The organism is Chitinophaga rupis, assembly GCF_900109685.1.
Classification (GTDB): Bacteria; Bacteroidota; Bacteroidia; order Chitinophagales; family Chitinophagaceae; genus Chitinophaga; species Chitinophaga rupis.
This window is the reverse complement of sequence record NZ_FOBB01000002.1, coordinates 115,343-173,013: the sequence shown is the minus strand read 5'-3', so window position 1 is coordinate 173,013 and position 57,671 is coordinate 115,343. Positions and strand designations below refer to the sequence as shown.

Sequence of the window (57,671 nt, the reverse complement as noted above, 5' to 3'; positions counted from 1 at the left end):
ATAGATAAGTAATACGTTTGTAAAGCGCGAACTACGTAGTCTGATCCAAAAAATATTTTAAAACCGGCAAAGCCAGGCCAGGAGAGAGATTATAAAGCCCAGATAATGTTTTATCTGTTTGATGGCCTGAAAAATATGTGTTTCCACCGTTCTGGATGACAGGGAAAGCTCGTGTGCGATCTGCTGGTAGCTCATGCCTTTAAAACGGCTCATTTCAAATACCTTACGGCGCATCGGCGGCATTTCTTTCAATGCATTCGCCAGCTTTACCTGTAGCTCTTTTTCCGCCAGCTTTCCCCAGAGGTCATCTACCGGCAGGGTATATTTATCTATTACGTGAATCACTTTTTCCTTGTAAATAGTTTCCTTGCGGAGAAAGTCGATCAGGGTGGTGCGGGCAATGCGGAACAGCTGTAACTGTATATTGAGGTCTTCGGTGAGATTTTCCCGGTAGTTCCAGCATTTGATGAATGTGAGCTGTGTTACCTCTTCTGCAATGAAAGATGACCTGGTTTTTTGGAGAATAAAATAGTACACCCTTTTGTGCCAGGCATAATATACTTCATTAAAAACCAATAGGTTACCTTGTTTCAAAGCAGCTATAGTATTCAAAACGTGGCCATTTACCGCAGCAATTTAAATAAATAAATGTGGAAATTCCTAGCGCTGCGGCCAGCCGTTCTATCTCACAAATACTTTTACTTTTCCTGCCGCTGTTCCGTTTTGTACAATTTTAAGTATCCCCACCGTCCTACTTTTACATCATAAATCACAAATTAAACCGCCAAACATGAAACCGAACTTTTTTAATCAGTCAAAGAAGCTGCTCCTGGTAGCAGCACTAGCTATCTTTTCGCTCTCCCAGGCAACAGCAGCAGCCAGCGAGGAGCTGATCCGGGCATTTAACCACACCTTCCCGGATGCCCGGTATGTAAGATGGACAGAAGACCATGAATACCAGGTAGTTTCCTTTACCCTGAATGAAACCCAGTGTAAAATATGCTACAGCAAAGAGGGCACAATTGTTTATTCATTAAAATACATACGGGAAAACGATCTGCCTTTAAAACCGCTGATGGCAGTGAAGAAAAAGTATAAAGACAAACAAATTGTGGGTGTGGTGGAGCTAACCAATGCAAACGGCGTACTGTATGAGCTGACAATCAGCGATGATAAGAAATGGTACGTAGTGAGAGCCGATGCCCAGGGTGGTATAGTATATACCAGGTATGCTTTTAATAAGCCGGCATAGGATATAGAGAGGTAATACTTAAAGAGCCGGAATATCCGGCTCTTTTTTATCAGCAAATAATTGTTATAAGTTCACATCTTCAGTCGATATCCAGCTGTTATCCAGCGGAATGGATACCGCCGCACCATCTGCGGGGATCGTTACATTAACATTTATGAGCACATTGCGTTTTAAATTCAGTTTCGTTGTTCCCAGTACCACTACACTAGCATTTGGTTTTTCCCATTTCAGGGTCATGTCCACGGCATACTCCAATATGGTATCAACCCAATAGAAATCGGCAGCAGTATAGATGTAATTCGTAGAAGCAGCATCTGAGGGCGTCAGGTATTTAGCAGGCATCATACCATTAAAATCGGCGATCAGCCTTCCACTGGTGAAGCCGGATACATTGTACCTGAAACCAAACGTCAGCCTTTTCACCGGGATCGTTATTACGGGCGGCATTCCTGCACTGGATAAGGTCACGCTTCCACTGTAGGCATCCACTTCCGAGATCTGCGTCTGGGTAAAGGTAGTGGTATCTGCCGGGTCAAACACAGGTATGTAGGCCAACGTACCTGTACCGTCATCCGCATTAGCAGGCTCCATCCTGTTAAGCAGCGAAGCCCTGATGGGATCCGGGAAATACTGGCGGCCATTGTCGTCCCAGCTGTAATACAATCCGGCGCCGGATCCTCTTCTGATAACGGTAACGCCTATAGATACCGGTCTGCTCGCAGGTACCTGGACAAAGATCGAGTCAGGACTGTTAAACACACCCCTGTACACGGTGTTATTACCCTGTCTTACTTCCACGGCGTAAATAGTACTGTCATTTAACGTTCTGGCATGCTGATCTGCGTTCTTTGATCTTCTGCCCAAGGGGGATTCGGTAATACTGAAGTCACCTCCCAGCTTAAGCTGCACTTCCGTAGTGGAACTATTGGACACAGGCGGAGGTGTTACGGGGGTACTTTCGTTACTCTTTTTACAGGAAAAAATAGTGACCAGGACACAGGCCAACAAAAACAATTTTGATCTCATAGCTGGGATGTTTAGGGCGTTAAGATTTGGGTTTAACAATTCCTAAACTTAGGATAATTTCTTTATTACAAAAAAATAAGCAGCCGGAATTTATTAACATTCCGGCTGCTTAAAAATTAAATAATATGTAACTAAGGCATTAATATCATGCGTTATTTTTACGTAACCATTTCCCCGCCCGCTTTAAATAAATTTTGACAAAGCTATACTGTTTATTATCTTTCGTTAACAATCCCCGCCAGGGGATCTTTAGCATACGGCTTAACCTCCGTTTCAGATGCTGCAGCAATCATCATCAGGCACTTACCTTGTGTAGTTTTACCGCAACCATGTTACCATAACATTGCCGCGTAAAGACAGTGAACACCTATATTATGTACGAGAAAAAACCGTTATGACAAGAATTTACTTTTTACTTGCATCTGCCTGCTGCTGCATTTTATCCTGCTTTAATAACGGACCCACCTCCGCCTTTTATCCCGTTCCCGAACCAGACACCATCGCGCAGGTGTTCTTACCGGGTATTGTTTCCATTGACACGCTTGATTTCAATGCAGCCTTTTCACCGGACAATAAAACTTTTTACTTTTCAAGATCGCACAACAGGAAGTATCTTATTCTTGAAAGTAAATATAACGGCGAGGCCTGGACAGCGCCTGTCCCCTCTCCTTTGTTTGATACAAGCTACTCCAATGCTGATCCCTTCTTTTCACAGGAGGGAGATCTTTATTTCATCTCCAACAGACCGAAAGATCCAACCGATACCACCGATGATTATGATATATACAGGCTGCCTAAGAACGGTCAAAGCCCTGAACGGCTTGATAAAATCAATAGTGACAGCACTGAATATTACGTTTCCCTTTCCAATAATGGCAATATCTACTTTGCATCCTACCGCGATGGTAACCTGGACCTGTATATGAGCAGGAAAACAGCCGGGCAGTATGAAAAACCAGTGAATCTGGGCCCCACCATTAACTCCGCTTCCGACGAACATGACCCACTGATCGCCCCGGATGAAAGCTGGCTGGTTTTTACATCCGGCAGGCCCGGCGGACTGGGAGAAGCCGACCTGTATATCGCTTTTAAAAAGAACGGCCAATGGCAGCTTCCCCGGAATATGGGCGAACGGATCAATACAAAAACCTACGAGTACTGCCCTAATCTATCGCCGGATGGAAAATACTTTTTCTTTAGCAGTGAATCCGACGTTAAATGGATCAGCAGCAAAATATTGAAGAAATAGGCTGCACCGTTTTCCTACTGACATACTGTTGTCATAACCTATATTGAAATTTGCTATAACAAACACAAACCCATGAAACAGCATCTGCTTTTACTAACTGCCGTTTTTATTGCCGTAACCATAAATGCACAAACAAAAAAAAACAACATGTTCACTGTAAAGCCTTTCACGATCAACGTACCTCAAACTGTACTGGACGATCTTCAGAACCGCCTCCGCCAGACCCGCTGGCCCGATGCCCCCGAAAACATTGGCTGGAAATACGGCACTGATCCCGTATTCCTCCAAAAGCTGGTTGCCTATTGGCAAAATGGCTATGACTGGCGCAAGCAGGAAGCTGCTCTTAATCAATTTCCACAGTTCACGGTTGAAATAGACAGCCTCACCATTCATTTCCTGCACATCAAAAGTAAAAACCCGAATGCCAAACCCCTGTTGCTTTCACACGGATGGCCGGATTGTTTCTACCGTTTTTACAAAGTAATCCCCCTGTTAACGGACGACTACGACCTGGTGATCCCTTCCATCCCCGGTTTTGGTTTCTCCAGCCACGTAGCCCTAACAGACGACGGTACTGCAAAAGTTTTCGCCACACTGATGAAGGATGTACTTGGCTACAAAACTTTCCTTGCAGCCGGCGGAGACATGGGCAGCGGCATCACAAAATCAGTAGCCAATCTTTACCCGGAGAACGTAATAGCCATCCACCTCACAGATGTGGGATACCCTAACGGATCAGAGGATTGGAGTACCATGTCTAAAGCCGAACAGGAATTCGGGCAGTTCATTCAGCAATGGTGGTACCGGGAAGGAGCCTATTCCATGCTGCACGCTACCAAGCCACAAACGCAGGCCTATGGATTAAATGATTCCCCTGCAGGTCTTGCATCCTGGATCGTTGAAAAATTCAGCACCTGGGGCTCACCGGGTGGCACTATTGAGGATCATTTCACAAATGACGAGCTGCTCACCAATATCATGATCTACTGGGTTAGCCAAACGATCAACTCCTCCATGCGTGCCTATGCCGTAGGCGCCTTTCAGCAGCTGGCTTCAGCCCAAAAGGTGAATACACCCACCGGTGTGGCAGTATTCCCGGGCGATGCCCCAACACCCATAGAATGGGCACAAAGAAAAACGAATGTAAAACGGTTCACCGCCATGGAAACAGGCGGCCATTTTGCAGCACTGGAAGCGCCGGAACTGTGGGTGAAGGAAGTGAATGCATTCTTCAAAAGCGATGCTGTAAAATAATCTTAGCATAAATAAAAAGAGGGTATATCAAAGTACTTTTGATATACCCTGTTTTATTAATATACGTGGCATTTTCAAAAAAAAACGAACATTCGTGTCCCCGTTTCTGATCTTCAGTCGTTATGCCATAAACCTACGATTGTATGACAAAGAAGACAGCTTTGCACATTATTTCCAGTGCCCGGGAAAGCGATTCATATAGTAAGGGCCTGAGTATGGCTATTGTTGATAAATTAGCCAGGAAGCATGAGATTGATACTGTAATTGAAAGGGATCTCACAAAGGGATCACCTCCGTTTCTTAACGGTAATCTGATCGGAGCTTTTTATAAGGATCCCCGATCCGTAAATGAAGAGGAACGCCGCTTGCTGGAATATGCCGATTCCGTGGTCAATGATGTGAGCAGTGCAGATATACTGGTGCTGGGTACACCCATGTATAACCTGGGAATGTCGGCCCTGTTAAAAGCCTGGATAGACCAGCTGGTGCGCTTTGGCGTTACTTATGGTTATGATGAAAATGGCGCCAGAAAGGGCCGCCTGAATGGTAAAAAAGTGTACCTGGCTATAGCCTCCGGCGGGAAGCTGGAAGATTGGCCTAACACAAAGGAGTTCATTGCTTCCCATGTCAGTGCCGTGTTTAATGCGTATGTAGGCACCACAGAAATTCATACATTCAGGGTTGAAGGAACTGCAATGCCCGGCTTTCAGGCAGACTATGAAAAGATCCTGGAGAATTTGTAAAAATATCAGACCATGAAAGAGTTTACATTAATATTCAGATTAAAAGACATCGCTGATTTTAAACCGACTCCTGAACAGATCCAGGAACGTATGAGATGGTTAGAGGGTATTGCTGCTCAGAATAAATTAGCCGATAAGGGAAACATACTGCTGCCAACTCCCGGAAGCGCAAAAACGGTGAGGGCTGATGATGTGGTCACTGACGGGCCTTATACGGAAATCAAAGAGTTTATTGTTGGCTATGTGATCGTTAAAGCAGCAGATATAGATGAAGCGGTGGCAATGGCAAAAGAGAACCCGATATTTAAAATTGGAGGATGTATTGAAGTGAGGGAAGTACTGGAAGCCCGAAAGTAAAACACTTCCGGGCTTCTGTTCTTTACTTCAGATCGGCTATAGCAGCGCCAAAATTGATATGCAATACATTTCCGTTGGAAAGTACCAGTGCCGGTACAGATTGCACACCCGCCTTTTCAGCTGCTGCCACTTTTGCTTTTTCATTTCTCAGGTGCACTACTTCCACGGCCTCCGAAGGAATGAGGTTCAGGAGATCCTGTTCTGCGCTTACACATACAGGACAGCCTGCGTGATAAAAAATTGCTTTTGCCATAATGCTTGTTTTTAGAGATGCGTTGTAAAATTACCATAGACTTGGGCCAGGGAGCTGGTACAGTTTTCACGAAAACTGGTAGTCCAGCTCTTTTATGGTTGAAAGGATCTGTTCCAGCTCCAGTATTTCATCATTGTTCAATGGTTTCAATGGGCCCCGTAAATGCCCGCCATCTTCACCCAGCAGCTGCAGCCCGGCCTTGATAGCTCTCGGTAAACCTTTGGTCACGATGAATTTCAACAGGTCAACCTGCTCATAGAACACCTTCCGGGCACTGGCCAGGTCATTGTTCAGGATAGCATTATATAACCCCATGTTGAGCCCGGGGATCAGGTTGGGAGCAGCCGTACACCATCCTGTAGCGCCTGCGGCAAATGCTGCCAGGGCAAGAGGATTGGAGCCGTTGTAAAAGGCAACTTCTTCGCCCAGCTCTTTTCTCAGGTAATGCATGCGCTGCACATCGCCCGTACTTTCCTTGATCATTGTTACGTTCGGGATCTCCAGCAGCCGTTTCAGCAAGGCCGGCGACATATCCACCCCACCGGTAGCGGGATTATTGTATGCCATGATGGGAATGGAAATTTTTGATGCTACGGCATCGTAGTGTTCAATGATCTCCTGGTCGGTGAGTTTCCAATAGCTCATTGGAATGATCATGACCGCTGTGGCGCCGGCTTTTTCTGCAAACCGGGCATGATAAATTGTTTTATCCGTAGTAAGATTGGACACCCCGACCAATGTAGGAACACGGCCGGCTACCTGTTGGATGGTTGCTTCAGTAACTGCTTCCTTTTCAGGGTCGCTAAGATAAGGCAATACGCCTGTGCTGCCCAATGGGGCAATACCGTGTGAACCTGAGTTGACCAAACGTTCCACCAGCCTTCTGAATAAAGGGAGATCTACTTTCCCATCTTTGTCAAATGGAGTGATCGGATAAGCGATGACTCCCTTAAATGGAATATGCTTCATTTTACTTTTTTTAATTTAGATTAGAGATCCCGTCCTTCTTCTTCCCGGAGCGCTACGCCAAGGTTCTGTAGCTGTGGGGCATTCTCGCAGGCAATATATTTTGCAGGTTCCGCATCGCTCAGGTTCTTGTGCCGGTGCCATGCCCAGGAAGGAATGTAAACCGCATCACCGGCCTCCCATTCTACACGCTCATCTTCAATTTCTGTCCAGCCTTTTCCTTCCAGTACGTACAATACAGTTTCATAGGTATGCCTGTGCCGGTTAGTCATTTGCCCGGGCAGTAAACCACCGATAGTCATACTCACGTTCTTGCTGGGCAGGTCCACAAAGAATACTGGATGCTTACGCTCTGTGGAGAACTGATTGTGTACGCCTGCCTGCTCCACATTCTTATGAATGAGATAGGGAGGTTTTACGTATTGCGGTCTTGCAAACGTCTGATGGAAATCTTTTGAGCTGAACTGCTCTGTTGTTGCTGTTTTTGTTGACATAATAGATAATATTTATTGATCCATGCATTATTGCAAAACAAAAGTATCCTAACTTTGGACTACCAAACTGATACAGTTTTCACAAAAATTGCTAGTCCAGATGCTGAGACCCTGGAAATTGGAAATACAATTAGATCACAAGTCAGGCAAGGCTATTTACCTGCAGATAGCCGACGCCGTTATTGCAGATATACAATCGGGCAGGTTAACAAAAGGAACTGCCCTGCCGGGAAGCAGAACGCTGGCGCAGGATCTGCAGGTGAACCGGAATACTGTTGTAGAAGCATTGAATGTGCTATTGAATGAAGAGTGGCTGGTATCCAGGGAAAGAAAGGGCATCTTCGTGTCTGAAGCCTTGCCTGCGCTAAGGAAAAGCCGGTCATCACAGCGGAGCCCCAAACCGGAGGATGTTGAAAAGGACAGCTGCCGGATCCATTTTGATGACGGGCATCCCGACAGCAGGATTGCCCCGGTTGCGGAGCTGGCCAGGGCGTACCGCCAGATCTTTAACCGGAAAGCCAGATGGCAGATGATGGGATATGGCAATGAGCTGGGCGATATTGAATTCAGGAAAGCCATTGTACAAATGCTGAACCTCCAGCGAGGACTGAAGCTGGATGAGCACATGGTCTGTATTACACGTGGCAGCCAGATGGCCACCTACCTGGCTGCACAGTGCCTGATCGAGAAGGGAGATGTTGTGCTGGTGGAGAACCCGGGGTATCAGCCCGCCTGGAAAGCCTTTGAAAGTGCAGGAGCAAAACTGATCCCCCTTGGTGTTGATCAGAATGGATTGATAGTAGAGGACATTGAAGCAATACTGAAGCGGAATAAAAGAATAAAGGCCGTTTATACCACGCCACACCGGCAATACCCCACAACAGTGATGTTAAGCCTGCAAAGAAGGCTGGAGCTTATCAAATTATCCAATAAGTATGCATTCACGATCATAGAGGATGATTATGACAACGAATTCCATTTTGGCTACCGCCCCATCATGCCCCTATCGAGCTATCCGGAATTGAAAAACTATATCTATGTGGGCACCTTGAGCAAGGTTGTTGCTCCGGCCTTACGAATTGGTTATCTCTCTTCCAACGACCCTTCTTTTATAAAACGGGTTGGAGCGCTGCGGAAGATCATTGATGTGCAAAGTGACAATATCATGGAACAGGCTATCCTGGAACTGATCCGGGACGGCACGCTCAAACGTCATATCCGCAAGGCTACGCAGCATTACAAGGCCAAAAGAGATCAGGTGGCAGGCCTGCTGGATCAGTACCTGAAAAACAAAGCAGACTATATAGTTCCTGAAGGCGGCCTGGCATTCTGGATCACTCCCAGGAAGGGAACAGATTGGAAAAAAGTATCGGAACGGCTCCGGAAAAAGGGAATAAAAATATTCACACCTGAGCTTTATAGTTTTAAGGAACCGGTAAATGGCCTGCGGCTGGGATATGGATCACTGACCGAAGCACAGTTAGAGGAAGGGTTGAAAATATTAGGTGAATGTTTGTAAGAGCAAGGCATTTAATAATCTGGAACTTTAGATGCGTTACACCCGGCGTATCAGCCATCGCAATTTTAAAAATAAGGGTTTAGTGCTATTCTTTAATAACAGCTAAACCCTTTACATATTCCAGTAAAATAGTTTATCCTTTACTAATCACATACCAGCTGGTGCCATTACTCCGGTAAGTAATTGCTTGTTTAGTAGTCAGGGAATTGGTTTCCCCCGCCGCTGATCCGCTGATAGTTACTGTATTGCTGGCATGCAGGTTCTTTATGGTCACCTCTCTCCGGGGATTGGAGGATGCAGCAGGAAGGGTAATTGTTGCTGTGCCACCCGTATAATTTACATACACCATGCCCACGCTACCTGTAACGGTATAGCTGGCAGTAGTTACAGTATTATCAGCACGTTCATACAACACAGCACGTTCTACACCTCCTTTCACTTCATAAGCAAACTGGGTATCTGGGACAGGTGTATTGGTATAAGTGATCATATCAATATTTGCCGGGATGTCTCCTCTTGCGGTAGCAGATAAACTGGTAGCACCAATGACGGACAACCTCCCTCCTATGCCACCAATTGCGTTGTGGCCCAATAGTGCATAGGTAGGAGCCTCCAGGAAGATCGGCGTTGTTACAATGGAGGTGTTCACACCCATATTTCCGCTGATCCAGCTGCTGGAAAGAATTTCCATGGAAACAAATGAAGTACCAAAACATATGTTTGCGCCGGTTTGCCGTAAGCTGATCTTTGTTGGTCCAAATACACCTGTATTCACTCCGCCTTCAATTTTGCAACCAATAAAACTGTTATAAGTGCAATCACCATTCATCACAATACCGGTATCACATTGTTCAATTAATACATTAAACCACACATTTCCACGGAATGCGCCATTATATGGATCAGGGCTCGATGCAGCATAACCATCAACATCTATAGCGGTTCCCCCGGAAGTCCGTCCGCCAAAAAAGAGATTTTTATCAACATAAGAAGCTCCATCGGTAGATTTCAGATTAATACAGGTAGCATTTTTATAAAGCCATTGGAACTCCACCTTATTTTCCTGTGAGCCTAAGCCGGCACCTCCAATGATTGATACGGCTGATGCAAATCCTGTTACAAAATTCAGACAAGCATAGTTCTTACTATTGCTTACTACCTGGTAAAATACTCCTGTGAAACTAGCCCAATTAGGACCAGTTCCGGCATCATAATTTGCTTTTGTATGACTGGGAATGCCTTCCCTTCCTGTAGCACGGCCACGATGTTCAAAGCGATGTAAACGATCTGCACCCGAAGTCGGTGCAACAATTTTAATAAAATCAACACTATTGTGATAAGTATCACCAAGGATCAGCAGATTCATACGCTTATCTTTCCAGTCATTCGGCTTGGAAGCAAAGTACCATTTCCCTTCAGGAATAATCATTAGTTGTCCTTCTGCCGCAGCCGCCATCATGGAATTAAGAGGCCCCGTATTATCTGTGCCTGATCCCATTGTGCCTGAAGTATAAGTATAATCTGCTACGCCACTGTAATCCAGAATGGACAGGGCATTTAATTTATTATCAGCTCCCATAACATGAATTTTAAATGAATAAAGAGGTCCTTCTAAGTTACCGCTATTTAATGCGGGAGTACAGCAGTGCCGGTATAGAACAAGATCAAAGCCACAGAGTGATCTATTCGATGGTGCTAAGAAGATCTCCGGTTTCCTGTAATCGCTGGATCAAAGACGCGTTACTCCTCTTGCGTACTCTCCTTTGTTTACCGGATAAAATAATACAAAGGCTGGCATTTCAAATATCTCTATACAACCTTAACACAATAACGGTAAAGCATAAGTGACAATAGCGCTCAAAAGCACGGACTGTACTTATGTTTGATGCCTCCATTATACCGGATCCAGCCGGTGCCTTAGTTTTGCGTCCCTTCCGTTATCAATATCATCAACCATGTTATCTTTATCTTAACACCTTCTCCTGTTCTTAAAAAGCACTTTCTTTGTAGCATCACAACCTCAGGAACAGTATGGATACCATATCTAAAATTTCAGCGCTTACAAAAGACCTGCTCTATTATTCAGAATCAGAGCATCCTTTTTCTGTAGAGCAATGGGAGCTTGCCTCATTAGATGAGCTCCCCGCTAAAATTGGATCCCTGACGCAAACAGATCCCAGTCAGCAACGTGTTATTGCGCATGCGGATTTCTTTCATAAAATGACCAGGATTGTTGATCCCAATGACAATCCGATGATTGCGAATGCACAAAAAGCAAGGGAGCTCTATCAATATTTGCAGGAGGAGTTTAAAACCATCCAGGTGATCCGCGTGGAAGGCAATAGCGTGATCCCCATTTTTATTGCATGCATGCTGCCTGGCGGCAATTGTGTTGTGTTACGCACGACTGCTATAGAAACTTAATGCGCCTCCCCTTCCCCTCTCCTGCGCCATTCACATCCTGCCGGAAGGCGCGGATATGTTAATGGGAAACTGATTTAAGGCCAACAATAGATCCTATTAAGGTTGCTATAAAGAACAGCCGCCAGAAATGAGCAGGCTCGTTAAATACAAAGATCCCCATCAGAGCGGTGCCCACTGCGCCAATACCTGTCCATACTGCGTAAGCGGTTCCCAGTGGCAGGTGTTGGGTGGCTTTCATTAATAACAGCATACTGGCTACCAATGAAAACAGGAAAGCACCATACCATAAATACATAGCTATGCCGGCCGACATTTTTGCCTTTCCAAGGCTGGAGGTAAAAGCTACTTCGAACAATCCGGCGATAATTAAAATGATCCAGTTCATGCTGATTAATTTTATAGCTGCAAGTTCGCACGTTACCTGGAGTAAAAATTTATCAAATGATAAAAAAAGCAGTGGGCTATTTTAATTCAGCCCTGATCCTGCTTAAGCTAACCTGCGTCATGCCCAGGTAAGAGGCGATATGACCCAGCTGAACCCGCTGCAATAATTCAGGATCGGTTGCCATCAGCTCCTTGTATCGTTCTGTGGCGGTTCTGCATTGCCTGAAAATAAGCCGCTCCTCTACCTTTACCAGCTCCTGCTCCGCAAACTTTCTGCCCCAGTTGGCAATATGAATATCTTCGTTAAACAGCCTGCGCAGGTTTTCGGCTCTCATTTGATATAATTCGCAGGGCTCCAATAGCTCTATATTTTCATATCCTTTCTGGTCATGCACATAGCTTTTCATGGAGATCACCGTATCGCCTTCCTTGCCGAACCAGAATGTGACCTCATTATCGGGTGTTTCTGCATAGGCGCGCACCATACCTTTTTTTATGAAGTAAATATCTGAGCTTATCTTGTTGACTTTAAACAGCAAATGTCCCCTGGCATAAGTCACTTCTGAAATGCCTGCTTTCAGGCTGTCTTTTGACTTTGCAGGCAGCATATATACGTTGTCAATGATAGCATCGAGATCCATTAGTGCGTGTTTTGAAGGTAAAGTTGCCTAAAATTACGGAATGCAAATAAAGAAGCCGTCCCATTCATTATGAGACGGCTTCGATAGCTTTTCAGCCCTTCTGTAATTATAGCGCTGAGCAGGTATTGCCTGTTAAGGTAGCACCTGCGGATGCTGTTACCGTTGCTTTCACACCGGATGCATTGAGTATGGTAATACTGTAAGGCGGTGTAAATGCGGTAACACCATTGCCGGCGGCAGTACCTGAAGTGCCGGTTAAAGTATTGCCTTTTAATTGCACGGCTGTAGAAGTTTTATCCATCAGGTCAACCGGGTTTTTAACGTTCTCAAAAACGTTGGATTCTATTAACAGGTTTGCTTCAAAACCTGCCTGTACACAGCTCTTGCTGGCGGTGCTGTTAAAATAGCTATTTACAATATGCACCTGGCCAAAACGTACACGCGGCATTCTTGCCACGCAGCCTGCTGCCCACCAGCATCTTGCAAAAGTAATGCGCAGATGGCCCCTGTCTGCAGTAGCGCCGTCACCGGAGCCGATCAGGTTAGTGAACCTGTGATCATCGGCACCGCCTGAGCCGCCTGCCTTTGGCGGTTTCAAGTAAGTGAATTTGCAATAGGAAACCGTTATATAGTCGGAGGTGTTCTTAATGTCAAAGTTGCCATCTACTCCATCCCTGAATTCACAATGATCTACCCATACATTATTGCATGCATCCAGCGTGGCATTATCCCAGCCATCCACATCATATGCGCCCGGCCCTTCAAAGATCAGGTTCCGGATAATGATGTTGTTGCATCTCTTGATATAAATAATACCTGAGTTATCCTGGGTTTGGTCTGTTGAAACTAACCGGGCATTTGCGCTGCCAAAGAGGGTTTTGCCTGTCTGGTCCTGGAAAGGGATCCTGCCTCCGGAGGGGATGGTAATGGTGCCGTTAACCTGTATCACTTTAACGCTTTTATTCTGAATAGCGGCTTTTAAAGCATCATAGGTAGTAACGATGGTTGGCGTTGCGGCCCCTCCACCGGTAGTTCCTCCGTTCAGGGATGCCCATGCCGGTGCGGAACATGCTGCTGCACTTGCTACAGCTGTAGCAACAGGCTCCGGGTTTGCCGTGCTGGTATCTGAAGTTTCGCTTTTGCTGCAACCGGTAAAAATAAATGTCATTATAACGGTTAACACTATACGGTGTAAATAATTGGTTTTCATAGATAAAGGCTTTTCTTAATTTAAGTTGTCACTGTATTTGAAGGGTTATGGAAGTTATTGTGGATGAATGTACAAAGAAATGGTATAATAATAAGTGTAAATATAACACTAAAACAATTCAACTGCAGGCGCAGAAGAACCGCTGTAATAACCGGCGAAGTAACTTTCCTGTAATTTAAATATAAAGGGCTGGTCAAAGAAAGACCAGCCCTTTTTAATGAACTAATACCCCTTAATATTAATATCCGGGATTCTTTTTCAGATTTGAATTAACGGCCAGCTGTTGACTGGGAATGGGGAAGATCAGGTTCCTTGGATCATCCGTAGGCTTCTCCTGCCAGGGTTGCAGGAACTTGCCAAAGCGGATGAGATCCAGACGGCGTGAGCTCTCCCAGTAAAATTCCCTTCCTCTTTCATCCAGCAGCTGATCCAGTGTTACTGCAGCCATGGGAGCTGCACCGCGGGCTACGCGCACCTGGTTCACCAGCGGCAATGCAGCGCCTGCGTTGTTTTGGCGCAGCAGGGCTTCAGCTTTCATTAACAGCACATCCGGATAACGGTAGTATACAAAGTCATTATCTACTTTGCCGTTCCCGTCATTCACATAATCAGGGCTGTATTTCAGCACCCTGATACCGGTAACTTCCAGGTTGGCGCCGGTTTCAATGCTGTTCACCTCCGGCGTAAACACCAGGGGGGCGCCGGTTCTGTCCTGCAGGGGTGCATCGGTGGTAAGATTATACTGCTGTCCTATCAGGAAGCCCACATTTATGCGTTTACCCGGGTTAGCAGGGCCACCGGTGCCGGTAGGGTAAGCCACCCCTCTTCTTACATCGCCGGCTGTAAATTTGCCGTAGAAATCAGAGAGTGTGGTCCATCCGTTCCAGCCGGGAGGAGACTGGTTGTAATGCATTACTGTATGCCAGATGGAGTTTAAACCGCCGGCATCCACCCCGCCCTGGTTCTCTGCAGTGAAAATATTCTCTTTGGATAAGCTGCCATTATTGGGCGAGAAATTATCAAAGTAATTAGTGCTGAATGTATAGCGGCCGCTGTTAATGATCTCGTCGGCCAGGGTTACTACCTTCGCCAGATCTGCATTATCGAACGTAGGTGCGGCCCTGTTGGCAAATACGCCTTTGTTCAGGTAACATTTCATCAGCAACATTCTCGCCGCATCTTTATTGGCCTTGGTAATGTTATTCTTTGCAGTGGCTACGTCCGGAAGGTTGGTCATTACATCATTCACTTCCGTGATAATATAATCCAGCGCTTCTGTACCTACTCTTACTCTTGCGGCCTGCGTTACTTTTTCACCCGGATCGCGGTAAGGCACCTGGTCAAAAAGATCCAACACGCTAAACATGGCAAAGGCCCGCAGGAACCTTGCTTCAGCTGCCTGCTGAGCGGAAGGGTTAAACTGCAGGATGTTGGTAGCGGTATACACTACCCCACCCAAGTTATTGAATGCATCACGAATGTGAATGTTATCGCCATCCCATTGGTGTGAATGTATTACACGCCATACACCATTATCGTCCCAGTCGCCGCCACGGGTGGGCGCTATCAGCTCATCGGTACTCATTTCTGAAAGGGCAAACACCTGGTCGTTACTCTGGTAAGGCAGGCGCATAGAATTATATACCCCTTTCAGCAGGGCCTCTGCAGAGCCGCCGCTGCCGCCTACCTGCGTATCTGTTGCCTCGCCCTTTAGTTTTTCATCCAGCTTGGTACATCCCGTCCATAACAGGATACCGGAAACCAGGAATAATATTTTTATGTTCTTCATATAAGCCAGTTTTTTTGATTAAAGGGAAAAGTTAACACCAAGCGTAAACGTACGGGCAGAAGGATAAGGCTGATACTCTATACCTGCAGAGGGTACCCCTCCGGAAGTAGACATCCCGGTTTTGGAATCTGCGCCGGGCGCGCCACTGCTCTTATCTACGTTCACTTCAGGATCAAATCCTTTGAATTTGGTAATTACAAACAGGTTCTGTCCTGTTACATAAATATTCAGCCCTTTTACCACATGGCCAATATCGCCTAAGGCATACGTAAGGGTTACATTGGCCAGCTTCATGTAATTCCCACTCTCAATAAAACGGGAGGAAGAGGTAACGCGGTTTGACAATGCTTCCTGCTGCGATGCATTAAAGAACTCTTCTGCAATGTTACGGGCGCCCCTGAGGTTACTTATATTCACTACGTTGTTAAAGGTATTGTTATAGATCTTATGCCCGAAAGCGCCGTTCATGTTGGCGGTGAGCGTTAATTTCTTATATGCAAGCGTAGTGCTGATACCCAGCAGCTTCGTGGGGTTCGGATTTCCCTGGTAGCTTAAGCTATCGCCATTGGGATAGATGGATTGCCCGTCTTTATCCATACCGCCATAAGTTCTGGTGTAAAATCCGTTAATAGGGAGGTCATTGTAAATGATCTCTACCAGTGTGCCGGATACGCCCTGTCCGTTCAGCTGACCCGTGTAAATAGGTGCAGCCATGCCGGTAACGTTATTCTTCAGGAAGGTGACATTCGCACCCAGGTCCCAGCTGAAATCCTTACCCTGAACAATACTGGCATTCACCATAGCTTCAACGCCTTTGTTCACGATCTTGCCATCCAGGTTCTTCCAGGTTACTACAGACTGTGATGCAGCCGGCTGTATAGCAGTAGTAGGATACAGCAGGTCGGAGGTTGTTTTATGGAAATAGTCTACGGAACCTGTGATCCGGTCGTGTACCAAAGCAAAGTCAAGCCCTATGTTATATTGCTTGTCTGACTGCCATTTGAGATCCGGGTTGGCATTGGATTGCTGTGATACAGCGCCATTGTTCTGGAAAGCCCACCTGGACTGTGAAGCGCCGGAAGGAAATTCCTGGTTACCGGTTTTACCCCAGCCGCCACGCAGCTTCAGGTTGGTAACCACACCCTTGGTGAAGAAGCTTTCGTTGCTGATGTTCCAGGCTGCTGCAAATGACGGGAATACACCATAGCGGTTATTGGAACCGAATTTGGTGGAACCATCTGTTCTTACAGTACCGGTTATCATGTAACGGTCTTTCAGGTTCAGCGTTACCCTTCCGAAATAAGACTGCAATTCTGAAACCGGATCTGCAAATGAAGTAATGTTACGGCCTGCGGCGTTGGAGAACTGGATATAGTCTGTGAGGTCCAGCCCATAGTTACCGAAACCACCTGCCTGTGCGGGGCCCAGGCCGTTCATATAAGCGCCCTTGTTCGTGAACTTCAGGTACTCATAACCTGCCAGCGCATTCAGGTGCAGGTCTTTGTTGATCTCTTTATTATAGGTCAATGTATTGGTGAACTGCTGGGTGGCCAGCTCATTCTGGCCAATGTTGGCCCAGCCCAGCCCTGAAGGCGGGTTGGCATTTATACCGAAAGTGTTCAGGTTAATGTTGCCATCCACCGCTGTTCTCCTGATACCGCTGCTGTAGTTGATGCTGTATTGCATGCGGAATTCCAGGTCATCGGTGATCTTGTAATAAGGAGAGATGCTTCCCAGGATAGTGGTTACCCTTGACTTATCGTGATACACCTCTGACATAGCCACCGGGTTCACAGCAGCGCTCCCCTGCTTAATGTTCAGGGAACCATCTGCATTATACAATGGTTCCGTAGGGTTCCACTGTAATGCCTGGCCTAAAAGGCTGTTGCCAAAACCGGCATCATTGGTGATGGGCGGAATATTTTCCTGGTACTGGTTGGAGATCACATTCAGATCAACCCCCAGCCTTTTATTGTTCAGGAATTTAAACCCTGCGTTCAGGCCCACGGTGTATTTCTTAAAATCAGACTTTTTAACAATGCCCTGCTGATCCAGCATACCTGCTGATAAGCGGTATTTGGCATTATCGCTACCACCGCTAACGCCTATATTATAGTTCTGGGTTACAGCAGTACGCAATATGGCATCCAGCGCATTTACATTGGCGCCTTTATCGTTGGTGTTACCCAGGTCCCATTTCTGTAATGCCTGGCGGTATTGATCGCCATCCAGCACGTTAATACGCCGCATAATATTGCTGACACCAACGGAAGCGCCTATATCCAGCTTAGGCTCACCCGCCTGCCCTCTTTTGGTGGTGATGAGCACTACGCCGTAAGCAGCCCTGGAACCGTAAATGGCGGTGGCAGATGCATCCTTCAATACATCTACGGAAGCGATGTCAAAGGGGTTAATAAAGTTCAGCGCATTACCTCCGGGAACGTTCCCAAGCTCAGGCACGTATAAGCCGGGTCTGGCGGAACGTCCATCCAGGGGTACCCCATCCACAACATACAGTGGCTGGCCGGTGCCGGTTAATGCGGCATTTCCCCTGATGCGTACCGTAGTGGCTGCGCCGGGCTGGCCGCTGTTTGAAACGATCTGTACGCCGGCAACCTTACCCTGAATAAGCTGGTCAGGAGCGGTGAAAGTACCTTTATTAAAATCCTTGGCCTGAATGGAGGCAACGGCGCCGGTGAGATCTTTTTTACGAACGGTTCCATAACCCACTACCACCACATCGGTTAGCTGGGTGCTGCCTGTTTGCAGAACAATGCTTACGTTCGTTTTGCCGCTGATGCTCACTTCCTGGCTGGTAAAGCCTACATAGGAAATAACCAGTGTGGTCGCATTTTCAGGAGCGTTTACTTTAAATGTACCATCCGGACCTGCTGCTGTGCCGCTATTGGTGCCCTTTATCTGAATGGTGGCGCCTGGTATTGGATCACCTTTTTCATCTGTTACCTTGCCGGTAACAGCTCGTGTCTGTGCGTTGGCCATACCTGTTATCAGCAATAATAACAAGCACAACGTACGCGCCCTGCGAAATAGATCTTTGTTCATAAGATGGATTTTATTTGTTTGTGGAATATTGACGTGTAAAGCAATAAGCTCAGAAGCTGCTTGCTTATGATGAGGAAACCTTTTCCAAACGTGAATGACTATACTTTAACGGATATTGGTTTTTAGTTTAAAAAAATGGATAAAGCGGCACTAATAAACAGACGTGTATTTTCATAACGGATTATTTAAATTTAGTACTTAGATCTTGGTAAAACAACTTTTGCTAATGGTTCAAAATAAAATAGGTTTAAGCACGGTGTCAATTTATATTGTTAATATATAGAAAATATTGACAAAATCGCTGATTCATTACAAAAATTAATTCCTGACAATCAATATATAAATAATAATATTAACGATTTCCATATACAACGGCGATCGGGGCGAAGTATTGTTTGCTACTGCGGGCCCATCTTTATCCGGACATAAACGGCGCGGGAAGCCGGCTGATAATCGGCACAATGGGGGTGAATGAAATAAATTAATCCCGTTTTGTGATATTTTTTGCCAGTGGGATAATAAAGGAAAGTGGTATAGCCAACATCCCCATCACTAAATATAAGACGGTTGAATTCTGGCTATGCAGCAACAGATCGACCTGCGGAATTTTCTGGATTAGCTGTAAAAAGCCATATCCCAAACAGAAATGCCCCAGCATAGAGAGGAACAGACTTTCTCTCAATGCTTGTTCAGAATATTTGAGGAGCCTGAATCTTACAAAATACTTGGCCGAAAATATCAGTATAAGTATGCCCAGTGACAGACCGGTCAGTTCCAGCCATTCAGTTTCATGCCTTTTTATTTCACGCTTACCGGAATTACTGTACAGTGATTTAAATCCATCTTTTAAAGAATAACTATAATCGCATTTGTACCTTGCAACAATTTTTTCCAGTCGTTATAGGGATTAATTTTTTGCGTATCAAGCTCACCCTCCGTTAGCCATATATCCGTAACATGCCGGCCTAAGGTATCATTTAAGCTCATAATAAAACCAGCGTGCCCCACTTTGTGGGAGTCCGGTGAGGTAATCCATTTTAGTTTATCAGTGATATATATATCAAAATCCTGGGTACTATTATACTGTATTACAGCACTGGTACTTTCTTTCCGATATAGCGCAAAAGCGGCAATAGTAATAATTACCCAGAATATTACAGTCAAAAATTTCGACGATCTGATATAGGGAACTTTCATTACTGATGGATTAAAGTATAGTATGGCTTATATAATAGCAGTGATTATGTCACAGTAAGGGGTGATTCTTATTAATAGGTAAATATATTGGAGTTCTGATGTATTGTACTTGCTCTAACTATATTAAGTTATTGCGGGAGAAATTATTCTCCAAAAATTTAATGGAACCGGGGTTATTGGGTGCAGGAAGCAGGCAGGTAATTAGATTGCAGCAGCTATCGCTAAGCAGCTGCTCTATTGCGCCTTAGCGGGTACAAGCAATTAAGTTAAATCTCCTGACCGGAGTTTTTTTTATTGAAGGAAGTAGCTATTTACCTCATGCTTTAACCTTTTGCAATAGCTTCCTGCTTTCTTTACTCACAAATGTGATCGGCACAAACTTGTCCGTTGGTGCGCCAATATAATATACCATCCACTCCGGATCATGGTGCGACAGCATTTCACTGATGCAATCTGCCCGGTGCCCCATGGGATTAGAACACTCGTCCCAGTAAAACAGCTCTACCCGGTAGTGCAGCTGTTGCTTCTGGTTGTTGATCGTTACTTCAACTTCTATTTCCTGCTTACCTGGTAGTGGTGGAATAGGAATAACAATGTGGCTCATAATCTTGGTATTATACAAAAGCTGCTACAAGAAGATTGCCATACCTGAGCGGCATGCAAGATGTATTACTTATATATTATATTTTTTTACACTTGTTCAAATGTAAACAGCTGGCGTCCGGAAACGGACAATTTGAGAGTGCCTGTTAGTTATGAAGGGTTATTTGCCGGATGCCATAGTATAAGCCTTGACAATAGCGTTGATCACCAATGGAGGATTATCGTTGAAGATAAAATGCCCGCAGCCGGTTGCCAGGATGCCTGAGCGGTTGGATGACACTGCGGCAAACTCCCGGTGACAGCGTTTCCAGTCATTAATATCAATGCTATCCTTGAAGGGAGTCCGGTCTGAAACAAAGTCTGTTACCGGGACCGTGATTGGAAAGGCAAATTTCCTCATCCGTTCGATGTTGCTGCTAAAATCAGCTCCCTGGTAATAGGATCCTGGATTCGATGCCCTTAGTTTGTAAGTATTTTGATGGTTGATCACTTGTTGCGTTGCGGCAAGTCTTTTTTTATTGTAGAAACAGGTTGTTGTAACGTCGATCAGTACGGCAGCTTTAACCTTGTCAGGATGCCGGGCGGCATACAGCTGGGCGTACAGACCACCCTGTGAATGGGCAACCAGTATAATGTTGCTGTTATAACCTAATTTTTTTAGCCCGGTTTCCAGGCCGATCATTCCATTCAGGATCCCATGCTTAGTTGTGTCGAATGTGCTTTTGCCAAAGCCCGCCCGGTCATACGTTATTAAGGTAGCTGCGGTACGTTCTGCAACAGGTCCGGTAATCTTATTCCATGTTGTAGCATCTTCACCGCCACCCGCTTCAAAAAGTATTGGTATGCCTTTTCCTTTTAAAATAACAAAATGCAGCTTATAACCACCTACGTCAATCAGGGTATCCAGCGTTTGCGCCTGAGTTGAAAAGCAGTTAAAAACGGTGAATACCAGGATTGAAATTGTGAATGCTTTCATGATATCTTGAAGCCTTGAATGGGGAAGATAGTATTTTGTGAAAAGCCAACAAAATTGTTGTTATTTTATAATCATTGTTTCCCGGTTTATCTATCCACTAAATCACATTGTTATGAAAACCATTTCTACGATCCCCTCTTTTTCCGTTACCCAACTTCTGAAAAAAAACATGCTTTTAAAATCATTGCTTACCCTGTTATTAAGCGCTCTGCTGCATTCCCTGCCAGCTTTCAGCCAGGTTACCAATCCCCGCACGCTCCCGCAGGAATGGGGAGAATATGGTATTGGAGATCCTTACATCCTTAAGTTCAGGGGCAAATATTATTTATACTGCAGCACACGTGATGACCAGGCAGGCGTTAAATGCTGGAGCAGCTGGGACCTGGCTAACTGGAACTATGAAGGACTATGTGTATCCAGCACCGTTACCATATCCCAGGGAGCCTATGCTCCTGAGGTAATTTACTGGAACGGTAAATTTTACATGTATACATCACCGGCAGGTAATGGCCATTACATTCTGTCGGCCGACAGCCCCACAGGTCCATTCACGGTGCAGACGGGCAACCTGGGCCATAGTATTGACGGTTCTGTATTTACAGATGATGATGGACAAATGTATTTCACCAACGCAGGTGGCAGCGGCATACAAGGCGCTACCATGAGTGGTCCCTTATCCATCGGCACAGGAAACACACTAAGCGGTACATCGCTTAACGGCTGGACAGAAGGCTCCACCATCTTTAAACGCAATGGGGTTTATTACATCACCTATACCGGTAATCATGTTTTCAGCAGGGGATACCGGGTTAACTATGCCACCGCCACCGCACCATTAGGCAGCTATACTGCAGGCACTGACAATCCGATTTTACTCAATACGGAAGGTGCTTTCTTTGGCCTGGGCCATAGCGGTGCTGTTATAGGTCCTGACCTGGATACCTGGTTCATTGCCTATCATAACCTGCTAGGTCCCAGCACTATCGTAGGCCCTAATAGAAAACTCAATATTGATCCTATGGGCTTTAACGGCAGCAAGCTATTAGTATATGGCCCTACAAACTGGACGCAGCCCTCTCCCGCCTTACCCACTTTTTATGACCGTTTGACCGGACAGCTATTGGCAGCGGCTGGACAAATATCAATGGTGGTAACTGGGGAATATACAACCAGGAGCTGATGTGGCAGGATAATAAAGCCACCCTGCAATGGTACCGGCAGGTTACAACGGTTACCGCTGCGGCCAACTATACGGCAGAATTTAACATGAAAGAAATGAGCCGGGGCGGAAATGATGCCCGCTTCGGAGCCGTGTTTTCTTATATGGATGAAAATACTTTTGGATCGGCATTACTGAGCAGCTTTAGTAATACGCTGGAAACAGATATAAAAGTGAACGGAGCATCTACTGGTGTAAATTCCATTCCGCTGCCTGCCGGCTGGGATTATCAGAAATGGCATGTAATACGGGTAGAAAAAGAAGGCAGCACCTTCAGGATCTATGTAGATGGCATGCTGAAATCGACCCGTACGGCTAACATTACTGCTGCCGGCAAGATCGGCGTAACTACCTATAACGATCACGCTGGTTTCGGATACACGGCCTTCAGCAACCGGGTAAATGGAAGCGGGGTATTTAGTTTTAATAAACCTGTTCCGGGGACCATTCCTGCGGTTCATTATAACGAAGGAGGCGAAGGAGTTGGCTATCACGATCTCACCAACGAAAACACCGGCGGTAAATACCGCTCAGACAATGTGGATATACGCGACTGCGAAGAAGGTGGGGAAAATATCGGCTGGAACCAGACCGGTGAATGGTACCAGTACAATGTGAATGTACAATCAACAGGCCCCTACCATCTTGGTTTGAGGTATGCCACTACTTTCACTTCCTGCAAAGTACGCGTTTACTGCGACGGAGCGGATGTTTCCGGGATTGTTGTTATCCCTGCTACAGGCGCCTGGAGCACCTGGCGCACGGCTGTCTTAAAAAATTTAAATCTTCCTGCAGGCAATCACACCATCCGGCTGGAAACTGTTGAAGGTGAATTTGATTTCTCCACGCTGAAATTTGAATCGGGGACCACTACCCTGCCCAGTGGTTCAGATAACTTTGATTCCGGCAGCTTCTCTGGTTTATGGAATTATGATAACGGAAGCTTCTCTATCTCATCCGGCAGGGCTGCTATTAATGGTTTTGGCAAACGGGCCATGGGAAATGTTGGCTGGACGGATTATACCGTTGAAGCAGATGTGCAATGTCCTTCAGCAGGAAATGGTGGGCTGATCTTCCGCGTGCGTAACCCGGCCGCAGGGGAATTTGGTACATCCAACGCCGTTAGCTCTGATTACCTGCAGGGTTACTACGCAGGTATTGAAGCCGGTGGCATTGTGCTGGGTAAACAGAACTACAACTGGACCACTCTTGCCTATCAGGCGCAGGCGCTTAGCGCCGGGCAATCCTATAAGCTCAGGGCGGTGCTAAATGGCGCTAACATAAAGATCTATCTGAATGATATGATAACGCCGGTCATTGATTATACCGATCCCGCGCCGATCATAAGTGGTAAAGCAGGTATCCGGGCGCATGCCGCTGATATGTCCTTCGATAATTTCCTGATCTTTTCAGGAACGGGAATGACGTTGGTGTCTGCTAAATAAAAGAACACAACCCGCGTGGAGCTATTGCTTACGCGGGTTGTACTTTACTCTCTTTACAACAGGCACGGGTGCACGCCGTAAGGCTGATCTTTGCCTAGATCCTTACTATTAATTTTAATGTTTTTAAGTCGTAAAGCAGTACCTGGCTTTTGTCTGTCTTATCGTATTTACCATTATTATTGGTGTCGGTATGACCCGCAATAACAATCGTTCCTGTATGGCGATTGATCAACCAGGTCCTTACGAAAAAATTATCTTCGGTTAATTGTACTTTTTCCTGTCCGTCTGTTGAGAGCATAATGATCTGGGTGGGGTCATCCCAATCAATGCTTTTGTCATTATTAAGGTTTACCGTACGGGCTGTTATCATTACCCTGTTAATTTGAAAACTATCTATTTTGATCTGCTCGATCTTCTCTATGAAGCTGCCTTTGGGAAAATCAATTTGTTTTGACTGCCCGGTCCTGGCGTTTATGAACAACAGGGAAGTACTATTTGTGGTATACATTTTCCCGGTATTTTCAATGGTTGCAAGCACATAATCTGTTCCATCGAGCTCTGTGAGCTTATTAAAGTAGACGTAATTGTATTTGTCCTGCCCGTAAGCGGAGATTGTGAGTACGGAGAGTAGTAGGATAATGATATGCTTCATTTTATGAGAATTGGGTTTTGAGTGACTGAATAGTTAGCTAAGACGATTGGGTGAGGGAAAAGTTGCAGGTTGGGGAAAATTAAAGAGATAACAATAACTTTAACACAAAAATGCAGATCGGTTTTATCGGTGTCGGAAAAATCACCAACGCTATCGTAGAAGGATTATGCACTTCCTCCATCGAAAACACGCAGATATATCTTTCGCCCCGCAATGAAGCCAATGCGCAACGCCTGGCGGAGAAATACGCACAGGTCCGGCGGATGGAAAGCAATCAGCAGGTGATCGATCAATCGGATATTGTTTTTATAGCTGTGAGGCCCGCTGCTGCAGTGGAAGTGTTGCGCACGCTGGTGTTCCGGGAAGAACAGATCGTGGTATCGCTGGTACCCCTGCTGAAAAAAGCTGAGCTGCTTAATGCGGTAGCACCGGCCACCCAGGTGGTCCGCGCCGTTCCCACTCCAACTGTTATGCAGCATACGGGACCTATTCTTCTCTTTCAGGCCAATGACACCGTAATACAGCTGTTTAGCCATTTAGGCCAGCCATTACAGGTAACTGATGAACATCAGCTGCATGCATTGTGGACACTCACAGGACTCATTACCCCATTTTATGACCTGCTGCATGAGCTTAGCAGCTGGACCATTGCCAATGGTGTAGATGCCACAACCGCCAATCAATACATTGCTGGACTGTTCCAGGCGCTCTGCCTTGCTGCACAACAGGACAGCTCCATTAATTTTAAAGAACTGGCTCAACATGCAGAAACACCTAACGGAATGAATGAACAAGCCGGCCGGGAGATCAGGGAAAAAGGCGCACATGAAGCCTACAGAATTGCTTCGGATAATTTGTTGAAGCGGTTTGAATAAGAAGTAGTGCAGATAGATGCAGATTGTTTCCCTTTCATTTCCCAAACACTATAAATTTTTATTTGGTGGTCTCAACAACACATCGTAATATTGCGATATTACAATAAGGAACCAATGGGAGCTACTAAAACAGACCTCTTCACGAAACAACAGAATGATATAGCCATCATGGCCAAAGCGCTGGCTCATCCGGCCCGTATTGCCATTTTGCAATACCTGGTTAAAAAGAACGCCTGCGTTTGCGGTGACCTGGTAGATGAGCTGGGGCTGGCACAAGCCACTACCTCCCAGCATTTGAAAGAGCTGAAAACAGCCGGTTTAATACAGGGCACCATTGAAGGCGCCAGCGTTTGCTATTGTATTAATCCCAAAGTATGGAAACAATACCAGCAGCTGTTTGCAGGTTTCTTTAAAGAAGTTGATCTCAACGGCCCCTCCTGCTGCTAAAAATTTTTTACTCATATCAATCGCAATATTGCAATAATAAGATAATAAAATACGACCTTTTATGGCTACAGATGATCAAATAAAGGAAATGGTGCAACAGAAATACAGCGAGATCGCCTTGCAGGAAAAAGACGTTAACCAGGCTTCCTGCTGCGGTTCCGGCTGCTGCTCCACAGAAGTATATAACATCATGAGTGATGACTATTCCAACCTGGAAGGTTATAATCCTGATGCGGACCTGGGCCTGGGCTGCGGCCTGCCCACACAGTTTGCCCGGATACAAAAGGGCAACACCGTTATTGACCTGGGCTCCGGCGCCGGTAACGACTGCTTTATAGCCCGGCAGGAAACCGGAGAAGCGGGAAAAGTGATCGGCATAGATTTTACGCCGGCCATGATAGAGAAGGCCCGCGCAAACGCTGAAAAACTGCAGTTCAACAACGTAGAGTTCCGCCAGGGCGATATTGAGCACATGCCGGTTACCGCCAACACGGCCGATGTAATTGTAAGCAACTGCGTATTAAATTTGGTTCCTAATAAGGATGGTGTTTTTAAGGAGATCTTCCGTGTGCTGAAACCCGGTGGCCACTTCAGTATTTCCGATATTGTGCTGGATGGCAACCTGCCGCCCAAAATACAGGCAGCGGCTGAAATGTACGCCGGCTGCGTATCCGGGGCTATACAAAAACAGGATTACCTGGCGTTGATAACAAACAACGGCTTTACCGGCATCACCATTCAAAAGGAAAAAGTAATTGCTATTCCAAATGATATACTGGCCCAATATTTAACCGTGGATGAAATAGCGCAATTTAAAACCAGCCATACCGGCATTTATAGCATTACGGTGTATGCCGAGAAACCGGCCGCTGCCAGCTGCTGCGGTCCCGATTGTTGTAAATAAATAAGCACTATGCAGATCATACCAATGTCAGCGGATCACTGGCCGCAGGTAAAAGCAATTTATGAAAGTGGTATTGCTACCGGCAATGCCACTTTCCAAACCGCTGCACCGGAATGGGAAGAGTGGGATAAGGCCCATGTAAAAACCTGCCGGCTGGTAGCTATTGAAAACAGCCAGGTAATAGGCTGGGCCGCCCTTACAGCGGTATCTGGCAGATGTGTGTACGCAGGTGTAGGAGAAGTGAGTGTATATGTACATGCTGATGCCCGCGGCAAAAATGCCGGCACGCAGCTGCTGCAGGCTTTAATAACAGCAAGTGAAGCCAACGGCTTCTGGACATTACAGGCCGGTATATTCCCTGAAAACATTGCCAGTATAAAAGTGCATGAGAAATGCGGGTTCCGTTTAGTGGGGCGCCGGGAAAAAATAGGGCAAATGAATGGCCTTTGGCGGGATACACTGTTACTGGAACGCAGAAGCCTTACAACGGGCAACTAAAATAAAATGCATGAGCAATCAAAATTGTAATCCGGCACAGCGGAAAAAATTAGGTTTCCTGGATAGGTATTTAACCCTGTGGATCTTCCTGGCAATGGCAGCAGGGATCGGTTTAGGCTATTTTTTTCCGTCATCCGCTACCTTTATCAATTCTTTTTCCACCGGCACCACCAATATACCGCTGGCAGTGGGTCTCATTCTCATGATGTATCCCCCGCTGGCAAAAGTCCGGTATGAAAATATGGGAGAAGTATTTAAGAACACCCGCATACTCTCTGTATCCCTCGTCTTAAACTGGATCATTGGGCCCATCCTCATGTTTGGCCTGGCAGTATTATTCCTGCATGGGTACCCTGAATATATGACCGGCTTAATACTTATAGGGCTTGCCCGTTGCATTGCAATGGTTATTGTATGGAATGAGCTGGCAGATGGTAACCGGGAATATGCCGCCGGGCTGGTAGCATTAAACAGTCTGTTCCAGGTGCTGCTATATAGCGTGTATGCATATGTGTTCATCACCTGGCTGCCCACTGTTTTTGGTATGAAAGGGATCACCGTTCCGGTAACCATTGCTGCAATAGCCAAAAGCGTAGCTATATACCTGGGCATTCCCTTCCTGGCCGGCATTGTGAGCCGCTACGGCCTTATAGCCATAAAAGGTGAAACATGGTTCCGGGAAAAATATGTGCCGTTCATCTCCCCTGTTACATTGATAGCCCTGCTGTTTACCATTATGGTTATGTTCAGCCTGAAGGGAGAGCTGATCGTACAGATCCCGCTGGATGTATTAAGAATAGCAGTACCGCTGGTAATATACTTTGCCATCATGTTCCTGGTTAGCTTCCTGTCAGGGAAAGCAATGGGCGCAAACTATTCACAAAACGCTTCTATTGCCTTTACAGCAGCCGGTAACAACTTTGAGCTGGCCATTGCCGTAGCTATTGGTGTATTTGGCATCAACTCCGGCCAGGCATTCGTAGGAGTAATAGGGCCCTTAGTAGAAGTGCCTGCCCTTATAGCACTGGTAAACGTTGCATTCTGGTTAAGAAAAAAATATTATAACAAACAAACATTACAAAGCGCCTGATTAAAATGAAAATTGCACTCTTCAGCGACATTCACGCAAATTTACCTGCACTTGAAGCTTTCTTTAAAGATGTGGAGATCCGTAAGCCCGATGCCATCTATTGCCTGGGCGACCTGGTAGGCTACAACATATGGCCCAATGAAGTGATACAGGAGATCCGGAAACGCGGTATTCCCACTATTGCCGGCAATTATGATTTTGGTATTGGCCGCAGCAGCAATGATTGTGGCTGCGCGTATAAAACAGATGATGAAAAGGCAAATGGCGCCATTTCCATATCATTCACCAATGAAATTGTAAAACAGGAAGAACGCCAGTACCTACGTACCTTACCGGCCCACATTAAAGTAGAATTTCAGCTGAACAGCGATAAGCTGAACCTGTTGCTGGTGCACGGCAGCCCCCGGAAAATAAACGAGTATTTATTTGAGGACCGGGACGAAAAAAGCCTGCTCCGGATCATGCAGGATGCTGACGCAGATGTGATGTGTTTTGGCCATACCCATAAACCTTATCATAGAATTATTGCCGGAGAAGAAAACCATTTCCGCCATGCCATTAACATTGGTTCTGTTGGCAAACCAAAAGACGGTGATCCCAGGGGCGGTTATGTGTTACTGCATATTAATGAGCACAGCAGCATTTTAGATAAAGCAACTGTGCAGGCAGACTTTATCCGTTTCTCTTATGACGTTGAAAAAGCAGCAAAAGCCGTAGAGGCCAGCCCGTTACCCAATGCATATGCAGAAAGCCTGCGCAAAGGCGTATAACATCAAAGGCTTGCTTTGCCTAGCAACTTTGCAATACTGGATTCCAGCACCTCATAGGGCCGGTAACCGGTTAGCAGCAGCTGGCTGGTACTGTTGGCAGACCTGATCAGTAAAGAAGGAAAACGGGATATATTCCGTGCTTTTACTTCTTGCAGGTCCTTTTTAAAACTTTCCAGCACCTCCGGCAGCTCCAATCCGTGCTCAAAAGCAGCTGCGCTAAACAGCTGCGGATCTGCAGCTTCCGTTTCCCTGGCAATTGCTATTAATACTTCCTTACGGGCAATGTTCCGCCCATGGACCATAACAGCAGCCCTTACGTTTTCAAGGTAGCGCTCAGCGGCTAATGCCAACTGCTGTTCTGCGCATTTAACTGCCAGGCAGGCGGGGTATGATGATGCCGGCGGATCCGTAAACCAGATCCTGTCATTTAAAGAACAGCCGGTGAGCTGCTTTACTTCTGACCACACCGGGCCCATTTGAACCGGCTTACTAACAGAGCGGACGGTATCATGATAATGCTCCCAGCTGGAGAGCATGCCCCCCATACAATAACGGATATGCAGCTCGTAACGCGGATCTGCGCGCAGCTGCTTCCAGACAGGCTCAAATGCCCAGCTCCAGCAGCAAAGCGGATCAGTATAATAAGTGATATCCAATCTGCTCTGCTGCTGTAGGGTTTCTGTATTATTTTTTGGTTGAAGTCTTTTTTCGGCTGCCACTGCTTTTAGATTGATCTTCTAATTCCTTTTCTGACTGGCTCCATACATTTACACCTATCGGCACCGCCATTTTTATTTCTTCACTGCGTTCCTGGCTCAGGTCCTGATCCAGCTGGCTTACCCCTTCCAACGTTCTTTCTGTTCCTTCCGGCTGCACATTCAGCAATCCATTTGTTTCAAGCACATATTTTACGGGATCATTAATGAACTGCCAGGTTTCACCAAACTGGGTGCTTTCGCCCTCATTCCATGGGCCTCTTACATCGGCGCCGCTGGACATGTTAAAATACAGGTTACTGTAGCGCGGATCAGATTGTAACACGCCCGGCGGGAAGTTAGGCTGAATGGAATCCAGCGCTGCTTCAAACATTTGGAAGTGGGCCACTTCGCGCGTCATCAAAAAGTTCAGCGTATCTTTTACATAAGGATCATCTGTGAACTGCAACAGGTATTCGTAGGTTATCTTGGCCCTGGATTCTGCTGCTATATTAGAACGCAGGTCTACAGTCAGATCCCCGTTACAGTCGCCATTGATATAGGCTGCGCTCCAGGGAACGCCCTGGCTGTTGGTGTATGCCGGGCCTCCCCCGCTGGTTGTTAAGAACTGCGGAGCAACCAGGGCCTGGTGTATGAATTGCTCTTTGGCTTTTTTACCATCCAGCAGCTGCATAATTTCTGATTCATCTGCAGCTTTTTTCAGATCGCCATTGATACCTTGCAGCAGCATTTGAATAGTGGCGCCAACAATTTCCAGGTGGCTAAACTCCTCAGTGGCAATATCCATTAAAAGGTCGTACTTATCCGGGAACGGGCTCCTGGCGCCAAAAGCCTGGCCAAAGTACCTTAACGCGGCTGCTAATTCTCCATTAGCGCCGCCAAATTGTTCTAATAATAAAGTAGCAAAAGCTGGGTCGGGCTTGCTAACCCTTGCATTATACTGCAGGTCTTTTACGTGGTAAAACATATAACTGGATTTAGTTGCGAAAAAAGATTTGCTTACAGTGTCAGTTACGCAAATAATGTTCCTGCACACCTCTTAGTTACAACGTTTCCAATTTCATGTATAAGCCACGTAGAAATACTTTCCCAAGTAAGGCATTACTTACCCGGTTACATTGCAGCAATGCCTCATAAGATTAGGTAATTACCAGGTTGCGGCTGCTTCCTGGTTCATGGAAAACACCGAATAGCTTACGGGGAAATAGGTGTAAAAGCAGGCGCCCTTGCCCGGCTCGCCGGTTGCCCGTATAAATCCTGAATGGTTTTTCATTATTCTTTTACACATGGCCAGCCCAATACCGGTGCCTTCATATTTATCTCTTGCATGTAATCTTTGAAAAATAGCGAAGATCACCTCTGCGTATTGCTGTTCAAAGCCAATACCATTATCCTGGAACGATAATTCAAGAAAATATTCGTGCTCAAGATCAGGAGGTGAGTTTTTAATATCTTCTTTCCTCAAAAACTTTGAAGCGATCTTAATTACCGGTTGCCCATCACAATACTTTAAAGCGTTGCCCAAAATATTTGTAAACAGCTGGCTAACCAGGTCCGGGTAAACGTCAATAGCAGGAAGCGGCTTATGCAGGATGATCGCATTCCGTTCCAGGATCATCAATTCCAGGTCAAAACGTACGGATTCCAATACCTTATTCAGATCCGTATGTACCTTGTGCTTTACTTTATCCAAACGGCTGTAATCCAGTATAGATTTGATGAGCATGCTCATCCTTTTAGCGGAGATATTGATCTTTGGAAAATACTTATCTATAACTGCCTGGTTGTTGGGATTGTTCTGGATGATGTCGGTGAAGGTTTGAATTTTCCGTAATGGTTCCTGCATGTCATGTGAGGCAACATAGGCAAATTGTTCCAGCTCCCAGTTCTTGTTCTCCAGCTGCATTACATAATCCTTCATCTTGTCTTCCGCAAACTTCCGTTCTGTAAGATCGCGGGTTACCTTTGAATATCCAATGATCGAATTATCCCCGCCATGCAATGCGGTTATGGTAATGCTTCCCCAGAACCGGCTACCGTCTTTCCGGACGCGCCATCCCTCATGGGTGGCTTTTCCGTTCTTAGCTGCAATCTGAATCAGCTTTTCAGGTAACCCGGCCTCTTTGTCCCTGGGTGGGTAAAAAATGCGGAAATTAACGCCTATAATCTCTTTTGCCTGGTAACCTTTGATCCTTTCTGCCCCTATATTCCAGCTGATCACATTTCCCTCCTCGTCCAGCATAATGATCGCATAGTCCTGTACTTCCTGCACCATTTTATGATAACGTTCCTCACTCTTCCGCAGCTCAGCAATACTCCTTTTCAATTCTTCAGAGGAGCGTTTCAGCTCGTCATCAATTAATTTCTTTTCAGTAAGATCGCGGGTAACTTTTGTAAAACCTATAACAGTGCCATCGCCTGCATGCAATGCGGTTATTACAATGCTTCCCCAAAAACGGCTACCGTCTTTGCGAACGCGCCACCCTTCGTGTTTTGCACTCCCGGTATGTCTTGCGCACTCAATTAATTTCTGGGGCAGGCCGTTTGCCTTATCGGGGGCCTCATAAAATATCGAGAAATGCTTTCCGAGTATTTCTTCAGCTCTGTATCCTTTGATCTTTTCGGCGCCTAAGTTCCAGCTTCTGATCACGCCATTTGCATCCAGCCTGATGATCGCATAATCCTGGATCTCTGCAATCATTCCCTGATACATTTCACCACTTTCATTAAGGACCTGGTTATCATTGCGCAGCTGCGTTGCGCCGGATTCAGAACGTTCCGCTGCTGCTCTTTCCAGGCTTAGGTCCAGCGCTAGTTCAGAGAATCCCAGCAGCTGTCCTTTTTCATCATAAAGGGCTTTCACTGTTATCTGGCCCCAGTATTTTGAGGCGTCTTTACGTATACACCATCCTTCATAAACGGCTTTACCATCCAGCATGGAGGTTTTCAGCAGATTAGCCGGAATGTTCGCTGCCCGGTCTTCGGGTAAAAAGCTTATATCAAAATACTTACCTATGGCCTCTGACCTGCTGTATCCCTTAATGATCCCGGCCCCTTTGTTCCAGCTTTTTATAATCCCTTCCTTATCAAGAAATATAAGGGCACACGTTTCCTGCTCCTCCACAATTTTTTGAAAAAGCCGTTCTTCATTTGTCTGACCAGCCGTTTCATCCTGAAAAGCTCCTGTATTATCTTGTTTAGTGTTTATGGTACCCATCTGTAGTCTATACTAAGCACTTTATCGTATTTGAAGGAGGCTACAAGTCAACAAGCCGGATGTTTTCCCCTCTATATTAATATACCAGTATGGAATTCTAGCAGAATCAAATATAGTAAAAAATAGAGAACCCTTCAGTCAGTCCGCCGCTGAACCATTGAAAGCAGGACCATGAGCCACGCTTTAATGGCCCGGATTTGGCTGTAAGCTAAGATATCAAAACACATTTTATGCCATGGTATAATGGAGATTATCCGCCGTCCTATAAAAATCAGCCGGTGGCGCTGCGCAAAAAGGCTGTTGAGATCGCTAATAAGCTCCTGGAAAACGGCGCTGAAGAAGGAGTTGCGATTGCTACCGGCTTAAAACAGGCGCGGGCGCAATTAAAAAAAGAAAAACAATCGCCGAAAAAAGATCTTCACAAATAAACCCACTGCATCGCTCCGTGCAGATAATTATACTTTACAGGCGCTCAAAGGCCCGGAAGCATGCCTGCGCCCTTTATTGCTTTTATTTGAGGTTTGATTTACTTAATTTTGCCGGATGGCAATCCGGCACCTACCTGAAAATTCAGCATTTAGTACTGCAGATCTAAGCTCAAAAGGTTTTAAGGTCCATGAGATCTCAGGAGCTGTAGATACCCTGCATAATCACGCCAGGCGGGATTATTATAAAGTAGTGCTGGTAACCGGCGATATGATCCTTACCTACGGCGATCAAACCATCGGCATAAATGGCACTATCTTATTCTTCGCCAATCCCCATGTTCCACATACTGTGGTGCATCGCTCCAAAGAGAAAAAAGGCTATGGCTGCCTTTTTACCGAAGCTTTTATTGCGGGCCGGGAACGCGCGGAGATCTTGCAAAATTCCCCCCTGTTCCGCATTGGCGCCAATCCTGTGATCCCTGTTAACAGCGAACAGGCGGCATTTTTGAGTAGCCTTTACCGGGAGATGCTGGCTGTACACCGTAGTGATTATGATTATAAGAACCAGCTGCTCAGGAGCTGTATAGAGCTTATCATTCACGAAGCATTGAAGATCCAGCCATCCCAAAACGGGCTAAAGCAAAAAAATGCAGCTACCCGGATCACCCATCTGTTCATGGAATTACTGGAAAGGCAATTTCCGGTAGAAAGCACCGGAGATCCGCTCAGGTTAAGAACCGCACAGGATTTTGCCAGCGCGCTCTCAGTACACGTGAACTACCTTAACCGGTCGGTAAAGGAGCTTACCGGCAAACCTACCTCTGTACACATTGCGGAACGTATTGCCGCAGAAGCAAAAGCCCTTTTGCAGCATAGCAACTGGAGCATTGCGGACATTGCCTACGGCCTGGGTTTTGAATACCCCACCTATTTTAATAACTACTTCAAACGGGTAACCGGCGCCACACCTAAATCGTTCAGGAAAAGAAAAGTTTGAAAGTCATACTTTTTGGTTTGATTCTCTTTTAAAAATGAGCCCCCTTTAATTGAAACTTTGTATGCATAAAAATTGAATGAAGACGGTCATGAAGACTGCGCTGCACTTTAAATTATTATAAATACAAGCATCATGAAAAAGAGAAAACTGAACGGGCTGGAAGTATCTGCAATCGGCTATGGCTGTATGGGACTTAGCATGGGATATGGCACTGCCCCGGAAAAAGAGGAAGCTATCCGGCTTATTCACCAGGCCTTTGAGCTGGGCTGTACCTTCTTTGATACTGCTGAACTATATGCAATGGGCGCAAATGAGCAGCTGCTTGGTGAAGCATTAAAAAACATCCGCGGCCAGGTGGTTATTGCAACCAAGTTCTTATTTCAAAAAGACTGGGAAGGTAATTCCCGCACGCGTTTAATGCAGGAGCTCAGAAACCGCTTAGAAGGTTCTTTAAAAAGGTTAGGCACTGACCATGTTGAGCTTTATTACCAGCATAGAGTGAACAAAGATATCCCGGTTGAAGAGATTGCATACTGCATGGGCGAATTGATCAAAGAAGGCAAGATCCTTGGCTGGGGCCAATCACAGGCAACAGCAGAAGAAATAAGACGTGCACATGCAGTTACACCATTAACCGCCATACAGAACGAATACTCTATTATGGAGCGCAGTTCTGAAAAAGAGGTGATCCCCCTGTGTGAAGAGCTGGGCATCGGTTTCGTACCCTTTTCCCCGTTAGCAAACGGATTTTTGTCAGGGAAAGTGGATCCCAATGCCCAATATACCGGGCTGGATGCACGAAGAGTGATCACCCGGTTCGACAGGGATAATATGATTGCCAACCAGCCGCTGCTGGATCTGCTGCATCAGTTTGCAGCGGCAAAGCATGCTACACCGGCGCAGATCTCACTGGCATGGATGTTACATAAGAAAGATTTCATAGTGCCTATTCCCGGTTCGCGAAAGCCCGCACGCGTGGAGGAAAATTTTGGGGCAGCAGCTGTAACACTCACTGATGGGGAGTTTGCTGAGATTGAAACTGCGCTTGAAAAAATTGAAATTCATGGTAACCGTACGGATGAAGATATTGCAAAGCTAAGATCCCTTCAATAAAAGGAAGCAATAAACGGAAAGAGGGTGTACAAGACACCCTCTTTGATACATCCTCTTAGTCATTCATTGGTTCCAAACAGGGCCTGGTAAAACGATCTGCCTGGCCCGTATAAAAATTGGCCAACGCTCACGCATAATCTGTTATTGCAGAGCTTGTTGTTTTTGTGTTAGCATTTTTTTTAATAACTTATAGCTTCCTTATTAAGTTAAGGAGTATAAGGATAGCTATCATGCTCAGGTATCAACCTGGGCAATTTTAAACTACCCCATTCTTATCTTTTATCAATCACCATACATACTACCCCCATGGCAGGGACTTTAACCCTTACACCATTTGCGGCAGCAGCAGAATATGGTTTTAAAGCAGCATAGTTTTCGGGCCCGCCAATTTCGCCGGCCGGCCCCTGGCCATTTACCAGCACCTTTCTTGAAAAGTTACCGGCACCGCCGGCCAGCTCATACCAATAGTAACGGCTGCCGGCAATAAAATTCTTAAAGGACAGCTGAATATCCTGCGCAGCAGCTGACTTGTTAACCAGGGTAACTGCTACCTCTCCTGAGCTAAAGGTAGATGCGTAGCTTTCAACATCCGCGCTGCCGGAAACCGTTGAATTAATAAAGCGGTCGCCCAGGCAGTGCTGAAAAAAATACAGGTAATAAAAGGCCGGCCGTGGCGCCCACTTAGCCTCTCCGGAAGCCCCTTCGCCCTGGCTGAACAGGCCATGATCATTCCCGTTATTCCAGCTATTGGCAAGGTCCCAGCGGCTGGCCATACCAAACTTGTTTTTCAGTAATTCCCCCAGCACCATAACAGCGTGTATACCGCTCACCTGCGATACCATTTGCTGTGAGCCGGTAGCAAAAATATTCCATTCCGTTAAGGCCAGCGGCTTCATGGGAACGCCGGCATTGGTCACAGCAGCAGTGACATGCTGCATCATTTCAGCCGTCACTGAATGGGCCGAGGCCAGGATCTCAGCGGGCGAAGAATTGGTTTCATAGGGCGTATAATAGCTGTGCACAATAAAGAAATCAGCCGCATTACCTGCCTGGGTCAGCACGCCTGTATTCCAGGTTTGATCTGTTTGTGTTTGCCAGGTTGCTGCCGGTTTTTCCAGCAGCTGCGCACCCACAAAGATGGTTTTCCCGGTGGCTGCTGCCGCCTTGTGCATGGAATCTGCAAAAACTTTAAAATGCCGGCCATACAGCTCCCCGGTGATCAGCTGCGGCTGCCCGTCTTTATTCTGCGACAGGTCTATCCGGTAGCCGGCCTGCCAGGTGCCGTTGCTTTCATTGCCTACCTCCCAGTATTTCGTACGCCCGTTATCGTAACGCACCCATTCTGCGGCAAGATGCGCTGCTGCAGCTACCGGGTCATTTGATGTTCCATAACGTGCATAGCTGTAGTTAACGGTGATAATGCCCTGGTTACCTGTTTGTGCCAGCATGCTATAATAGCTGCTGAGCGACAGTGTCCAGTCAACGGTATTACCGCCATACCAGTATCCTGCATCACTGCTTACCCCATCTGCATTCAGCAGGTTTGCAGGCGCATCGGGCGGCGGATTGCCGGGGGCCCGGTCCCAGAAATAAACACTGCTGATGTTGCCCCCCGGAAAACGTATAATGCCGGGATGCAATTTGGTAATATGGTTGAGCAGCGTGGGCTGGTTAACCATCTGCGACATATATGGATTGCTATTGTTGCCAAACAGCGCCGGCGATATTTTTGTAACCACCGTGGAGGCATCCAGCGTTACATTAACGGAAGCGGCAGCCGGAATGCCCGTTTCCGTATAAGCGCCGGCTGTAAAGCTTTTGGGTGCCCATTCATTCAAAAAGAAACCAATGGACTTTTCTGTTTCAGGATCCGGGGGAGTGACCACTTTTGTGGTGACAGTGTCCGTATCTGTTTTAGTGCTGTTGCTGCCGGTGGTGCGCTTACTGCAGGCAGCAGCCGGCAGCAGCACTGATAAGAGTATCAGCCGTGAAGAAATGCTCATATTTAACCTCGCTGTTTAAATAAATGCCCGTTTTATGTTACTTTATTTTTACGATCCTGAAATTGTCAAAGGCAGCGTTAAACACCTCTACCGGATCGCTTTCCGTAACAAAGCGGTAGCCGAATGAAACCACCCCGTTTGCGCCCAGCACATCGCCCATAACAGCTGCGCTGGCGCCGGTACCTTCCACACCGCTTTCAGCTTTTTTAAAGCTGCTGATGGGGATGGTCACGGTCTGCCATTTGTTATCAGTGCTAAAAGCCTTGTCGGTAGTACTTTGCCAGGGCATATAACGATAAGCAAAGCCGCCATCTCCTTTCAGCCGTATAATGCAAATGCCGCCCTTCCAGGCTTCTTTTGTATTTATTTCAAACTTCAGCGCATAACTAGCTGCAGGCTGACTCATAACTGCAGCGGTGAACAGCGGCACATCACTAAAATTACCGGACCGGTTGCCATTCCACCAGCCACCATCATTGGCCCCTACCCCGCCAAAAATATTCTGCAGGTAATAGCCGCGTGTGCCGGGAAACAGGCTGGCATCATTGGTTCTGTTGGCGCCCCACCAGCCCCAGTTGAAAACAGCGTTCTCCCCGGCTTCCCCTGACGCGGTAAGGTTGCTGATCACATCCCCGCTTTGGTAATCGTTTAAAGGGCCGTTAGACATCGCTGTTCCATATTTGCCCTGGATCACTAAGCGGCCGGTATCCGTACCCAGGCTGGGCATTACAAATGCCAGGCGTGTACCCTGCACATTTGCGTTAAAGTCTTTGACCTCCCGGTTACCGGGCAGCGTAATTTTCTCAATCAGCCAAAGGCTGGATCCCCACACAATTACCGAATCCCCGGCCAGCGCATTTTCATTGGAAACCTCGTCAATGGACGGTGGGGGAATATCAACAACAAATGCGTAAGAAGTTTGCCCATGCGTGGTAACGATCCGGATGGTATTGGGCACCTTAGGATCTGTTGCCTCTGTAGGCGCATTTGCCGGGATGTTTACGATCAGGTGCGTAGAGGTGTTATAGGTAGGGTTAAAGTACGCGGACGTTTCGTTAAAGAAAACATTCGTAATACCATCCAGGTTCTTACCCGTGATCAGCAGCTGGGTGTAGGGCAGCGCTTTTGTAAAGGCACTGTCCACCTTTGAAGAATCCAGCAGGCTCACCTTTTCAATCATGGGCGGTCCTGAAACATTATCTTTTTTACAGGCCCCCATCAGCAGGCAGCCCGCTAACAGTGTAACCATTAACGTTAGCAGCCGGCCTTTGAATATATTTGAATTATAACGTGTCATAATTATTGCTTTTATGCTGGTTAAAACTGGTAAGGAACCGGTGGCTTCCTTAAGTTCGGCGCTGCCGACAGTTCGGCCGCGGGGTAAGGCAAATAGAAATTGCTTTCTGTTACTGGATAAAAGGCCGGCGTATCTGAGGTGATGGTCCAGGAAGTGGCATTCTGTGCTGCATTCGGCACAATGCGGTAGCTGCCTTTGTCCTGGTTATTCATAATGAAAAGCGCTTTAGCCGGATCAAAATAGTGCAGGCGCACCAGGTCGTACCAGGCCTGCCCTTCCATGGCAAATTCCAGGCGGCGCTCATTATAAATATCATCCAGCGTAATAGTTGTTTTGGCGGGTAAGCCGGCCCGGGTACGTATGGCGTTAAAATACTGCAGCGCCTGCGCATCGGCCGTGGCGGCCTGGTTAGCCAGCACGCCTTCTGCGTAGGTAAGATAAACGTCGGCCAGGCGCAGCATGTAGGTATTCATTTCCGTATGCTGCTGGGTTACTTTCCCGTCATTATCCTCAGGGCGGCCTACTACATATTTTTTTACCCATGCCCTTGTATTATACCGCTCATTGCCAACAGAGTTCCAGGGCACCTGCAGCTGCTGGGTTATTTTTTTACCGGGATTATTGGGATCATCTATCTGCTGGGTTATGTAGCTGTAATGGTCTCCGGGGTACATAAACGTTGCCTTGCGCCGTTTATCCAGCGGAGAATATTTCTTCATAATGTCCAGCGATGCGCCCAGGTCGCCGCCCCAGCCATCTGCAAAACCTGTGATCTCAGAACCATATGCCAGGAAAGCCTGTACGCTGTTCTGGGTGCCCCAGTCGCCATCGTACTTCCATTGCAGGGAAAATAAACTTTCTGAGTTGTTATTGTTCTTCATCAGGTACAGGTCCTCATAATTGCTCATTAAGCTGGCGCCACTGTTCTCAATCACTCTTTGGGCATAATATGCTGCGCTGTCAAGATCTGTTTTGCGGCGTGCGCCGGCACTGGTGCCTACCCCTGCCCTGGTCAGGAACATTTTTGCCAGCATGCCTTCGGCAGACCAGCGGCTGATCCTGCCTTTCTGCAGCGGTGCATTAGGCAAATTATCCGCCGCATAATGCAGGTCGCGTATAATAAATTCCCATACCGTTTCCACCGTGTTACGTGAAATGCTGGTATCATTCAGCAGCACGTTATTGTTGGTTATTACCGGCACCGGCCCCCAGTTCTGTACCAGGAAGCTGTAAGCAACGGCGCGCATAAAACGGCCTTCTGCAATGCCTGCTTTTTTTACTGTTTCTGAAACCGCCGGGCCTGCGTATTTTTCTATATTGTTAATGGCCAGGTTAGCCTGTGCTATTACGTTAAAAAAGGAAGTCCAGGAGCTATACACCTCACCGGTAACATCGGTGGTTTGCAGACGGATATTTTCCACCTGGTAAGAGCCTGACATCAGATTACCGCCCCTGCCATCGCCAATGCCATGGGATGCCTTATCATTGTAGGCAAACCATACAATGTTATACAACGGCGCTGTACCTGCCATCACCTGGTCATCGCTTTTATAAAAGTTGGCGTCTACGATCGCATCTTCCGGCGGGCGTTCCAGGAAGCTTTTGCTGCATCCCGTTAAAATACCCAGCAGGACAAGGTTTATAATTATTAATCTATGAGTGAGCGTTTTCATTGACCTGATAATTTAAGTTGATTAAAAATCCACCCCAATGTTAAAGGTGTAATACCGGGTAAGCGGATACCTGCCGGCATCTACCCCTATGAACTGGCTGCTGACCTGCACTTCTTTTCCCAGGTAAGCGCCTACTTCTGGATCATAACCTTTGTATTTGGTGAAGGTGGCCAGGTTCTGCACCCCTGCTGCCAGCCGCACTGCTTTCACAATGCCCTGCGCTCTCAGCCAACGGGCAGGTATATTATATCCCAGCTGCACATTCTTGATCCTTACATAGGAACCATCTTCCACATAGATATCTGTAAAGCGGTTGGCATTGCCATTCACATCCGATCCTACAATGCGCGGAATATCCGTACCGGGATTCAGCAGGGTTGCTTTGCCATCGGCGCCGTTGGATACCCTTGCATAACCAAAGGATTCGCTGAACAGGTTACGCCCAAGATTGATGTTGTTGGGATTTGCATTCTGGTAACGCAGGTAATTATAAATATCATTTCCCTGTGCACCGGTAACCAGTATGCTCAGATCAAATCCTTTAAAGGCAAAAGCATTTGTAAAGCCAAAGGTGAGCTTAGGCCAGGGATTGCCAATAAAGGTCTGGTCACGGGAATCGATCACATTATCGCCATTCAGGTCTTTATATTTGCGGTCGCCAACCCAAACGCCGCCATCCTGCTGTACCGGCAGCCTGCTGCCATCGGATTGCGTAGGTATAGCGCTGTTATTGATCTCATCCACTGACTTAAAGAGGCCTTCGGAGACATAGCCATACATGAGCCAGGGCGCCCGGCCCACAACAGAACGCTCTTCAAAATTATCCATGTACCAGGCAGATTTCCGGAGAAATGCGGCATCCGAATTTAACTTGGTGATCTTTGTTCTGAAAGAAGAAATATTGAGATTGGTCCTCCAGGAAAAACCGGCCTTGTTATCAATATTCACTGTATTCAGGGTAAAGCCGAAACCTTTGTTCTGCAAGCTTCCAAGGTTCACATTCGGCGGGTTTATAGCACCTTCCCCGGAGGTGCCCATATAAGCCGGCAGGCCGAGCGACAACAGGAGGTTGTTGGTATGCCTGATGTAATAATCCCCTTCCAGCTGTATGCGGTTCTGTAAAATGCTCAGGTTAAAACCAATGTTCTTTGTTTCGGTAGCCTCCCACTGTATATTGGAATTGCCATATTGCGTTGTACGGAAGCCGGTGCCAAGGGGTGTAGTTACGGGGCCTAGTGGTGCGTATTGTCCGCCGGTGCCGTTATTACCTGTTTTACCCCACTCCGCACGCAGCTTTAATTCGTTGATAAACTCAATGCCTTTCATAAATGATTCTTCTGTAACACGCCATGCGGCTGATACAGAAGGGAAATATCCCCAGCGGTTGGCGATCCCGAAGTTGGAAGAAGCATCTGCCCTTCCTGCCAGCTGCAATATATATTTACCATCATAGGTATAATTAATGCGGCTCAGGTAAGACTCCATTGCCCAGGAGCCTTTAAAGCTACCGGTTGTTTGCCCTTCAGCATCGCCCAGGTTAAAGGAAGGAATATCGTTGCTCACAAACCCGGTCCTGGTGCCTGAATACCCCTGGAAGCTGCCGGATTGCGCTTCATGGCTTACCATGGCGCCTATGCTATGGCGGCCTATATCCGTGTTATACTGTAACAGCTGGTTAAGGTTCCAGTAGTAGTTCTTTGAAGTATTAAAGGAAAGACTTGCTTTTTCATTGCTGATATATCCCAAACGGTAGGTGGGTGTAAATTTCACGCCTTCCCCGGTCTCAAAGTTGCCATTAAAGCTGCCGCGGAATACCAGCCCTTTAAGCAGGGTTACCTCTGCTGCTAAGGAACCAAGGCCGCCTACCTTTTTAAAATTGTTACTCACAAGGTTGGCAATGGCAATAGGATTTACAGGCGCATATTTTGCATTGCCGCCATATTCATTTTCAGTAGCGCCGCCCCAGGTGCCATCCGGATTTTTTACCGCTATGTTGGGCGCCAGTGTGATGGCGTTCCGGATCACATCCTCACTGGTGGAGGACAACTTTTCTTTGGTTTGGTAGTAGTTAAGGCTGGTGCTCAGCTTCAGCCATTTAAAAGCCTGATTATCCAAATTCAGCCTGAAGGAGTACCGGTTAAACTTAGAACCGATGGCTACCCCTTCCTGGTTGAAATACTCGCCTGACATATAATAGGTGGTGTTCGTAAGCCCGCCGCTCATAGTAACCTGGTGTTTTTGCAACGGGGAGGTTTTAAACATGGCTTCCTGCCAGTTAGTGCCTTCCCCAAGCACAGACGGGTTTTTAAAATCATCATTGGGCGTGCGGTTCAGCTGCGTGGCAATTTCATTATTCATGATGGCAAACTGCTGCAGGTTCAGTGTTGGCAGCGTCTCCGGTTTACCCTGTAAAGAGTACAGATAGTTATAGCCAACCTTCACCTGCCCTGCTTTCCCCCTTTTGGTAGTTACCAGCACCACCCCATTGGTGGCCCTGGATCCGTAAACAGCCGTGGCAGAAGGGCCCTGCAATACTTCCATTGATTCAATGTCGGCCGGGTTAATACCAGCCAGCGGGTTAATGGAGCTGCTATTGCCGTAACTTACGAGAGACGGCTGGATCTGCACCCCATCAATCACATACAAGGGTTCTGTAGTACCGCTAAGGGAGCTTACCCCACGGATATTCACTGAAATGCCCCCACCTGGCTGGCCGGAGTTCTGGGTTACATACACACCTGCTGCCCGGCCCTGCAAGGCCTGGTCAATCGTGGTATTCACCGTCCTGTTTATATCCGCAGAAGAAATAGATACCTGGGCGCTGCTTTGATCTGTTTTCTTCATTTTTCCATAACCAACCACCACTATATCATTCAGCGTGCTGTAATCTTCTTCCATTACAATAGTTACTGTTGGCGAGCTGCCAACCGTTACATGCGCTTTGGCAAAGCCAATGAAAGAAGCATCGATCTCCTGACCCGGCTGGGCCAGTATGGCAAACTTTCCCTCCCCATTGGTGGATGCCATAATTTTTGTACCCCGTACCGTCAGGTTTGCACCCAGTATGGGCTGCCCCGATTTTTTTGAAATAACAGTACCGGTGATCTTGCCGGGGCCATTTTGCTGGCAATACCCGGCCATAGGAAGCACAATAGCCCAGCACCCTAGTAAGAGAAGGAGGCGCCAGCGTTTTACCCTTGCTTTTGAATGTCTCATACACAAACAGTTAAACAGTTTTGGTTTGGAAATTTTACCGTCCGGAATTTTGGTTGAATGACAAGATTTGTGGATTTTGGTATAGTTGCCGGCAAAAAGGAAGTGCACGGCTGTCCATTTCAGGCATAGCAATCAATTTTCATCGTGGAACCAGTGGTTGATAATCTGCCTAAAATTATGGCTGTTAATTATGTTTGGGGGGAGTAAAACGTATCTCTATATGGATATAATGTTAAGTAACCGGTATGTTTTGTACAAATGAAGGGTATGTTTGGTTAACCCCTGGCCTTAAAGGCTGGCCTCTTTTCTTTTTTCCGCTGCAAAAACAGAGGGCAGCATGTGGAACATTTCCTTAAAATAGCGGGTAAAATATTTAGGATTGTTATAGCCTACCTCATAAGCGACCTCCGCTACGGTCATTTTGGTTTTTTCCAGCAGCTCTGCTGCCCGCTGTAACCTGGTAGAGCGTATAAACTCACCCGGCGTTTTCCCGGTAAGCGCAAACAGCTTTTTGTATACGGAAACGCGGCTCATACACATCTCCCGGCTCAGATCCTCCACTGAAAAATCTGCATTGGAAAGGTTCTTTTCCACTACAGTGATCACCTGGTGAATGAACTTGTCATCAACAGACTCGATCTTTAAGGGATGCGTTTTAATATCCACCTGGCGGGCAAAGGTTTTCTTCAGCGCTTTTTGCTGGGTGAGTATATTCCGTATGCGCGACAGCATGATCTCGAAATTAAACGGTTTTACCAGGTAGTCTGTGGCGCCTGTTTCAAGCGCCTTTAGCTGGTTCTCCTCACTTACCAGCGCCGTGAGCAGAATAACAGGGATATGCCTGGTGCGCTGGTCGGCCTTGATCTTATGGCAAAGCTCAATGCCATCCATAACCGGCATGCTTACATCGCTTACCACAAGGTCCGGGTGAACAGCCAGCGTTTTTTGCCAGCCATTCTTTCCATCTGCGGCTTCTGCTATCTCAAAAAACTCTTTCAGGTTATCTTTCAGATAAAAGCGGAAGTCTTCATTGTCTTCCACGATCAATATTACCGGCTTTGTGCCGGCTGCCTTATCCTCCGCCACGGCGGTGGAGAAAATGTTACGGTCTTTTTCCACTATTCTTTCTGCTGCTGCGGCAGGGGTTATTGCCGACTGCGTATCCTCCATGATCCGGAAAGGAATAAGGATGGTAAAGCAGCTGCCTTTGTCCACCTCACTCTCCACCTTTATAAGGCCATTATGCATTTTAATAAATTCGCGGGTTATGGCCAGGCCAATGCCGCTGCCCTGGTTCACCAGCGTGCCCGGTATCTCACTCTGGAAGAACCGCTCAAAGATCCGGTCCAGCTTATCCTCCGGTATGCCTATGCCGGTATCCTGTACTTTTATTTCCAGCACGGCCTCTGCACCTTTGATGCTGGCATCTACCTCAACAGATACCTGGCCGTTTTCCGGTGTGAACTTAAAGGCGTTTGACAACAGGTTAAAGAGGATGCGCTCTATTTTGTCGTGATCAAAAGGGGTATACAGCCGCTGGCTGATGCTGTTATAAGAAAACCGGATGTTCTTTTTTTCCGCCAGGTCTGAGAACGAATAGGATACTTCTTCTATAAACCGGATAATATCATCCGGTACAGGATTCAGCTTCAGCTCATTGACCTCCATTTTCCGGAAATCCATCAGCTGGTTCACCAGGTTAAGCACCCGCCTGCCATTGCGGTGTATCAGCTCTAATTGCGCTCTTTCCTCATCGCTGCGGGCATTCTTAATAAATTTTTCCAGCGGTGTAAGGATCAGGGAAAGCGGGGTGCGGAACTCATGGCTTACGTTGGTAAAGAATTTTATTTTCATTAGGTCCAGGTCATGCAGGCGCTGTGCTTCCAGGCGCTCCTGGGCAAGGGCAAAACGTGCATGTGCCCTGCGAATGGTGAGGCGCCTGGCTATGAAAAGCACCACTACGGCAAAAACAATGTAGCACAGGTAAGCCAGCGGGGTTTTCCAGAATGGCGGCAGTATCGTGATCTGTAAACGGATGCCTTCATTATTCCATACCCCATCTTCATTGGCTGCTTTTACATGCAGCACATAAGTGCCCGGATCCAGGTTGGTATAGGTAGCGCGCCGGGTAGTGGCATCACTGAAAAGCCAGTCTTTATTAAACCCTTCCAGCCGGTAAGCATATTTATTCTTACCGGTATTGATATAGCTCAGGGCTGCAAAATCTACAGAAAAATCGTTTTGATTATACCTGAGCACTATTTGCTTAGTGGTGGCTATCGCTTCTTTGAGAATAATACGATTGCCGGTTTTTTGATTAATGCCCACCGCTTTATTAAATACCTGCAGGCCGGTGAACACAATGGCAGGCGGGGTATTATTCCGGCCAATAGTTGCCGGGTTAAACAAATTAAAACCATTGGCGCCGCCAAAGGCCAGTTCGCCGGCAGCGGTGCGGAACCCGGCATTATCATTAAATACATTTCCCTGCAGGCCATCTGCCTCATCAAAATTCCGGCAGGTAACCGTGATATTATTTTGATGATTTTGCACACTTATCTGGCTAAGACCATTGGCGGTGCAGATCCACAAGCAATGCTCCTTATCTTCCACGATTGAAAAAATGGTATTATCCGGCAAACCATCTGCTACCTTAAAAGCTTTAAAGGTTTGGGTTTGCTCATCAAATACACAAAGCCCTTCCCGGGTGCCTATCCACATCAGGCCCCTGCTGTCGCGAAGCATAGCATTAACATTATCGTTGCTTAGCTTATGCGTGCTGCTCAAAAAGTGTATAAAGGCGCCCTTTGCCTTATCAAACAGGTCAATGCCGTAAGCAGTGCCTATCCACAGGTTGCCGCCCCGGTCTTCCGCTAATGCGGAGATAAAATCGGAGTGAATGGAATTAGGCATGTTCACCTTGTTATGGTAGAATACTTTCCTTTCAGGGTCAAACCGGTCAAGCCCGCCGCCCAGCGTGCCTACCCATAAATTATGCTGGCTATCCTCATAGATCTCCCAAACGCTGTTATCTGCAAGGCTATGCGGGTCTGCATCATTGTGCCGGTAATGGGTGAACTTTCCATTTTCATAACAATCCATGCCGCCATAAAAATAACCGATCCAGAGCTTGTCCTGGCGGTCCAGGTACAGGCTCACCACTACATCCGTGCTAATGCTGTTGTCATTATCCTGCTGATGCCGGTAGCTGGTAAAGCGGTTTGCCTGGCGGTCATAATACATCAGCCCTCCTCCATTGGTACCGATCCAGAGGTTGCCTTTTTTATCTTCGGCAAAACAGTTAACATCATCATACCCAGGGCCGTTTGCACCCGGCTGCTTACGGTGAAAGTGCCGGAACCTTGCCAGGCTTTCCGCATAATAGCTGATACCGGTTTTAAAGGTGCCGGCCCACATAATGCCCACATCATCTTTATACAGGCAGTACACGGCATTTTCTCCCAGGCTGCTTTTATCATCATCCCGGTGCGTAATAAAAGTGCTGCTGAAATCTTTTTTGTTGATGATGTTGATGCCGCCATGATCTGTTCCTATCCAGATAAGGCTGTCGTTATATTGTGAGATCGTACGTACCAGGTCGTTATTCAGGATGCTGTTCTTTTTAGAGAGCTGGCGCAGCGTTCCTGTTAAGGGATTAAAGTAGGTAACGCCGGCGCCGGCTGCGTATACCCAGATACCATCCTGCGCATCGTTAAACATGCTCAGGCTCCCTGATTTGCCGCCAAGCAGTTCCCGTACGGCTGCGGAGCGGTAAGTGATGCGGGCAGTTACCGGATCCATTTTTTCAATGCCGCCATTATCATACAGCAGCACCAGCCGGCCCCCTGCATCTGTTCTCATGTCTGCAATTTTCCCGTGGCGCAGCTTTATTTTACGGCTGCTGCCCTGCCGGTCTACCCGGTATAATCCTGAATCAGCATGTGCAAACCAGTAAGCGCCGCCTGCTTCTGCAATAAACAATGCTCCAAAGGTGGGCATGCCCCGCTGATACAACCAGGAAGATGCATTGGTAAAAGTTTCTGTACGCGGATCGTAAAAGTTATTGCCATTCCTGGTTTGTATAAAAAGCTTGTCTCCCGGCGCAGGTGATATGGCAATAATGTAGTCATCTGTGAGGCTGAGTGAATCGGCCATATTGTGGTGAAATACCTTACAGGAATACCCATCATACCGGTTTAGCCCGTTCATAGTGCCGAACCACATGAATCCCATTTTGTCCTTATAAATGCAGTTCATCTGGTTACTGGAGAGCCCCTGCCCTATGCCGATGGTATTAAACCGGTAATTAAGCTGGCGTGCAAAAGAAATCTTTGAGCTGGCAAAGAAGAGGATTATAAGGCATAATCGTGGAAACATGCAGTCAAACTGGATTTTGGTCAATAACAAGTCGTACCGGGAGGAAGATGGTTGTTCATTATTACTGTTCTGTTACTCTCTACGTGCAATCGGTATGATAAATGGCTATGTGGAACCCCTGGTAACCATGCTGTTATATTCATGCATGGAACGTTTGCCAAATAATAAATAAAATATCTGTTCCTCCCTGTTAGGTAAGTTAAGTTTTTTCCCCCTTTATTACAACAAACTGGTAAAATGGCCTTCCGGCGCTTCTAATTCTTTTTATGTTTCTTATCTGCTGCCTGCTGCAGCTCATGCGGCAAAGGCGCTGCATTGGCTTTGCGCTTGTTATCTGATGCCCCCGTAACAATTTCCCCGCGGCTGTAAGTTTCCTTTATCATCACCCCGTCCTCATCATACAGGCGCCATTCACCATGGCGTACGGAGTTGCCTTTGCGCACCACCTCTACCCGGGATTCTTCCTGGGTAACAGGATCTATTACCAGTACAGTATCTATTTCCCCTTCAATATCCATGGCCAGCATATTACCGGCAGCACTGAGCTTGCCGTTGTCATAGAAATATTTGCAGGGGCCATCCAGCACCCCGTTATGGTAGGTTTCCTCTGCAATAAGATCGCCGGTGACGTTATACTTTCTCCAAATGCCTTCCTTACGGTCAGCCTTATACGTACCTTCCCAACTGTAGCCGGGCTCCCCGCGCAAAGGCTCCACCTGTTCAATCCAGGGGCCCTGCTTGCGTTTCTTGGCATCCCGCTGGTTGGTTTGGGCCTGTGCATACAGTGCAAAACAACTGATGGTGATAAGCAGAATGATCTTTTTCATAGGTTCCTGGTTTGTGGTTCGTACGCAAAATAACAATTTAGAATTGCTTAACCAATAACACGGTTATGTACCTGAAAGAGGTGTTGATAATTATGTCGTTATGAACGTCGTAACCCCCTTCATTCAAATGAAAACAGCTGCGCGGTACGGCAGCTGTTTACAATATTATGAGCCCACCCCGCTCTATAAACCGCGCTTCTTTTGCGCAGTTAATTCAGTGGGCGTATAACCAAAATGCTTTTTAAAAATGTAGGTAAAATGCGACAGGTTCTCAAAACCAACCTCCACATATACTTCAGAAGGTTTTCTGTTTTTTTCGCTGAGCTGGTAATGAGCCAGCTCCAGCCGCTTTTGCGTAAGCCATTTCTGCGGCGTTGTGTGGTACAGGTGCTTAAAATCACGTTTAAAAGTGGTGAGGCTGCGCCCGCTGAGGTAGCTGAATTTATCCATGGTCATATTGAACATATAGTTCTGCTCCATAAAACCGGCCAGGTCTATTTTGCCCGGCTTATCAAAATTAGCCAGCAAACTATCAATATTCCTATCAATTAAACGAAGAATGTTAACAGCTTCTTCAATTTTTATAGTGATCAGGTTTTCCGGCACCGGCACTTTCAGATCAAAATAGGGCAGCATGGATGCCAGGCAGTTTTCCAGCAGCGGATGTTTATCAAAAATGCGGATCTTATGCGGGTACTGCTGCCCCGGTGCAGGTTTATTCTTAGCATAAAAATCCTGCAGCCGCTTTATGGTAAAATGCATGGCAATGGCCTTATGCGGCAGGCCGTTCTTTGCGTAATTGATGTTGGTGGCCAGCTGGTTGCGCGGAAATAAAAAGATATCGCCGGCTTTGAATATATAAGTACTATCTGCCAGCACGATCTTTGTTTCACCTGAAATGATCCATACCAGGGAATGATGTTCCAGCTGCACTTCTGCCCTGAAAGTTTTTTCTTCTATGCAGGACAGCTTAATGTCGGTGCTTAAATAACGCGTTTGTTCAATCATAACGGATGTACCACTAAGCTACAAAAAACAACGGGCTTGTTAAGCGCACATACAAATGGATTTCGCACTCACAATGGTTAGCGCGGGGGCTAACCATTTATACCGGCAGGTTTCAATCTGCCGTAAACGTTAGCCCGGTCAGCTCCTCGCTCAGCGTCCATAATCTTTTTGCATTTGCTGCACTTACCGAATAAGGCATTACCCCGCGCAATGTTAAAGGCTCATTATACTGATGCTCAATATTGCCCAGGTCCGGCTCCGCCACATCCGCGTTCTCACAATACACGCCGCCGATGTTATTTAACAGCAGGCTGGTAGCGCACCAAAGGGTGGTGGCCGCTCCCTGGGGAATGGTTTTTAGCTTCTTTGCCACTTCCGGGAATATATTCCCATCTGCATCAAACATTCCCATTTGCTGGAACAGCGCTATGGGCGCATCTCTTCCCAGGTCAGTACCGTTTACCGAACCGGGGTGCAAAGAATAAGCCCGCACACCAAATGCCTGCCCGCGATGATCCAGCTCCACGGCAAAAAGATTATTAGCGGTTTTTGACTGTCCGTAAGCTGATAGCGTTTCATACTCCCGGTGCTCAAAATTGGGATCCTCAAAATTAAACGGCGCTATCTGGTGCCCGTATGACGATACATTGACCACTCTTGCACCATGGGCCTTTTTCAAGGCAGGCCAAAGCCTGGCGGTGAGCTGGAAATGGCCCAGATGATTGGTGGCTAATTGCGATTCATATCCCCGCGCATCGCGCTGTAAAGGCACCCACATAATACCTGCATTATTAATGAGCAAATGAAGCGGGCTGCCGGTTGCCAGGAATTGCGCTGCAAATGCATCGATCGATACCGGATCCATGAGATCCATTACCTCAATAGTAACCTGTGCAATGCCTTCCAGGTTCTTTGCAGCCTTGTTGCGGTTGCGCGCAGGTACTATTACTTTAGCGCCTGCTGCTGCCAGCTGTTTTACGGTTTCCAATCCTATGCCGGCATAGCCGCCGGTTACAATGGCTGTTTTGCCCCTAAGGTCAATTCCTTTCATTACATCTGTTGAAGTAGATATGGCTGTAAACCCGGAGCCGATAGGCTTTTGCAGGGCTCCATTATAGTTGCTTGTGGTTGTTACCTGTTCCATGACCGATATTATTTTTATTGCAACAAAGGTATACCGGGCGGGGTTTAGGGGTTTTGTTTTAAAGGCCTATTTCTTTTGTTTTAAAGGCCGGCATTTTATAAAAAAGGCCGCCTCAAAATTCCTTTTGAGACGGCCCATTAACTTCAATAAAATAAGGCTGCTTATTCTACCACCACTTTCTTGCTGGTGTTACCTAATGAAATAATATAAATGCCTTTAGGCCATTTGGAAATATCTATCTGCAGCTGGTTAGCATTGCCGCCAAGCCTTGACTGGTATACTTCACGGCCGGTAAGGCTGTAAACTTTTAATAAGGATTGTGCAGCAGCACCTTTGTACTGTACTGTAAGGATGTTGGTAGCAGGGTTCGGAGAAACGCCTAAGCTGAACCGGGGTTTGCCATCCGTACCATCCGTTACCGTGTTAGGCAGGGCAGCTGTTTTCCGGGCTGCCAGTGCAGGAGCGGCTGTATACACCTCGAACTCCCAGATAGAATAACCGTACGGCGTAGCCCTTTGCACCCCCTGCATTCTTACATAACGTGCGCTAACAGCCGGGAAGCTAAGATCTTCCGTACCACCGGCACCGGCGGTCACTGTTTTCTGAGCGGTCCAGGTTACATTATCCGTAGAAGTTTCAATGCGATAAGCGGTAGCATAAGCGTTTTCCCATTTCAGCACCACTCTTGAAACAGATTGTACACTACCCAGGTCAGCGGCTATCCATTCATTATCCGTATAGGCGGATGACCAGCGGGTGGTAGTAGCATTACCATCAAAAGCTTTATATGCTTCAAAACCGGCTTCTTCTACAGAAGATGCAGTAATGGTTTTGTTAAGCGCAATGTTATCTGCTGCTGATGTGAAGCTAATCCAGTTAAGGTTAAATTCAGCATTATCAACCACAATGCGCAATACCTTGGTACCAGCGGTTAAAGCCGGTGTTGTTACGCTAACGGTTGACCAGGTTTGCCAATCGCCCGTATTGGGGATGGCAATGGTGCCAATGGTTTGACCATCCAGCTCAATGTGGAATGATTTGCCGGCAGCATTGGTGGCTACCCGGGCCTGCAGAGTGTAAGTGCCTGCTGTAGCTACATTCACCGTATATTCAAACCATTCGCCTGCCTGTACATAACTCAGGTTATACCCGCCTTCTGTGCAGGATTCAAGATCCACTGCTTCAGTAGTGCGGTACTGGCCACCCTGGTTGGCAGATGTTAAGTCATGATAAGCCACGCCTTCGCCACCATTATCATAATTCTCTGCTTCTATTTTACCGGGAATGGCCCATTTGGTGCCACCATAAGGTGTTTGAGCAACAGCGGTTGCACCATATACTTCCAGCTCATAAATGGAAATGCCATAGGTAGTAGCCCTTGTTACGCCAAAGATCCTTACATAACGGCCGCTGGCAGTTAAGCCGGTGTTGTCATTCACCAGGGAAGTATTGCCGGTAACGGATTTAGCGCGGTTCCATACACTACCGTCTGTTGATACTTCAATACGGTAAGCGCTGGCATAAGCAGCCTCCCAGGTAATTTTAACGCGGTTAATATCATACACCGCGCCCAGGTCAACAGATACCCATTGTGAATCTGCAAACGCAGATGACCAGCGGGTGCCATAGCTGCCGTCGGTAACGTTGGCGGCTACTACGCTGGTAGTGGTATTGGCTTCTGTAGTGGAAGCAGTGGCAGGCTTGCCGCTGGCCAGGTTCTGTGGCACAGGATTGTTGCCGCCGCCCTGGCATACATTGCCTAATGTGCTGTAAATAGCATTGATGTCGCCATACTCTGAGGCAATATCCCAGATCATGATGCCACCTGCAGTTGTTTTAGCCAGGTTGGCTTTGCGGATATGCTCTGCGCTGTTATTATCTGCGCTGTAAAAAGGCACACCCAGCATTCTTTTGTTCTGCGGTACGCCGCGTGAGGTCCAGTAAGCCATGGAGCTGCTGGCCAGCGCATCGCCACCATAACACATAATATTCACGAGGTCTAACATGGTTACGTTATCATAGTTGTTACCATTGTTATCGGCGCTTTCTGATACGGCTGCGGTGAACAGCTTACCCATGCTATGCAAACGATTGCCTAAAGGGACAGCCAAAGCGTTCCACCTGGCTTTTGTAGTGGGATATTCCCAGTCCAGGTCAATACCATCCAGGTTGTACTGCGTAACCAGGTTGGCGCATGCATTTACCATGTTGTTGATGGCTGTTGTGTTGGTGGAGATGGATTCAAAAGGCGTATTGCTGGGTGAAGAGCTTAACCAGCCGCCGATTGACAACAGGACCTTCACATTGGCTGCATGGCCACGGGTTACAAGATCCCGCAGGGTGGAAGCGCCATCCACACCGCCAATATTACCATCGTTACCGGGAATAGCAAACGCATAACAGATGTGCGTGTACTTGCTGTAGTCAACTTTTGACGGTGAGTTAATGTAATAATTACCACCGGCTACCCAGGATGGATAATACCCCACTATGTTGTAGCAGGATACCTGTGCAAAGGTAGCTCCTGATAAAGTCAGGAGGGTAAAGAGAAAAAGTAGTTTAATTTTTTGCATGATGACATTGTTTTTTGTGAATGTTACGGTTCGTGTTTCAGATGTATAAGAAGAAGTTTTGATGATCAAATAGTGCAATAAACAGCCGGCATCAATGGCGGAACATTGATGAAATAACTATCCTGGATGTGCAGTGGTAAGGAAGTGGCAGATCCCCGCGGGGCATCATACATTGCCCTATTGCCGGTCTTCCCCATTGATGAAATGCGGAGCCGTTAACAGATGACGTGGTCCATTAAGATCCATGTAAATGCCCTGTGCAGAACGCTACTGTCCTGGAGTAGGCGCCAGGAATAATGTACGATGGCTAATGCCGGTTTTTCACATTGGCTATTTTAAATGAAAGTTTAGGTTTTCAAAAAGTACAGGACATGATTTATGAGAGCAACAAATCCTATTTCGTACTATTTATGGTTTTCATATTATAAAAATATGCCTAATCTGTATGCTTTCCAATACGACATATATCCTATAACAAGATCGCTTTACAAAAAGGGAAACGGCTGCAAGGGCTTATTTTGCAGAACTTATTCAGGGAGTGAGGTTTATGAGGGATTGCTATGATACGGCTATACGAAAACGTTTATCCGTTAATTAAAGGATTGCCGGAACTCCACCGGGGATACCTTTGTTTTTTGCTTAAACAGCTTATTGAACGATTGTGGATGCTCAAAGCCAAGCTGGTATGCTACTTCCGCAATAGTGCTGTTACTGGTGCTAAGCATTTCCTTTGCCTTTTCTATCAGCTTACTGTGTATATGCTGCTGTGTGCTTTGACCGGTGAGCTGCCGCAGCATATCACTTAAATAACCCGGTGATACATTGAGCTGCGCAGCCAGGCTTTTTACAGTTGGCAGGCCCTGCCCGTTTGCATTGTTAAAATGCTCCTGAAGCAGCTGCTCCATTTTTTCAAGCAAGCTGCTGCCGGCGCTTTTACGGGTAATGAACTGCCGGTTGTAAAAACGATTGCAATAGGTTAACAGCAGCTCTATGTGGGATACTATTACATCCTGGCTGAACTTATCAATGTTCAACCGGTATTCCTGCTGAATGTTGCCAAAGATGCCTTCAATAATGGTTTCTTCTTTCTGGGAAAGGTACAGCGCCTCATTAATGGCGTAGTTGAAAAATTCAAAGCTCTTTATGTTTTTGCCCAACGCATAATTGCGTATAAAATCAGGATGGAACAATATCATATAGCCGGAACGGGGCCGGTCCGTAGGCTCCTCCTCATAACATAGCTGGCCGGGTGCAATGAAGGTCATAACCCCTTCATCAAAATCATAATACTGCTGGCCATAACGGAGCTTACCATTAAAGTCTTTCTTAATGGCCACCATGTAAAAGTTAAAAATAAGCCCTGTACTATAGACAGCATCATTACTGAGATCACTAAAGCATACAATGCTCACCAGCGGATGCTCCGGCCCGGGAAGCCCCAGGCTGCGGTGCAGCTCACTGATGGAATTGAGTATAGTAACCGGGTTATTCTCCTTTTTCATGTTATTAAAATTAGCGCAATTATTCTTATAATAAAAAGAACCGGGCCTGCTGTTACTGGCAGCAAACCCGGTTCAGGAATTATTTTAACGTAGACATATCTATTACAAATCGGTAACGGACATCGCCCTTCAGCATTCTTTCATAGGCTGTTTGAATGTCTTTAATATCTATCAGCTCTATATCAGATACAATATTGTTTTCAGCGCAGAAGTCCAGCATTTCCTGGGTTTCAGCTATACCGCCTGCACCTGAACCGGCTACGATCTTATTACCCATGGCCAGCGTAAAGGAAGATAGCTGCCATGGCTCCACAGGCATGCCTACATTGATATACACGCCATTGGTTTTCAGCAGGCCCAGGTAGGGATTAATATCATGATCGGCTGCAACCGTATCAATGATATGCGTGAAAGAGCGCTGTGCAGCCTTCAGCTCCTCCTCATTTTTAGTAACCACAAAATGATGTGCGCCCAGCGCTTTTGCCGCTTCCCTTTTATTGGCGGAGGTGCTAAGCACGGTAACTTCCGCACCAAAAGCCACCCCAAATTTCACCGCCATATGGCCTAAGCCGCCCAGGCCTACCACTGCCAGCTTGTGCCCCTTGCCTACTCCCCATTTACGCAGGGGTGAATAGGTGGTGATACCCGCACACAACAAAGGCGCAGTACCGGCAAGGTCCACACTATCAGCTACATGCAGCGCAAAATGCTCCGGCGCTACAATGTTATTGGCATAACCGCCATAGGCAGGCTTACCGCTATGATCCAGGCTATTGTAAGTAACTACCGGGCTTACATTGCAAAACTGCTCCTGTCCGTTGCGGCAATCTTCACATTCCATACAGGAATCTACCATTACGCCAATAGCAGCCCGGTCGCCCAGCTTAAACTTTTTTACATGGCTGCCCACAGCGGCGATCTTACCTACTATTTCATGGCCGGGCACCATGGGAAAAATGCCGGGAAACCACTCATTGCGGGTAAGATGAATATCCGTATGGCAAACGCCGCAATATTCAATGGCTATCAGCACATCATGCGGGCCAAGATCCCTGCGTTCAAAATTCCAGGGCGCCAGGGCGCTTTCCGCTGTTTGCGCTGCATATCCTTTAGAGGCTATCATAATCTTTATTGTTTTATTGTTATTAACGGCTACAAAGTTGGCTATAACCCGCTAACTGCAATTAGCCATTTTAATGGAATGTGTAGCCAGATTGAGGGAAAAATGCTGAACGCTGAATGCCGAATGCTGAACGCCGCGAAGCTGTGCCGCTGCTGCGTGAGGGATTGCAGCGGTAGCCCGCAGCGCAGCGAGGACTACAAGCGGAAAGCCCGGCCCGGAGGGCACGCCCAAAAAGGATTTGCAATCAAATGGTTGCATACCAATGGAAATAAAACGGGATGTTTTTCAGGCAATTGCCGACCCTACCCGCCGGCACATCATAGAGATGCTGGCGCAGCGATCCCTGAACCTTAACGAGATTGCAGAGAACTTTGATATAAGCCGCCAGGCAGTATCCGTGCACGTAAGGATACTGACGGAATGCGGTTTGATCCTGATTAAAAAACAGGGCCGGGAAAGGTACTGTGAAGCAAAGCTGGACAAGCTAAACGAAGTGGTTGCCTGGGTAGATCACTGCAAACAGTTCTGGACCACACAATTTAACTCACTGGATAAATACCTGGAAAAAAAAACGAAAAAAATGATAGCTCATTCAACAAACGAAAAGACCGCTTTTGTATATGTGCGTGAATTTGATGCGCCCAAAGAGCTGGTGTTTAATGCCTGCAACGGCACATGCCGGCTAAATTTTGCTGCTACGCTGGCCCCAGGGAAATTATTCCACAAAACGTCCTTTTCCCTTAGCGGATAATTAACCACCTGTATGCATATACGGTTAATTTAACATCAATTTACACCCCTGGTTATGACCGGTCTGATTATTGAATATGAAGGGGTACGAATTGAAATGTACATGGAGTATTTATCATTTATAAAGCAACGCCTGGAAAATGCAGGATGTACCGACACTGACAGTCTATCGGAACTCAGGGCTCTGTTACTGGATACTGCTACCTTTCTTACCTGCCAATACCGGGCCTGCCTGGCTACTAAAGGCGACCGTACTAAATCGCAAAAACTGCTGCACGCTTTTCAAAATATAAAAGAGTACTATCACATTCTTACCAATGCCAGGGCAAACGATGTAAGCCTTTTAAAACAGGTGAGATCACTTTTCATAAATGACCTGGACGACCTGCAAAATCATGCTAAGAGCA

General features: G+C 46.7%; 49 protein-coding genes (1 of these 49 cut by a window edge). 20 read left to right on the top strand and 29 right to left on the bottom strand.

Going from position 1 to position 57,671, the window contains the following annotated elements:
- Positions 1-57 precede the first annotated feature (57 nt).
- The gene (locus BMZ54_RS07980; protein ID WP_202909180.1) at positions 58-594 is read right to left on the bottom strand and encodes a sigma-70 family RNA polymerase sigma factor; all 537 of its coding nucleotides are present in this window, start codon (positions 592-594) and stop codon (positions 58-60) included.
- A 196-nt stretch (positions 595-790) separates the two neighbouring features.
- Here BMZ54_RS07980 and BMZ54_RS07975 point away from each other — a divergent pair, with 196 nt between their 5' ends.
- Positions 791-1,252, top strand: a complete 462-nt coding sequence (locus BMZ54_RS07975; RefSeq protein ID WP_089908873.1) for a hypothetical protein — start codon at positions 791-793, stop codon at positions 1,250-1,252.
- Positions 1,253-1,315: 63 nt separating this feature from the next.
- Here BMZ54_RS07975 and BMZ54_RS07970 read toward each other — a convergent pair whose 3' ends face one another.
- Positions 1,316-2,278: a hypothetical protein gene (locus tag BMZ54_RS07970; protein ID WP_143080935.1), complete on the bottom strand. Its 963-nt coding sequence runs from the start codon at positions 2,276-2,278 to the stop codon at positions 1,316-1,318.
- A 394-nt stretch (positions 2,279-2,672) separates the two neighbouring features.
- On the opposite strand from BMZ54_RS07970, the gene BMZ54_RS07965 reads away from it, so the two are divergent.
- The 4 genes from BMZ54_RS07965 (at position 2,673) to BMZ54_RS07950 (ending at position 5,881) form a co-directional block, all read left to right on the top strand.
- A complete protein-coding gene (locus BMZ54_RS07965; RefSeq protein ID WP_089908867.1) occupies positions 2,673-3,527 on the top strand; it encodes a TolB family protein in 855 nt (284 codons plus the stop codon).
- A 72-nt stretch (positions 3,528-3,599) separates the two neighbouring features.
- The gene (locus BMZ54_RS07960; RefSeq protein WP_238386529.1) at positions 3,600-4,781 is read left to right on the top strand and encodes an epoxide hydrolase family protein; all 1,182 of its coding nucleotides are present in this window, start codon (positions 3,600-3,602) and stop codon (positions 4,779-4,781) included.
- A 143-nt stretch (positions 4,782-4,924) separates the two neighbouring features.
- Complete coding sequence (locus tag BMZ54_RS07955; RefSeq protein WP_089908864.1) at positions 4,925-5,524, top strand: FMN-dependent NADH-azoreductase; 600 nt, start codon at positions 4,925-4,927, stop codon at positions 5,522-5,524.
- A gap of 12 nt (positions 5,525-5,536) precedes the next feature.
- Positions 5,537-5,881, top strand: coding sequence for a YciI family protein (locus BMZ54_RS07950; protein ID WP_089908860.1), 345 nt, complete (start codon positions 5,537-5,539; stop codon positions 5,879-5,881).
- Between the two features lie 22 nt (positions 5,882-5,903).
- On the opposite strand, the gene BMZ54_RS07945 is transcribed toward BMZ54_RS07950, so the two are convergent.
- The 3 genes from BMZ54_RS07945 to BMZ54_RS07935 form a co-directional block, all read right to left on the bottom strand.
- Positions 5,904-6,134 (bottom strand): thioredoxin family protein, encoded by a 231-nt coding sequence (locus tag BMZ54_RS07945; protein ID WP_089908857.1) that lies wholly within the window; start codon positions 6,132-6,134, stop codon positions 5,904-5,906.
- 66 nt (positions 6,135-6,200) lie between these two features.
- Positions 6,201-7,103 carry a dihydrodipicolinate synthase family protein gene (locus BMZ54_RS07940; RefSeq protein ID WP_089908852.1) on the bottom strand — a complete coding sequence of 301 codons (903 nt, stop codon included), beginning with the start codon at positions 7,101-7,103 and terminating at the stop codon, positions 6,201-6,203.
- A gap of 20 nt (positions 7,104-7,123) precedes the next feature.
- A complete protein-coding gene (locus tag BMZ54_RS07935) occupies positions 7,124-7,594 on the bottom strand; it encodes a cupin domain-containing protein (protein WP_089908849.1) in 471 nt (156 codons plus the stop codon).
- Positions 7,595-7,694: 100 nt separating this feature from the next.
- On the opposite strand from BMZ54_RS07935, the gene pdxR reads away from it, so the two are divergent.
- A complete protein-coding gene (gene pdxR / locus BMZ54_RS07930; RefSeq protein ID WP_089908846.1) occupies positions 7,695-9,113 on the top strand; it encodes a MocR-like pyridoxine biosynthesis transcription factor PdxR in 1,419 nt (472 codons plus the stop codon).
- A 133-nt stretch (positions 9,114-9,246) separates the two neighbouring features.
- Here pdxR and BMZ54_RS07925 read toward each other — a convergent pair whose 3' ends face one another.
- Positions 9,247-10,692 (bottom strand): hypothetical protein, encoded by a 1,446-nt coding sequence (locus BMZ54_RS07925; RefSeq protein WP_089908844.1) that lies wholly within the window; start codon positions 10,690-10,692, stop codon positions 9,247-9,249.
- A 452-nt stretch (positions 10,693-11,144) separates the two neighbouring features.
- Between BMZ54_RS07925 and BMZ54_RS07920 the strand changes: the two genes are divergently transcribed.
- The gene (locus BMZ54_RS07920) at positions 11,145-11,537 is read left to right on the top strand and encodes a nuclease A inhibitor family protein (RefSeq protein WP_089908840.1); all 393 of its coding nucleotides are present in this window, start codon (positions 11,145-11,147) and stop codon (positions 11,535-11,537) included.
- A gap of 58 nt (positions 11,538-11,595) precedes the next feature.
- Here BMZ54_RS07920 and BMZ54_RS07915 read toward each other — a convergent pair whose 3' ends face one another.
- The 8 genes from BMZ54_RS07915 to BMZ54_RS07880 all read right to left on the bottom strand — a co-directional run bounded on the left by BMZ54_RS07915 (position 11,596) and on the right by BMZ54_RS07880 (position 21,400).
- Entirely contained in the window at positions 11,596-11,922 is a 327-nt protein-coding gene (locus BMZ54_RS07915; RefSeq protein WP_089908836.1) for a DMT family transporter, read from the bottom strand.
- A gap of 76 nt (positions 11,923-11,998) precedes the next feature.
- Complete coding sequence (locus BMZ54_RS07910; protein ID WP_089908833.1) at positions 11,999-12,562, bottom strand: Crp/Fnr family transcriptional regulator; 564 nt, start codon at positions 12,560-12,562, stop codon at positions 11,999-12,001.
- A gap of 106 nt (positions 12,563-12,668) precedes the next feature.
- Positions 12,669-13,772 (bottom strand): pectate lyase family protein, encoded by a 1,104-nt coding sequence (locus tag BMZ54_RS07905; RefSeq protein WP_089908830.1) that lies wholly within the window; start codon positions 13,770-13,772, stop codon positions 12,669-12,671.
- 238 nt (positions 13,773-14,010) lie between these two features.
- Positions 14,011-15,561: a RagB/SusD family nutrient uptake outer membrane protein gene (locus BMZ54_RS07900; RefSeq protein ID WP_089908827.1), complete on the bottom strand. Its 1,551-nt coding sequence runs from the start codon at positions 15,559-15,561 to the stop codon at positions 14,011-14,013.
- An 18-nt stretch (positions 15,562-15,579) separates the two neighbouring features.
- Positions 15,580-18,624 carry a SusC/RagA family TonB-linked outer membrane protein gene (locus tag BMZ54_RS07895; RefSeq protein ID WP_089908824.1) on the bottom strand — a complete coding sequence of 1,015 codons (3,045 nt, stop codon included), beginning with the start codon at positions 18,622-18,624 and terminating at the stop codon, positions 15,580-15,582.
- A gap of 846 nt (positions 18,625-19,470) precedes the next feature.
- Positions 19,471-19,821, bottom strand: a complete 351-nt coding sequence (locus BMZ54_RS07890; protein WP_143080934.1) for a hypothetical protein — start codon at positions 19,819-19,821, stop codon at positions 19,471-19,473.
- 316 nt (positions 19,822-20,137) lie between these two features.
- A complete protein-coding gene (locus tag BMZ54_RS07885; protein ID WP_089908816.1) occupies positions 20,138-20,425 on the bottom strand; it encodes a hypothetical protein in 288 nt (95 codons plus the stop codon).
- A 159-nt stretch (positions 20,426-20,584) separates the two neighbouring features.
- The gene (locus BMZ54_RS07880; RefSeq protein WP_089908812.1) at positions 20,585-21,400 is read right to left on the bottom strand and encodes an alpha/beta fold hydrolase; all 816 of its coding nucleotides are present in this window, start codon (positions 21,398-21,400) and stop codon (positions 20,585-20,587) included.
- A 112-nt stretch (positions 21,401-21,512) separates the two neighbouring features.
- On the opposite strand from BMZ54_RS07880, the gene BMZ54_RS07875 reads away from it, so the two are divergent.
- A complete protein-coding gene (locus BMZ54_RS07875) occupies positions 21,513-22,580 on the top strand; it encodes a glycoside hydrolase family 43 protein (protein ID WP_089908809.1) in 1,068 nt (355 codons plus the stop codon).
- Positions 22,580-24,064 carry a carbohydrate-binding protein gene (locus tag BMZ54_RS07870; RefSeq protein WP_089908806.1) on the top strand — a complete coding sequence of 495 codons (1,485 nt, stop codon included), beginning with the start codon at positions 22,580-22,582 and terminating at the stop codon, positions 24,062-24,064. The genes BMZ54_RS07875 and BMZ54_RS07870 overlap by 1 nt, the downstream gene beginning before the upstream one ends.
- A 94-nt stretch (positions 24,065-24,158) precedes the next feature.
- Here the strand turns inward: BMZ54_RS07870 and BMZ54_RS07865 are convergent, their stop codons facing one another.
- Positions 24,159-24,716, bottom strand: coding sequence for a hypothetical protein (locus BMZ54_RS07865; RefSeq protein ID WP_089908803.1), 558 nt, complete (start codon positions 24,714-24,716; stop codon positions 24,159-24,161).
- A 110-nt stretch (positions 24,717-24,826) separates the two neighbouring features.
- Here BMZ54_RS07865 and BMZ54_RS07860 point away from each other — a divergent pair, with 110 nt between their 5' ends.
- The 6 genes from BMZ54_RS07860 to BMZ54_RS07835 all read left to right on the top strand — a co-directional run bounded on the left by BMZ54_RS07860 (position 24,827) and on the right by BMZ54_RS07835 (position 29,300).
- On the top strand, positions 24,827-25,591 hold the full coding sequence (locus BMZ54_RS07860; protein ID WP_089908800.1) for an NAD(P)-binding domain-containing protein: 765 nt from the start codon (positions 24,827-24,829) through the stop codon (positions 25,589-25,591).
- A 114-nt stretch (positions 25,592-25,705) separates the two neighbouring features.
- A complete protein-coding gene (locus BMZ54_RS07855; RefSeq protein ID WP_089908798.1) occupies positions 25,706-26,038 on the top strand; it encodes an ArsR/SmtB family transcription factor in 333 nt (110 codons plus the stop codon).
- A gap of 61 nt (positions 26,039-26,099) precedes the next feature.
- Positions 26,100-26,942: an arsenite methyltransferase gene (locus BMZ54_RS07850; protein ID WP_089908795.1), complete on the top strand. Its 843-nt coding sequence runs from the start codon at positions 26,100-26,102 to the stop codon at positions 26,940-26,942.
- A 9-nt stretch (positions 26,943-26,951) separates the two neighbouring features.
- Entirely contained in the window at positions 26,952-27,440 is a 489-nt protein-coding gene (locus BMZ54_RS07845; RefSeq protein ID WP_202909179.1) for a GNAT family N-acetyltransferase, read from the top strand.
- A gap of 10 nt (positions 27,441-27,450) precedes the next feature.
- The gene (gene arsB / locus BMZ54_RS07840; protein WP_089908789.1) at positions 27,451-28,530 is read left to right on the top strand and encodes an ACR3 family arsenite efflux transporter; all 1,080 of its coding nucleotides are present in this window, start codon (positions 27,451-27,453) and stop codon (positions 28,528-28,530) included.
- Positions 28,531-28,535: 5 nt separating this feature from the next.
- Complete coding sequence (locus BMZ54_RS07835; protein WP_089908786.1) at positions 28,536-29,300, top strand: metallophosphoesterase family protein; 765 nt, start codon at positions 28,536-28,538, stop codon at positions 29,298-29,300.
- 2 nt (positions 29,301-29,302) lie between these two features.
- Here BMZ54_RS07835 and BMZ54_RS07830 read toward each other — a convergent pair whose 3' ends face one another.
- The 3 genes from BMZ54_RS07830 to BMZ54_RS07820 all read right to left on the bottom strand — a co-directional run bounded on the left by BMZ54_RS07830 (position 29,303) and on the right by BMZ54_RS07820 (position 33,233).
- Positions 29,303-29,956 (bottom strand): DsbA family protein, encoded by a 654-nt coding sequence (locus BMZ54_RS07830; protein WP_162277496.1) that lies wholly within the window; start codon positions 29,954-29,956, stop codon positions 29,303-29,305.
- A gap of 28 nt (positions 29,957-29,984) precedes the next feature.
- Positions 29,985-30,983, bottom strand: coding sequence for a manganese catalase family protein (locus BMZ54_RS07825; protein WP_089908780.1), 999 nt, complete (start codon positions 30,981-30,983; stop codon positions 29,985-29,987).
- 180 nt (positions 30,984-31,163) lie between these two features.
- On the bottom strand, positions 31,164-33,233 hold the full coding sequence (locus BMZ54_RS07820) for a PAS domain-containing sensor histidine kinase (RefSeq protein WP_089908777.1): 2,070 nt from the start codon (positions 33,231-33,233) through the stop codon (positions 31,164-31,166).
- Between the two features lie 230 nt (positions 33,234-33,463).
- Here BMZ54_RS07820 and BMZ54_RS07815 point away from each other — a divergent pair, with 230 nt between their 5' ends.
- The 3 genes from BMZ54_RS07815 (at position 33,464) to BMZ54_RS07805 (ending at position 35,771) form a co-directional block, all read left to right on the top strand.
- Positions 33,464-33,661, top strand: coding sequence for a DUF2188 domain-containing protein (locus BMZ54_RS07815; protein ID WP_089908774.1), 198 nt, complete (start codon positions 33,464-33,466; stop codon positions 33,659-33,661).
- A 115-nt stretch (positions 33,662-33,776) separates the two neighbouring features.
- Positions 33,777-34,658: a helix-turn-helix domain-containing protein gene (locus BMZ54_RS07810; protein ID WP_089908771.1), complete on the top strand. Its 882-nt coding sequence runs from the start codon at positions 33,777-33,779 to the stop codon at positions 34,656-34,658.
- A 132-nt stretch (positions 34,659-34,790) separates the two neighbouring features.
- Entirely contained in the window at positions 34,791-35,771 is a 981-nt protein-coding gene (locus BMZ54_RS07805; RefSeq protein WP_089908768.1) for an aldo/keto reductase, read from the top strand.
- Between the two features lie 272 nt (positions 35,772-36,043).
- Here the strand turns inward: BMZ54_RS07805 and BMZ54_RS07800 are convergent, their stop codons facing one another.
- The 11 genes from BMZ54_RS07800 to BMZ54_RS07750 form a co-directional block, all read right to left on the bottom strand.
- Positions 36,044-37,774, bottom strand: coding sequence for an alpha-L-arabinofuranosidase (locus BMZ54_RS07800; RefSeq protein ID WP_089908765.1), 1,731 nt, complete (start codon positions 37,772-37,774; stop codon positions 36,044-36,046).
- A 37-nt stretch (positions 37,775-37,811) separates the two neighbouring features.
- Entirely contained in the window at positions 37,812-39,071 is a 1,260-nt protein-coding gene (locus tag BMZ54_RS07795; protein ID WP_089908763.1) for a glycan-binding surface protein, read from the bottom strand.
- Between the two features lie 20 nt (positions 39,072-39,091).
- Positions 39,092-40,744, bottom strand: a complete 1,653-nt coding sequence (locus BMZ54_RS07790; protein WP_089908758.1) for a RagB/SusD family nutrient uptake outer membrane protein — start codon at positions 40,742-40,744, stop codon at positions 39,092-39,094.
- 21 nt (positions 40,745-40,765) lie between these two features.
- Positions 40,766-43,960: a SusC/RagA family TonB-linked outer membrane protein gene (locus BMZ54_RS07785; RefSeq protein WP_089908755.1), complete on the bottom strand. Its 3,195-nt coding sequence runs from the start codon at positions 43,958-43,960 to the stop codon at positions 40,766-40,768.
- Positions 43,961-44,248: 288 nt separating this feature from the next.
- On the bottom strand, positions 44,249-48,337 hold the full coding sequence (locus tag BMZ54_RS07780) for a hybrid sensor histidine kinase/response regulator transcription factor (RefSeq protein WP_089911794.1): 4,089 nt from the start codon (positions 48,335-48,337) through the stop codon (positions 44,249-44,251).
- Between the two features lie 254 nt (positions 48,338-48,591).
- On the bottom strand, positions 48,592-49,164 hold the full coding sequence (locus BMZ54_RS07775; protein ID WP_089908751.1) for a toxin-antitoxin system YwqK family antitoxin: 573 nt from the start codon (positions 49,162-49,164) through the stop codon (positions 48,592-48,594).
- A gap of 183 nt (positions 49,165-49,347) precedes the next feature.
- Entirely contained in the window at positions 49,348-50,172 is an 825-nt protein-coding gene (locus BMZ54_RS07770) for an AraC family transcriptional regulator (RefSeq protein ID WP_089908747.1), read from the bottom strand.
- Positions 50,173-50,284: 112 nt separating this feature from the next.
- Positions 50,285-51,316, bottom strand: a complete 1,032-nt coding sequence (locus tag BMZ54_RS07765; protein ID WP_089908744.1) for an SDR family NAD(P)-dependent oxidoreductase — start codon at positions 51,314-51,316, stop codon at positions 50,285-50,287.
- A gap of 161 nt (positions 51,317-51,477) precedes the next feature.
- Positions 51,478-53,889 carry a discoidin domain-containing protein gene (locus tag BMZ54_RS07760; protein ID WP_089908740.1) on the bottom strand — a complete coding sequence of 804 codons (2,412 nt, stop codon included), beginning with the start codon at positions 53,887-53,889 and terminating at the stop codon, positions 51,478-51,480.
- 590 nt (positions 53,890-54,479) lie between these two features.
- Positions 54,480-55,391 (bottom strand): helix-turn-helix domain-containing protein, encoded by a 912-nt coding sequence (locus BMZ54_RS07755; protein WP_089908737.1) that lies wholly within the window; start codon positions 55,389-55,391, stop codon positions 54,480-54,482.
- A gap of 79 nt (positions 55,392-55,470) precedes the next feature.
- The gene (locus BMZ54_RS07750; protein ID WP_089908734.1) at positions 55,471-56,514 is read right to left on the bottom strand and encodes an NAD(P)-dependent alcohol dehydrogenase; all 1,044 of its coding nucleotides are present in this window, start codon (positions 56,512-56,514) and stop codon (positions 55,471-55,473) included.
- Positions 56,515-56,776: 262 nt separating this feature from the next.
- On the opposite strand from BMZ54_RS07750, the gene BMZ54_RS33515 reads away from it, so the two are divergent.
- Both BMZ54_RS33515 and BMZ54_RS07735 read left to right on the top strand, forming a co-directional pair.
- Positions 56,777-57,265 (top strand): ArsR/SmtB family transcription factor, encoded by a 489-nt coding sequence (locus BMZ54_RS33515; RefSeq protein ID WP_143080933.1) that lies wholly within the window; start codon positions 56,777-56,779, stop codon positions 57,263-57,265.
- A 54-nt stretch (positions 57,266-57,319) separates the two neighbouring features.
- Positions 57,320-57,671: the 5' portion of a hypothetical protein gene (locus BMZ54_RS07735; RefSeq protein ID WP_089908728.1), read on the top strand. Its footprint extends 47 nt past the window's final position; the window shows 352 of its 399 coding nt (coding positions 1-352); its start codon is at positions 57,320-57,322; its stop codon lies off the right edge, out of view.

What these genes read in the sequence shown, in the direction of transcription:
- BMZ54_RS07975 (WP_089908873.1), top strand. Translation starts at nt 791, where the DNA reads ATGAAACCGAACTTTTTTAATCAGTCAAAGAAGCTGCTCCTGGTAGCA.
- BMZ54_RS07970 (WP_143080935.1), bottom strand. Translation starts at nt 2,278, where the DNA reads ATGAGATCAAAATTGTTTTTGTTGGCCTGTGTCCTGGTCACTATTTTT.
- BMZ54_RS07965 (WP_089908867.1), top strand. Translation starts at nt 2,673, where the DNA reads ATGACAAGAATTTACTTTTTACTTGCATCTGCCTGCTGCTGCATTTTA.
- BMZ54_RS07960 (WP_238386529.1), top strand. Translation starts at nt 3,600, where the DNA reads ATGAAACAGCATCTGCTTTTACTAACTGCCGTTTTTATTGCCGTAACC.
- BMZ54_RS07955 (WP_089908864.1), top strand. Translation starts at nt 4,925, where the DNA reads ATGACAAAGAAGACAGCTTTGCACATTATTTCCAGTGCCCGGGAAAGC.
- BMZ54_RS07950 (WP_089908860.1), top strand. Translation starts at nt 5,537, where the DNA reads ATGAAAGAGTTTACATTAATATTCAGATTAAAAGACATCGCTGATTTT.
- BMZ54_RS07945 (WP_089908857.1), bottom strand. Translation starts at nt 6,134, where the DNA reads ATGGCAAAAGCAATTTTTTATCACGCAGGCTGTCCTGTATGTGTAAGC.
- BMZ54_RS07940 (WP_089908852.1), bottom strand. Translation starts at nt 7,103, where the DNA reads ATGAAGCATATTCCATTTAAGGGAGTCATCGCTTATCCGATCACTCCA.
- BMZ54_RS07935 (WP_089908849.1), bottom strand. Translation starts at nt 7,594, where the DNA reads ATGTCAACAAAAACAGCAACAACAGAGCAGTTCAGCTCAAAAGATTTC.
- pdxR (WP_089908846.1), top strand. Translation starts at nt 7,695, where the DNA reads ATGCTGAGACCCTGGAAATTGGAAATACAATTAGATCACAAGTCAGGC.
- BMZ54_RS07925 (WP_089908844.1), bottom strand. Translation starts at nt 10,692, where the DNA reads ATGGGAGCTGATAATAAATTAAATGCCCTGTCCATTCTGGATTACAGT.
- BMZ54_RS07920 (WP_089908840.1), top strand. Translation starts at nt 11,145, where the DNA reads ATGGATACCATATCTAAAATTTCAGCGCTTACAAAAGACCTGCTCTAT.
- BMZ54_RS07915 (WP_089908836.1), bottom strand. Translation starts at nt 11,922, where the DNA reads ATGAACTGGATCATTTTAATTATCGCCGGATTGTTCGAAGTAGCTTTT.
- BMZ54_RS07910 (WP_089908833.1), bottom strand. Translation starts at nt 12,562, where the DNA reads ATGGATCTCGATGCTATCATTGACAACGTATATATGCTGCCTGCAAAG.
- BMZ54_RS07905 (WP_089908830.1), bottom strand. Translation starts at nt 13,772, where the DNA reads ATGAAAACCAATTATTTACACCGTATAGTGTTAACCGTTATAATGACA.
- BMZ54_RS07900 (WP_089908827.1), bottom strand. Translation starts at nt 15,561, where the DNA reads ATGAAGAACATAAAAATATTATTCCTGGTTTCCGGTATCCTGTTATGG.
- BMZ54_RS07895 (WP_089908824.1), bottom strand. Translation starts at nt 18,624, where the DNA reads ATGAACAAAGATCTATTTCGCAGGGCGCGTACGTTGTGCTTGTTATTA.
- BMZ54_RS07890 (WP_143080934.1), bottom strand. Translation starts at nt 19,821, where the DNA reads ATGAAAGTTCCCTATATCAGATCGTCGAAATTTTTGACTGTAATATTC.
- BMZ54_RS07885 (WP_089908816.1), bottom strand. Translation starts at nt 20,425, where the DNA reads ATGAGCCACATTGTTATTCCTATTCCACCACTACCAGGTAAGCAGGAA.
- BMZ54_RS07880 (WP_089908812.1), bottom strand. Translation starts at nt 21,400, where the DNA reads ATGAAAGCATTCACAATTTCAATCCTGGTATTCACCGTTTTTAACTGC.
- BMZ54_RS07875 (WP_089908809.1), top strand. Translation starts at nt 21,513, where the DNA reads ATGAAAACCATTTCTACGATCCCCTCTTTTTCCGTTACCCAACTTCTG.
- BMZ54_RS07870 (WP_089908806.1), top strand. Translation starts at nt 22,580, where the DNA reads ATGTGGCAGGATAATAAAGCCACCCTGCAATGGTACCGGCAGGTTACA.
- BMZ54_RS07865 (WP_089908803.1), bottom strand. Translation starts at nt 24,716, where the DNA reads ATGAAGCATATCATTATCCTACTACTCTCCGTACTCACAATCTCCGCT.
- BMZ54_RS07860 (WP_089908800.1), top strand. Translation starts at nt 24,827, where the DNA reads ATGCAGATCGGTTTTATCGGTGTCGGAAAAATCACCAACGCTATCGTA.
- BMZ54_RS07855 (WP_089908798.1), top strand. Translation starts at nt 25,706, where the DNA reads ATGGGAGCTACTAAAACAGACCTCTTCACGAAACAACAGAATGATATA.
- BMZ54_RS07850 (WP_089908795.1), top strand. Translation starts at nt 26,100, where the DNA reads ATGGCTACAGATGATCAAATAAAGGAAATGGTGCAACAGAAATACAGC.
- BMZ54_RS07845 (WP_202909179.1), top strand. Translation starts at nt 26,952, where the DNA reads ATGCAGATCATACCAATGTCAGCGGATCACTGGCCGCAGGTAAAAGCA.
- arsB (WP_089908789.1), top strand. Translation starts at nt 27,451, where the DNA reads ATGAGCAATCAAAATTGTAATCCGGCACAGCGGAAAAAATTAGGTTTC.
- BMZ54_RS07835 (WP_089908786.1), top strand. Translation starts at nt 28,536, where the DNA reads ATGAAAATTGCACTCTTCAGCGACATTCACGCAAATTTACCTGCACTT.
- BMZ54_RS07825 (WP_089908780.1), bottom strand. Translation starts at nt 30,983, where the DNA reads ATGTTTTACCACGTAAAAGACCTGCAGTATAATGCAAGGGTTAGCAAG.
- BMZ54_RS07820 (WP_089908777.1), bottom strand. Translation starts at nt 33,233, where the DNA reads ATGGGTACCATAAACACTAAACAAGATAATACAGGAGCTTTTCAGGAT.
- BMZ54_RS07815 (WP_089908774.1), top strand. Translation starts at nt 33,464, where the DNA reads ATGCCATGGTATAATGGAGATTATCCGCCGTCCTATAAAAATCAGCCG.
- BMZ54_RS07810 (WP_089908771.1), top strand. Translation starts at nt 33,777, where the DNA reads ATGGCAATCCGGCACCTACCTGAAAATTCAGCATTTAGTACTGCAGAT.
- BMZ54_RS07805 (WP_089908768.1), top strand. Translation starts at nt 34,791, where the DNA reads ATGAAAAAGAGAAAACTGAACGGGCTGGAAGTATCTGCAATCGGCTAT.
- BMZ54_RS07800 (WP_089908765.1), bottom strand. Translation starts at nt 37,774, where the DNA reads ATGAGCATTTCTTCACGGCTGATACTCTTATCAGTGCTGCTGCCGGCT.
- BMZ54_RS07795 (WP_089908763.1), bottom strand. Translation starts at nt 39,071, where the DNA reads ATGACACGTTATAATTCAAATATATTCAAAGGCCGGCTGCTAACGTTA.
- BMZ54_RS07790 (WP_089908758.1), bottom strand. Translation starts at nt 40,744, where the DNA reads ATGAAAACGCTCACTCATAGATTAATAATTATAAACCTTGTCCTGCTG.
- BMZ54_RS07785 (WP_089908755.1), bottom strand. Translation starts at nt 43,960, where the DNA reads ATGAGACATTCAAAAGCAAGGGTAAAACGCTGGCGCCTCCTTCTCTTA.
- BMZ54_RS07780 (WP_089911794.1), bottom strand. Translation starts at nt 48,337, where the DNA reads ATGTTTCCACGATTATGCCTTATAATCCTCTTCTTTGCCAGCTCAAAG.
- BMZ54_RS07775 (WP_089908751.1), bottom strand. Translation starts at nt 49,164, where the DNA reads ATGAAAAAGATCATTCTGCTTATCACCATCAGTTGTTTTGCACTGTAT.
- BMZ54_RS07770 (WP_089908747.1), bottom strand. Translation starts at nt 50,172, where the DNA reads ATGATTGAACAAACGCGTTATTTAAGCACCGACATTAAGCTGTCCTGC.
- BMZ54_RS07765 (WP_089908744.1), bottom strand. Translation starts at nt 51,316, where the DNA reads ATGGAACAGGTAACAACCACAAGCAACTATAATGGAGCCCTGCAAAAG.
- BMZ54_RS07760 (WP_089908740.1), bottom strand. Translation starts at nt 53,889, where the DNA reads ATGCAAAAAATTAAACTACTTTTTCTCTTTACCCTCCTGACTTTATCA.
- BMZ54_RS07755 (WP_089908737.1), bottom strand. Translation starts at nt 55,391, where the DNA reads ATGAAAAAGGAGAATAACCCGGTTACTATACTCAATTCCATCAGTGAG.
- BMZ54_RS07750 (WP_089908734.1), bottom strand. Translation starts at nt 56,514, where the DNA reads ATGATAGCCTCTAAAGGATATGCAGCGCAAACAGCGGAAAGCGCCCTG.
- BMZ54_RS33515 (WP_143080933.1), top strand. Translation starts at nt 56,777, where the DNA reads ATGGAAATAAAACGGGATGTTTTTCAGGCAATTGCCGACCCTACCCGC.